At 58.2% G+C, this 54,077-nt stretch carries 61 protein-coding genes and 1 pseudogene (1 of these 62 only partly in view); 34 read left to right on the top strand and 28 right to left on the bottom strand.

Features of this window, described 5'->3' with window-relative positions; translation table 11 throughout:
- Positions 1-192 carry the 5' portion of a 4-hydroxy-tetrahydrodipicolinate reductase gene (gene dapB, locus ACR0FB_RS17115; protein ID WP_209835223.1) on the bottom strand. The gene continues 618 nt to the left of window position 1, outside the view, so the window shows 192 of its 810 coding nt (coding positions 1-192); the start codon lies at positions 190-192; its stop codon lies off the left edge, out of view.
- A 91-nt stretch (positions 193-283) separates the two neighbouring features.
- Between dapB and rbfA the strand changes: the two genes are divergently transcribed.
- From rbfA to rpsO, 6 genes are all read left to right on the top strand, one after another.
- Entirely contained in the window at positions 284-679 is a 396-nt protein-coding gene (gene rbfA, locus ACR0FB_RS17110; protein WP_152459376.1) for a 30S ribosome-binding factor RbfA, read from the top strand.
- Complete coding sequence (locus ACR0FB_RS17105; protein WP_480621493.1) at positions 676-1,413, top strand: phosphodiester glycosidase family protein; 738 nt, start codon at positions 676-678, stop codon at positions 1,411-1,413. The genes rbfA and ACR0FB_RS17105 overlap by 4 nt, the downstream gene beginning before the upstream one ends.
- Positions 1,414-1,473: 60 nt before the next feature.
- Complete coding sequence (gene truB, locus ACR0FB_RS17100) at positions 1,474-2,379, top strand: tRNA pseudouridine(55) synthase TruB (protein ID WP_480621492.1); 906 nt, start codon at positions 1,474-1,476, stop codon at positions 2,377-2,379.
- 21 nt (positions 2,380-2,400) lie between these two features.
- The gene (locus ACR0FB_RS17095) at positions 2,401-2,904 is read left to right on the top strand and encodes a DUF1643 domain-containing protein (RefSeq protein WP_170346689.1); all 504 of its coding nucleotides are present in this window, start codon (positions 2,401-2,403) and stop codon (positions 2,902-2,904) included.
- A 94-nt stretch (positions 2,905-2,998) separates the two neighbouring features.
- Complete coding sequence (locus tag ACR0FB_RS17090) at positions 2,999-4,012, top strand: calcium-binding protein (protein ID WP_480621491.1); 1,014 nt, start codon at positions 2,999-3,001, stop codon at positions 4,010-4,012.
- Positions 4,013-4,155: 143 nt separating this feature from the next.
- Complete coding sequence (gene rpsO / locus ACR0FB_RS17085; RefSeq protein WP_152459381.1) at positions 4,156-4,425, top strand: 30S ribosomal protein S15; 270 nt, start codon at positions 4,156-4,158, stop codon at positions 4,423-4,425.
- Positions 4,426-4,607: 182 nt separating this feature from the next.
- Here rpsO and ACR0FB_RS17080 read toward each other — a convergent pair whose 3' ends face one another.
- Positions 4,608-5,360: a class I SAM-dependent methyltransferase gene (locus ACR0FB_RS17080; protein WP_171637304.1), complete on the bottom strand. Its 753-nt coding sequence runs from the start codon at positions 5,358-5,360 to the stop codon at positions 4,608-4,610.
- Positions 5,361-6,042: 682 nt separating this feature from the next.
- Between ACR0FB_RS17080 and ACR0FB_RS17075 the strand changes: the two genes are divergently transcribed.
- Positions 6,043-6,876, top strand: a complete 834-nt coding sequence (locus ACR0FB_RS17075) for a Hint domain-containing protein (protein ID WP_480895364.1) — start codon at positions 6,043-6,045, stop codon at positions 6,874-6,876.
- 116 nt (positions 6,877-6,992) lie between these two features.
- On the opposite strand, the gene ACR0FB_RS17070 is transcribed toward ACR0FB_RS17075, so the two are convergent.
- Positions 6,993-8,594, bottom strand: coding sequence for a BCCT family transporter (locus ACR0FB_RS17070; protein ID WP_171637305.1), 1,602 nt, complete (start codon positions 8,592-8,594; stop codon positions 6,993-6,995).
- 482 nt (positions 8,595-9,076) lie between these two features.
- On the opposite strand from ACR0FB_RS17070, the gene pnp reads away from it, so the two are divergent.
- Positions 9,077-11,227: a polyribonucleotide nucleotidyltransferase gene (gene pnp / locus ACR0FB_RS17065; RefSeq protein WP_209835219.1), complete on the top strand. Its 2,151-nt coding sequence runs from the start codon at positions 9,077-9,079 to the stop codon at positions 11,225-11,227.
- 174 nt (positions 11,228-11,401) lie between these two features.
- Positions 11,402-12,202, top strand: a pseudogene (locus ACR0FB_RS17060) (Hint domain-containing protein); the annotation flags it as partial.
- Positions 12,203-12,416: 214 nt separating this feature from the next.
- On the opposite strand, the gene ACR0FB_RS17055 reads toward ACR0FB_RS17060, so the two are convergent.
- Complete coding sequence (locus ACR0FB_RS17055) at positions 12,417-13,052, bottom strand: DUF1326 domain-containing protein (protein WP_171637310.1); 636 nt, start codon at positions 13,050-13,052, stop codon at positions 12,417-12,419.
- A 235-nt stretch (positions 13,053-13,287) separates the two neighbouring features.
- On the opposite strand from ACR0FB_RS17055, the gene ACR0FB_RS17050 reads away from it, so the two are divergent.
- The 3 genes from ACR0FB_RS17050 (at position 13,288) to ACR0FB_RS17040 (ending at position 14,913) form a co-directional block, all read left to right on the top strand.
- A complete protein-coding gene (locus ACR0FB_RS17050) occupies positions 13,288-13,560 on the top strand; it encodes a PepSY domain-containing protein (RefSeq protein ID WP_171233448.1) in 273 nt (90 codons plus the stop codon).
- A 23-nt stretch (positions 13,561-13,583) separates the two neighbouring features.
- On the top strand, positions 13,584-14,084 hold the full coding sequence (locus tag ACR0FB_RS17045) for a helix-turn-helix transcriptional regulator (protein WP_171637312.1): 501 nt from the start codon (positions 13,584-13,586) through the stop codon (positions 14,082-14,084).
- Between the two features lie 139 nt (positions 14,085-14,223).
- Positions 14,224-14,913, top strand: a complete 690-nt coding sequence (locus ACR0FB_RS17040) for an outer membrane protein (RefSeq protein WP_480621489.1) — start codon at positions 14,224-14,226, stop codon at positions 14,911-14,913.
- Between the two features lie 227 nt (positions 14,914-15,140).
- Here ACR0FB_RS17040 and ACR0FB_RS17035 read toward each other — a convergent pair whose 3' ends face one another.
- Positions 15,141-15,791 carry a peroxiredoxin gene (locus ACR0FB_RS17035; RefSeq protein WP_171637316.1) on the bottom strand — a complete coding sequence of 217 codons (651 nt, stop codon included), beginning with the start codon at positions 15,789-15,791 and terminating at the stop codon, positions 15,141-15,143.
- A gap of 213 nt (positions 15,792-16,004) precedes the next feature.
- Between ACR0FB_RS17035 and ACR0FB_RS17030 the strand changes: the two genes are divergently transcribed.
- Positions 16,005-17,444 (top strand): aldehyde dehydrogenase family protein, encoded by a 1,440-nt coding sequence (locus tag ACR0FB_RS17030; RefSeq protein WP_480621488.1) that lies wholly within the window; start codon positions 16,005-16,007, stop codon positions 17,442-17,444.
- A gap of 59 nt (positions 17,445-17,503) precedes the next feature.
- Here ACR0FB_RS17030 and ACR0FB_RS17025 read toward each other — a convergent pair whose 3' ends face one another.
- Complete coding sequence (locus tag ACR0FB_RS17025) at positions 17,504-17,941, bottom strand: glyoxalase superfamily protein (protein ID WP_480621487.1); 438 nt, start codon at positions 17,939-17,941, stop codon at positions 17,504-17,506.
- A 174-nt stretch (positions 17,942-18,115) separates the two neighbouring features.
- Positions 18,116-18,967 (bottom strand): bifunctional helix-turn-helix domain-containing protein/methylated-DNA--[protein]-cysteine S-methyltransferase, encoded by an 852-nt coding sequence (locus ACR0FB_RS17020; protein ID WP_209835215.1) that lies wholly within the window; start codon positions 18,965-18,967, stop codon positions 18,116-18,118.
- Positions 18,968-19,083: 116 nt separating this feature from the next.
- Between ACR0FB_RS17020 and nth the strand changes: the two genes are divergently transcribed.
- The 5 genes from nth to ACR0FB_RS16995 all read left to right on the top strand — a co-directional run bounded on the left by nth (position 19,084) and on the right by ACR0FB_RS16995 (position 24,294).
- Positions 19,084-19,728: an endonuclease III gene (gene nth, locus ACR0FB_RS17015; protein ID WP_171637323.1), complete on the top strand. Its 645-nt coding sequence runs from the start codon at positions 19,084-19,086 to the stop codon at positions 19,726-19,728.
- The gene (locus ACR0FB_RS17010; RefSeq protein WP_171724688.1) at positions 19,725-20,714 is read left to right on the top strand and encodes an adenosine kinase; all 990 of its coding nucleotides are present in this window, start codon (positions 19,725-19,727) and stop codon (positions 20,712-20,714) included. Before nth ends, ACR0FB_RS17010 begins: the two co-directional genes overlap by 4 nt.
- A 339-nt stretch (positions 20,715-21,053) precedes the next feature.
- Entirely contained in the window at positions 21,054-22,169 is a 1,116-nt protein-coding gene (locus ACR0FB_RS17005; protein WP_480621486.1) for an AI-2E family transporter, read from the top strand.
- Positions 22,150-23,244: an HlyD family secretion protein gene (locus tag ACR0FB_RS17000; protein WP_480621485.1), complete on the top strand. Its 1,095-nt coding sequence runs from the start codon at positions 22,150-22,152 to the stop codon at positions 23,242-23,244. Before ACR0FB_RS17005 ends, ACR0FB_RS17000 begins: the two co-directional genes overlap by 20 nt.
- Before the next feature lie 15 nt (positions 23,245-23,259).
- Entirely contained in the window at positions 23,260-24,294 is a 1,035-nt protein-coding gene (locus ACR0FB_RS16995; RefSeq protein WP_480621484.1) for a hypothetical protein, read from the top strand.
- Positions 24,295-24,641: 347 nt separating this feature from the next.
- Here ACR0FB_RS16995 and ACR0FB_RS16990 read toward each other — a convergent pair whose 3' ends face one another.
- Positions 24,642-25,133 carry an RNA pyrophosphohydrolase gene (locus ACR0FB_RS16990; protein ID WP_480621483.1) on the bottom strand — a complete coding sequence of 164 codons (492 nt, stop codon included), beginning with the start codon at positions 25,131-25,133 and terminating at the stop codon, positions 24,642-24,644.
- Between the two features lie 137 nt (positions 25,134-25,270).
- Between ACR0FB_RS16990 and ACR0FB_RS16985 the strand changes: the two genes are divergently transcribed.
- A complete protein-coding gene (locus ACR0FB_RS16985; protein WP_171637327.1) occupies positions 25,271-27,298 on the top strand; it encodes an NADPH-dependent 2,4-dienoyl-CoA reductase in 2,028 nt (675 codons plus the stop codon).
- A gap of 21 nt (positions 27,299-27,319) precedes the next feature.
- On the opposite strand, the gene ACR0FB_RS16980 is transcribed toward ACR0FB_RS16985, so the two are convergent.
- A complete protein-coding gene (locus ACR0FB_RS16980; protein WP_210093663.1) occupies positions 27,320-27,928 on the bottom strand; it encodes a LysE family translocator in 609 nt (202 codons plus the stop codon).
- Positions 27,929-28,027: 99 nt separating this feature from the next.
- Positions 28,028-28,468 (bottom strand): DUF4399 domain-containing protein, encoded by a 441-nt coding sequence (locus ACR0FB_RS16975; protein WP_209835211.1) that lies wholly within the window; start codon positions 28,466-28,468, stop codon positions 28,028-28,030.
- 227 nt (positions 28,469-28,695) lie between these two features.
- Here ACR0FB_RS16975 and ACR0FB_RS16970 point away from each other — a divergent pair, with 227 nt between their 5' ends.
- A complete protein-coding gene (locus ACR0FB_RS16970; RefSeq protein WP_152459401.1) occupies positions 28,696-29,601 on the top strand; it encodes a LysR family transcriptional regulator in 906 nt (301 codons plus the stop codon).
- A gap of 52 nt (positions 29,602-29,653) precedes the next feature.
- On the opposite strand, the gene ACR0FB_RS16965 is transcribed toward ACR0FB_RS16970, so the two are convergent.
- A complete protein-coding gene (locus ACR0FB_RS16965) occupies positions 29,654-30,571 on the bottom strand; it encodes a hydrogen peroxide-inducible genes activator (protein ID WP_171172024.1) in 918 nt (305 codons plus the stop codon).
- A gap of 98 nt (positions 30,572-30,669) precedes the next feature.
- On the opposite strand from ACR0FB_RS16965, the gene ACR0FB_RS16960 reads away from it, so the two are divergent.
- Positions 30,670-31,632 (top strand): sodium-dependent bicarbonate transport family permease, encoded by a 963-nt coding sequence (locus tag ACR0FB_RS16960; RefSeq protein WP_171637331.1) that lies wholly within the window; start codon positions 30,670-30,672, stop codon positions 31,630-31,632.
- Here the strand turns inward: ACR0FB_RS16960 and ACR0FB_RS16955 are convergent.
- Genes ACR0FB_RS16955 through ACR0FB_RS16940 form a run of 4 tightly spaced genes read right to left on the bottom strand, consistent with a single transcriptional unit; the run spans position 31,625 to position 34,541 of the window.
- Positions 31,625-32,527, bottom strand: coding sequence for an OmpA family protein (locus tag ACR0FB_RS16955; protein ID WP_480621482.1), 903 nt, complete (start codon positions 32,525-32,527; stop codon positions 31,625-31,627). The genes ACR0FB_RS16960 and ACR0FB_RS16955 overlap by 8 nt on opposite strands.
- The gene (locus tag ACR0FB_RS16950) at positions 32,524-33,081 is read right to left on the bottom strand and encodes a peroxidase-related enzyme (RefSeq protein WP_152459932.1); all 558 of its coding nucleotides are present in this window, start codon (positions 33,079-33,081) and stop codon (positions 32,524-32,526) included. Before ACR0FB_RS16950 ends, ACR0FB_RS16955 begins: the two co-directional genes overlap by 4 nt.
- 30 nt (positions 33,082-33,111) lie before the next feature.
- Positions 33,112-33,822 carry a GNAT family N-acetyltransferase gene (locus ACR0FB_RS16945; RefSeq protein WP_209835209.1) on the bottom strand — a complete coding sequence of 237 codons (711 nt, stop codon included), beginning with the start codon at positions 33,820-33,822 and terminating at the stop codon, positions 33,112-33,114.
- Complete coding sequence (locus tag ACR0FB_RS16940; RefSeq protein ID WP_171117137.1) at positions 33,819-34,541, bottom strand: competence/damage-inducible protein A; 723 nt, start codon at positions 34,539-34,541, stop codon at positions 33,819-33,821. Before ACR0FB_RS16940 ends, ACR0FB_RS16945 begins: the two co-directional genes overlap by 4 nt.
- Before the next feature lie 50 nt (positions 34,542-34,591).
- On the opposite strand from ACR0FB_RS16940, the gene sfsA reads away from it, so the two are divergent.
- The gene (gene sfsA / locus ACR0FB_RS16935) at positions 34,592-35,299 is read left to right on the top strand and encodes a DNA/RNA nuclease SfsA (RefSeq protein ID WP_480491999.1); all 708 of its coding nucleotides are present in this window, start codon (positions 34,592-34,594) and stop codon (positions 35,297-35,299) included.
- Between the two features lies 1 nt (position 35,300).
- Here sfsA and ACR0FB_RS16930 read toward each other — a convergent pair whose 3' ends face one another.
- Positions 35,301-35,696, bottom strand: a complete 396-nt coding sequence (locus ACR0FB_RS16930) for a RidA family protein (protein ID WP_245218178.1) — start codon at positions 35,694-35,696, stop codon at positions 35,301-35,303.
- Between the two features lie 269 nt (positions 35,697-35,965).
- Here ACR0FB_RS16930 and map point away from each other — a divergent pair, with 269 nt between their 5' ends.
- Entirely contained in the window at positions 35,966-36,778 is an 813-nt protein-coding gene (gene map / locus ACR0FB_RS16925) for a type I methionyl aminopeptidase (protein WP_171637336.1), read from the top strand.
- On the opposite strand, the gene ACR0FB_RS16920 is transcribed toward map, so the two are convergent.
- The 4 genes from ACR0FB_RS16920 to ACR0FB_RS16905 form a co-directional block, all read right to left on the bottom strand.
- On the bottom strand, positions 36,766-36,945 hold the full coding sequence (locus tag ACR0FB_RS16920; RefSeq protein WP_171724698.1) for a hypothetical protein: 180 nt from the start codon (positions 36,943-36,945) through the stop codon (positions 36,766-36,768). The genes map and ACR0FB_RS16920 overlap by 13 nt on opposite strands.
- Positions 36,946-36,970: 25 nt before the next feature.
- Positions 36,971-37,606 carry an HAD family hydrolase gene (locus tag ACR0FB_RS16915; protein WP_480486360.1) on the bottom strand — a complete coding sequence of 212 codons (636 nt, stop codon included), beginning with the start codon at positions 37,604-37,606 and terminating at the stop codon, positions 36,971-36,973.
- Positions 37,607-37,695: 89 nt separating this feature from the next.
- The gene (rsmD, locus tag ACR0FB_RS16910) at positions 37,696-38,253 is read right to left on the bottom strand and encodes a 16S rRNA (guanine(966)-N(2))-methyltransferase RsmD (RefSeq protein ID WP_171724700.1); all 558 of its coding nucleotides are present in this window, start codon (positions 38,251-38,253) and stop codon (positions 37,696-37,698) included.
- Positions 38,250-39,461, bottom strand: a complete 1,212-nt coding sequence (locus ACR0FB_RS16905; RefSeq protein ID WP_171637344.1) for an NAD(P)/FAD-dependent oxidoreductase — start codon at positions 39,459-39,461, stop codon at positions 38,250-38,252. The genes rsmD and ACR0FB_RS16905 overlap by 4 nt, the downstream gene beginning before the upstream one ends.
- A 99-nt stretch (positions 39,462-39,560) precedes the next feature.
- Between ACR0FB_RS16905 and ACR0FB_RS16900 the strand changes: the two genes are divergently transcribed.
- The 4 genes from ACR0FB_RS16900 (at position 39,561) to ACR0FB_RS16885 (ending at position 41,083) form a co-directional block, all read left to right on the top strand.
- Positions 39,561-40,046, top strand: a complete 486-nt coding sequence (locus tag ACR0FB_RS16900) for a peroxiredoxin (protein ID WP_171637345.1) — start codon at positions 39,561-39,563, stop codon at positions 40,044-40,046.
- 102 nt (positions 40,047-40,148) lie between these two features.
- Positions 40,149-40,394: a glycine zipper 2TM domain-containing protein gene (locus ACR0FB_RS16895; RefSeq protein WP_171637346.1), complete on the top strand. Its 246-nt coding sequence runs from the start codon at positions 40,149-40,151 to the stop codon at positions 40,392-40,394.
- Between the two features lie 11 nt (positions 40,395-40,405).
- On the top strand, positions 40,406-40,753 hold the full coding sequence (locus ACR0FB_RS16890) for an EF-hand domain-containing protein (protein WP_480492001.1): 348 nt from the start codon (positions 40,406-40,408) through the stop codon (positions 40,751-40,753).
- 21 nt (positions 40,754-40,774) lie between these two features.
- The gene (locus tag ACR0FB_RS16885; RefSeq protein ID WP_171637348.1) at positions 40,775-41,083 is read left to right on the top strand and encodes a hypothetical protein; all 309 of its coding nucleotides are present in this window, start codon (positions 40,775-40,777) and stop codon (positions 41,081-41,083) included.
- Here ACR0FB_RS16885 and ACR0FB_RS16880 read toward each other — a convergent pair.
- The 4 genes from ACR0FB_RS16880 to ACR0FB_RS16865 are packed head-to-tail and all read right to left on the bottom strand — an operon-like array spanning position 41,080 to position 43,822.
- The gene (locus tag ACR0FB_RS16880) at positions 41,080-41,373 is read right to left on the bottom strand and encodes a 4a-hydroxytetrahydrobiopterin dehydratase (protein ID WP_152459417.1); all 294 of its coding nucleotides are present in this window, start codon (positions 41,371-41,373) and stop codon (positions 41,080-41,082) included. The two genes, ACR0FB_RS16885 and ACR0FB_RS16880, sit on opposite strands and share 4 nt — an antisense overlap.
- Positions 41,370-42,557 carry a GNAT family N-acetyltransferase gene (locus ACR0FB_RS16875; RefSeq protein WP_171637349.1) on the bottom strand — a complete coding sequence of 396 codons (1,188 nt, stop codon included), beginning with the start codon at positions 42,555-42,557 and terminating at the stop codon, positions 41,370-41,372. Before ACR0FB_RS16875 ends, ACR0FB_RS16880 begins: the two co-directional genes overlap by 4 nt.
- A 45-nt stretch (positions 42,558-42,602) precedes the next feature.
- Positions 42,603-43,370: a glycerophosphodiester phosphodiesterase family protein gene (locus ACR0FB_RS16870; RefSeq protein ID WP_480621481.1), complete on the bottom strand. Its 768-nt coding sequence runs from the start codon at positions 43,368-43,370 to the stop codon at positions 42,603-42,605.
- Positions 43,367-43,822 carry a RidA family protein gene (locus ACR0FB_RS16865; RefSeq protein ID WP_152459420.1) on the bottom strand — a complete coding sequence of 152 codons (456 nt, stop codon included), beginning with the start codon at positions 43,820-43,822 and terminating at the stop codon, positions 43,367-43,369. Before ACR0FB_RS16865 ends, ACR0FB_RS16870 begins: the two co-directional genes overlap by 4 nt.
- Before the next feature lie 345 nt (positions 43,823-44,167).
- On the opposite strand from ACR0FB_RS16865, the gene ACR0FB_RS16860 reads away from it, so the two are divergent.
- Positions 44,168-44,938, top strand: a complete 771-nt coding sequence (locus tag ACR0FB_RS16860) for an MlaA family lipoprotein (protein ID WP_171637476.1) — start codon at positions 44,168-44,170, stop codon at positions 44,936-44,938.
- Positions 44,928-45,527 (top strand): MlaC/ttg2D family ABC transporter substrate-binding protein, encoded by a 600-nt coding sequence (locus ACR0FB_RS16855; RefSeq protein WP_171637351.1) that lies wholly within the window; start codon positions 44,928-44,930, stop codon positions 45,525-45,527. The genes ACR0FB_RS16860 and ACR0FB_RS16855 overlap by 11 nt, the downstream gene beginning before the upstream one ends.
- A 103-nt stretch (positions 45,528-45,630) precedes the next feature.
- Here the strand turns inward: ACR0FB_RS16855 and fliP are convergent, their stop codons facing one another.
- From fliP to fliF, 4 genes are read right to left on the bottom strand one after another with little or no spacing between them, the layout of a single operon-like run.
- On the bottom strand, positions 45,631-46,359 hold the full coding sequence (fliP, locus tag ACR0FB_RS16850; RefSeq protein ID WP_480621480.1) for a flagellar type III secretion system pore protein FliP: 729 nt from the start codon (positions 46,357-46,359) through the stop codon (positions 45,631-45,633).
- Positions 46,359-46,646, bottom strand: coding sequence for a FliM/FliN family flagellar motor switch protein (locus tag ACR0FB_RS16845; protein WP_152459423.1), 288 nt, complete (start codon positions 46,644-46,646; stop codon positions 46,359-46,361). Before ACR0FB_RS16845 ends, fliP begins: the two co-directional genes overlap by 1 nt.
- Positions 46,639-47,235 (bottom strand): ABC transporter ATP-binding protein, encoded by a 597-nt coding sequence (locus ACR0FB_RS16840; RefSeq protein WP_171724781.1) that lies wholly within the window; start codon positions 47,233-47,235, stop codon positions 46,639-46,641. Before ACR0FB_RS16840 ends, ACR0FB_RS16845 begins: the two co-directional genes overlap by 8 nt.
- Positions 47,235-48,818 carry a flagellar basal-body MS-ring/collar protein FliF gene (gene fliF / locus ACR0FB_RS16835; RefSeq protein ID WP_480621479.1) on the bottom strand — a complete coding sequence of 528 codons (1,584 nt, stop codon included), beginning with the start codon at positions 48,816-48,818 and terminating at the stop codon, positions 47,235-47,237. The genes ACR0FB_RS16840 and fliF overlap by 1 nt, the downstream gene beginning before the upstream one ends.
- Before the next feature lie 119 nt (positions 48,819-48,937).
- Between fliF and ACR0FB_RS16830 the strand changes: the two genes are divergently transcribed.
- From ACR0FB_RS16830 to ACR0FB_RS16810, 5 genes are read left to right on the top strand one after another with little or no spacing between them, the layout of a single operon-like run.
- The gene (locus tag ACR0FB_RS16830) at positions 48,938-49,435 is read left to right on the top strand and encodes a flagellar basal body-associated FliL family protein (protein ID WP_480492006.1); all 498 of its coding nucleotides are present in this window, start codon (positions 48,938-48,940) and stop codon (positions 49,433-49,435) included.
- 9 nt (positions 49,436-49,444) lie between these two features.
- Positions 49,445-49,921, top strand: coding sequence for a hypothetical protein (locus ACR0FB_RS16825; RefSeq protein WP_480621478.1), 477 nt, complete (start codon positions 49,445-49,447; stop codon positions 49,919-49,921).
- The gene (locus ACR0FB_RS16820; protein WP_209835196.1) at positions 49,918-50,502 is read left to right on the top strand and encodes a MotE family protein; all 585 of its coding nucleotides are present in this window, start codon (positions 49,918-49,920) and stop codon (positions 50,500-50,502) included. Before ACR0FB_RS16825 ends, ACR0FB_RS16820 begins: the two co-directional genes overlap by 4 nt.
- A 47-nt stretch (positions 50,503-50,549) precedes the next feature.
- On the top strand, positions 50,550-51,419 hold the full coding sequence (motA, locus tag ACR0FB_RS16815; RefSeq protein WP_171637362.1) for a flagellar motor stator protein MotA: 870 nt from the start codon (positions 50,550-50,552) through the stop codon (positions 51,417-51,419).
- Entirely contained in the window at positions 51,416-53,551 is a 2,136-nt protein-coding gene (locus ACR0FB_RS16810; protein WP_480621477.1) for a hypothetical protein, read from the top strand. The genes motA and ACR0FB_RS16810 overlap by 4 nt, the downstream gene beginning before the upstream one ends.
- The last annotated feature ends 526 nt before the right edge of the window (positions 53,552-54,077 follow it).

Genomic DNA, 54,077 nt, shown 5'->3' with positions numbered 1-54,077 from the left:
GTCATCGGTAACTTTGACGCCCAGCGCCTGGCCACCCATGGCTTCGCCCACATCCTGACCGACCCAGTCATGCCCCATGCGCTCGACCACGCCGACCAGACGCGCCTGATCACTGTCGGTTACGGTCTTGATCAGCATCTGCCCCATACGGCCCGAAGCCCCTGTGATGACGATACCCGGAATATGGGTCATGGCGGTATTCCCTTGCTGCAAACTGCTCAAAGCCTCCTACCCCGTTCGCGCCCGCTTGGCAAAGCCCCGGTTTGCGCTTAGATCGGGGATTATGGCAAAGAACAAATTCCACGATGGCCCCGGCCCGTCCCAACGACAGCTGCGCGTCGGCGAACTGATCCGCCGCACCCTGTCCGAGGTTCTGGCGCGCGGAGATGTCCACGACCCCGACCTGAACCGCATGTCGATCACAGTGGGTGAGGTGCGCACCTCGCCCGATCTGAAAATCGCCACCGCCTATGTGCTGCCCTTGGGCGGCAAAGGGCAGGAGGACGTGATCGATCTGCTCGCCCGCAACAAAAGTGAACTGCGGCGCATGGTCGGCAAAAAGGTCGGCCTGAAATTCTCGCCCGATCTTCGGTTCCGCCTGGATGACACGTTTGACCGTCTGGACGACACCCGCCGCATGTTCGAACAGGACGCGGTGCGCCGCGATCTGGACGAGTGATCCGGGCATTCGTCACATTGGGCGCGGTTGTCTGGGCCGCACAAGCCTCTGCGGTCACTTGCGAAAAGCTGACCCATGATGACAAGCGCTATACCGTTTGCGAGGTCGACGCGGAAAACGAAGACCTGCGCCTGTTTCTCAACGACGAAAACGGAGATCTGCTGGGGCATTTCTCGTCGGTGAACGAGGCGCTGGCCCCCGGCGGCAAGCGTCTGGCCTTTGCCATGAACGCGGGCATGTACCACGATGACCGTTCGCCCGTCGGCCATTATGTCGAGAACGGCAAAGAGGTCATGCGGGTGATCTCCAACCCCGGCCCCGGCAACTTCGGCCTGCTGCCCAACGGCGTGTTCTGCATCCGCGAGGGCCGCGCTGACGTGTTCGAGACGCTGGATTTCATCGACCGGGCCCCCGACTGCCGGTTCGCCAGCCAATCCGGCCCGATGCTGGTGATCGATGGTGACCTGCACCCCCGGTTCCTGCCCGATTCGACTTCGCTCTATGTGCGCAACGGGGTGGGCACCAGCGCCGATGGTACCCGCGCGGTGTTCGCGATTTCCGAAGATTACGTCACATTCCACGAATTCGGCCGTCTGTTCCGCGACGTGCTGGAAACTCCGAATGCGCTGTTCTTCGATGGCAATATCTCTCGCATGTATGACCGCGCGAACAATCGGTCCGATCTCGGGTTTTCGCTGGGGCCGATCGTGGGTGTGGTCGAAGACGCACCTTGAAATTGACAGGACGATGGCGATCCGCTAGGTCGCGCGCCTCAGCAAGATTGAAGGTGCTATATGGGACGCAAACGCAAGGGTCGCGACATTTCCGGCTGGCTGGTGGTGGACAAGCCCGCGGGCATGACGTCGACCGCTGTGGTCAACAAGGTGCGCTGGGCGATGGATGCCAAAAAGGCGGGCCATGCGGGTACGCTTGACCCCGAAGCGACCGGCGTTCTGGCCGTGGCTCTGGGTGAGGCGACCAAAACCGTTCCCTACATCACGGATGCTCTGAAAGCCTACACCTTCACTGTCCGTCTGGGCCAGGCCACCAACACTGACGATGCCGAGGGCGAAGTGATTGCCGAAAGCGATGCCCGCCCGTCGGATGAAGACATCAAACAAGCATTGACCCCGTTTCTGGGCGACATCATGCAGGTTCCGCCCAAGTTTTCCGCCGTGAAAATCGACGGCCAGCGCGCCTATAAACTGGCCCGCGACGGCGAAGACGTGGAACTGACAGCCCGGCCCCTTTGGGTCGAGGAACTGATCCTTGTCGACCGCCCCGACGCAGATCACGTGGTGTTGGAGATGACCTGCGGCAAGGGCGGTTATGTCCGCTCGATCGCCCGCGATCTGGGTGAAGCGCTGGGATGCCACGGCCACGTCCGGGAACTGCGCCGGATCTGGTCCGGACCGTTCGAGGCCGAAGACGGGTTGAGCATCGAACAGATCGACGAAATGGCAAAGACCACGGCGCTGGACGACTATCTGCACCCGCTGGAAGCCGGCTTTTCCGACCTTCCAGAGCTTAAATGCACCCCCGAAGGCGCAACCCGCCTGCGTAATGGCAACCCGGGCATGGTGTTGGCCTCGGATGTTGAATACGGAGACGAGGCATGGGCCTCGCTGGATGGCAAGGCCGTGGCCGTGGGGGTTTACAAATCGGGCGAATTGCATCCCAGCCGGGTGTTCGCCGCCTGAACCGCGTGTTAGGCGAAAGGCATGATCACCCGAACGCACACCAAGGGCGATGCGCCCTCGACCGCCATCTACTCCGACTGCGAGAAATACCGCTATAGCCTGACCCGCGTGTGGGACCCGGCAGGGCGCAAGGCGCTGTTTGTCATGTTGAACCCGTCTACCGCGACCGAAGTGCAGAACGACCCGACGGTTGAACGCTGCGAACGTCGTGCCCGGGCGCTGGGGTTCGGCGCGTTTCAGGTGACCAACATCTTTGCCTGGCGCGACACCGATCCGCGCAAGATGCGCGCTGCTGCCGATCCGGTAGGCCCGGAAAATGACGCCGCCATTCTGGAAGGTGTTCGGTGGGCTGATCAGGTCATCGCCGCCTGGGGCACCCATGGTGCGCATCTGGACCGGGGCCCGGCGGTGGAAACCCTTCTGCGCCGGACCGGCCAGCCGCTGTTCCATCTGGGCTTGACCAAAGACGGTCACCCCAAGCACCCGCTTTATATCGCCTACAGCCAACAGCCCGAGCAATGGTGATAAAGTATTAACCATTTCAATACCTTGACTTTGACCCGATTGCCGATTGCATGGGATGTTCACCCTCGGAGCATTCTGCGATCGGAGAGGTGTCATGTTTCTGGCCGGATTGATCGGACTCGCCGCCATCGGCGGTGCCGCATACGCGATGAGCGACATGCTGATCGAAGACGAGGACGTTTCAGAGGACGGGCCCAACGAGGACCCGGAAGCGCAACCCTACACCGGAGAGTTTCTTGAGATTGGCGAAAACGTCGAAGACCCGGTGAATCCCGACATCGAAACCCTGTCCACTGGCACCGTAATCTCTGAATTCGAAGGAGACCTGGTGATTGCCGGCAGCGATGGCCCTGACCAGATCACCGGTCTGGACGGTGTTGACCAGATCAACGGGTTTGGCGGCGATGATACCATCGACGGCGGCAAGGGCGATGACGTTCTGCACGGGGGCGAAGGTACGGACACGATTTCGGGCGGTCAGGGTGATGATGTTCTGCACGGAGAGGCGGATGACGACATTCTGTTCGGCAATGAGGGGGACGATGCCCTGTTCGGCCATTTCGGGGACGACACCCTGGATGGCGGCGAAGGCGAAGACGAACTTTATGGCGGTCAGGGCGACGATACTCTGACGGGCGGGGCGGATGATGACGCGTTGCAGGGCGGGTTCGGAGACGATGCCCTGAACGGTGGCGCAGGTGAAGATACGGTCTTTGGCGGCGACGGCGATGACTTTGTCTTTGGCATCGAAGAGGGCGCAGCCGAAAAGGACTTCCTGAATGGCGGCGCCGGTGACGACACCATTGTGGCAGGCGGCGGGGATGTGGTTAACGGTGGTCAAGGCGCCGATGACATCGTGCTGAGCCCGGGTGACGAAGACGTGACCGTCATGGGATTCCAACCCGGTGAGGACAAGCTGCTTGTCACCTGGGAGGATGAGGCCGACCCGGAGATTGAGGTGGAACCTGACGCTGAAAACGCCAATCTGACCCGGGTGATGATCAACGGTCAGGAAGTGGCGCAGGTATACGGGGCTCAAGGCATGACGGTGGCCGACATTCAATTGATCACCGAAGCGCAACTGGCCCAGTACGGGCAGATGGTCTGAGCCCGCAAATTCCCTTTGCCATTTGGTGAAAATGCGCTTATACGCGCCCATCCGCATCGGAATCGGTGCGGTTTTCTCCATGGGCCTGTGCTGGACGACATCCCGGCCTGCGCCATCAACTCTAACCTTTGAAGGAGACCCCGATGTCGATCACTGCTGAAGAAAAAGCACGCGTCATGAAAGAATTCGCAACCAAAGAGGGCGACACCGGTTCGCCTGAAGTACAGGTTGCCATCCTGACCTCGCGCATCACCACTTTGACCGAGCACTTCAAGACCCACAAGAAAGACAACCACGGTCGTCGCGGTCTGCTGAAGATGGTTGCCCAGCGCCGCAAGCTGCTGGACTACCTGAAAGGCAAAGAAGAAGCACGTTACCAGGACCTGATCAAAAAGCTGGGCATCCGCCGCTAAGCGCTTTTTTGCAGATGACCTGAAACCGGGTTTTCCGGTTCAACGCCCGCCAACCGGCGGGCGTTTTCCGTTGGATCCGCCGCAAGCGATACATCCCCCTTAACTTGCCAGAACAGCAGAGCATTCCGTGGCGATCAGGGAATGCCGCGGCCGTCAGGGATTGTCCGTTGCGGCACTTGGTTCTAAGCTTTCTGCGTGTTTTCCCAGCGCGTGGCATAGTCGCTTTGCGACACACTTGCACTTGTCTTGGTGCCGGCAACAGGTTTTCGAACCACATAATCCAGAAGGACAGGCAATCCCGGACCAAAAGTTCCCAGCGGTCGCGGACGTTTCTTTGTCTTGTTGGGATTCGTCATCTTCACCACGTCACGGGCGGCATATGGCCTTAACGGCTGCCACACACATTTCAGAGCCTCATAGTTCATGGCGTTGACCCAAAAGCCGTACACGATCTCTGGGCAAATCTGATAGAAGCCGTGATTGATCCAGTTGTTCGATGGCGAATGTGCGATAAACACACCCCCGGGCTTCAGCATCTTGTCGATGTTCCGGTATGCGGTCGGCAAGTCGAACACGTGCTCGCATGTTCCACCGTCATAGATAACGTCAAACCGACCAACCAGGTTTTCAGGCAAATCCCCCGCGAGATCCTGAACGATGCTCGCACCTTCGAAATCCGAAAAATCCAGCGAATCCACTTCCGAGAACCCAAGTTTCCGAAAGAATGTTTCCGAATATCCATCATCCGGGTTGCAAAGGTCAGCTTCGGCCACTCCGGGCAGGTATTTCTGCAAGGTTTCCCTGAACAATGCGGCGGACGCAGACCGGCGCGCACCGATCCAATCCTGCCGCCCAAGCATTAGAAAGCTACCTGACAGGTCATTGGATTTGACATCTTCGATCAGGCGCGCAGCCAGGACATCAACAATTGACACTCATTCCTCCGGGGTGGTCGACAGCAGATCGTTTTGCAGTACAAATCCTGTTCCGAGAGTTCAATGTCAACGCAATAGCAGCGCCGAAGAACACTCGACAAGGCGGGCAAGTTCCCTGTTTGGGCAAGGATGGAATCGTCCCTGCCTCAACAGTATCTTGCAGCCGTGGTGATTGGCATCTGGAAACACTCGCTGCGCCAGCCACAAGCCTTGGCACATCATCAGAACCAGCGGCTTTACCGGTATCAATTCCACACCACAGCGCCCTGCAGGGAGGCTGGACTTTCTAGTATGAACCGGAACACAAAACCGACACCACCCAATGCCCAGCTTGATTGTTAAACGCAAATGAGCTTTGTGCTAACTCAGGCTTCTACAAAATTCAGAAAATTAGATGACCAGCTTCAGCATATCAGACGGTAACAGTACCACATATGCAGATACTTCTCCCGGTGGCGGTGTCGTTATCGATTTCGATACGCTCGACAACAGCTTCAGTGCTCAAATCAACGGTGTTGACCTGTTTGTTGGCGGACCCGGATCTTCGCCCAATGAACTTCAGTTCCAGATTTCTGGAACCTCGGGGCAAACAGTTCGGTTTGCCGACGGTCAGAGATATGAAGTCAACACGCCAGCTGTTTGGCAGTTGGGGAATACAAACGGTGATCCCGTGGTCCGCCTGATGATCAATCCGGATGGGACGGTCGAACTCTACGGTGTGAAGACAAACAATGGTCCGCTTGAACCTCTAGAGCTGTTCAACGGAATGACAGTCAATACCGATGCGATTGCAGCGGCCTGGAACGACAGCGGTACCAATACTATTGAAATTGACCAGATTTTAACCGGCCCGACCAACGCAAGCGGTGAGTTTGTGGACGTTCTGTGCTTTGCATCTGGGACAATGATTGAAACACGCCACGGATCAGTGGCGGTCGAAGACCTGGAGATTTCAGATCAGGTGTTGACCTTTGACAATGGCTACAAACCTATTCGATGGATCGGTACGCGACGCCTCAGCGCTGCCGAGCTTCATGCGCAGCAAAGGCTAAGACCCATTTTGATCCGCACCGGAGCTTTAGGCGACGGATTCCCCAAACAGGACCTTGTCGTCTCACCGCAGCATCGCGTTCTTGTGTCGTCGGCAGTTGCACTGCGGATGTTCGATTGCAAGGATGTGCTGATCCCCGCAAACAAGTTGTTGCCACTGGACGGCGTGGACATTGTGCAAGACACAACTGACGGTATTGAGTATTTCCACTTGCTGTTCGATACCCATGAAATCATCTGGTCCAATGGGACACCGACAGAAAGCCTGTTTACCGGCCCCGAAGCACTCAAATCAGTCTCGGCTGACGCGCGACAAGAAATCATGGACTTGTTTCCAGAGTGCTGCGCTCCGCAGTTTCAAGCAACTTCTGCGCGTTTTATTCCGCAACGGGGCAAGCTAATGCGAAAACTGGTTCAACGGCATCAGGCAAATCGCAAACCCCTCTTGGAAAATGTTCACAGGTAAACGCCCGTGCCCATCTTTACTTGGAGTTACGAGTAACGAAGGTCCAGGATTTCTTAAATCGACCCGAAAAAACGCCCACCATGCGGCAGGCGTTTTTTGGGAATTCGGTGTATAATCTACATCTTTGCCCGCTCAGATTTCAACGCCAGCCACAGGCAGTAGCACATTATCAGAACCACCAGCGTAAAGGGGATGCCGGTTGAAACCGCCGCGCCCTGCAATGCGGAAAGACCGCCTCCCAACAGCAATGCGATGGCAACCAGGCCTTCCAAAGTGCACCAGAACACGCGCTGAACCACGGGTGCGTCCATCTTGCCGCCTGCAGTGATCGTGTCGATCACCAAAGATCCGGAATCAGACGAGGTGACGAAGAAGATCACGATCAGGACTAAGGCGATCGGGGCTACGATGCTGTACAGCGGCAGCTCCTTCAGGAAACCGAACAAGGCTCCCTCGGGGGCGTAGCTGTCGATCACGGTCGCGCGAACGCCTTCCGCTCCGCCTGCGTTCAACATGTCGATGGCAGCGCCGCCGAAGGTCGACATCCACAGGGCACAGACGGCAGTTGGCGCGAGCAGCGCACAGATTACGAACTCGCGCACTGTACGGCCCTTTGAAATGCGGGCAATGAACATCCCAACAAACGGTGACCATGCGATCCACCACGCCCAGTAGAAGGTCGTCCAACCGTGGAAATAGCTGGTGTCTTCCCGTCCGAACGGGTTCGACAGCGCGGGCAGGTGCAGCACGTAATCAGTCATCACGTTGAAATACCGCGCGATGGCGGTGCCAATGCCCGTTACAGCGATGACGAAAAGGAACAGCCCCACGGCCATGATCATATTGATCTCACTCAGCCGTTTGACGCCCGCATCCATGCCCAGCAAAACCGAGCCCAGCGCGATCAACGTAATGCCGATGATCAGCAGAACCACGACGGTGGGGCTGGGTTCGATGCCGAAGACCTCGTAAAGGCCAGCGGCAACCTGCTGAGCACCCAGACCGAGCGATGTGGTCAATCCGAACAACGTGGCAAAAACCGCCAACGTGTCGATGATATGGCCCCACCAGCCCCAGACCCGTTCACCCAGAATTGGATAGAAGGCCGAACGCAAAGTCAGGGGCAGGTTCAGATTGTAGCTGAAGATTGCCAGGCTCAGGCCGACTGCGGCGTAAACCGCCCAGCCTTCCAGCCCCCAATGGTGAATGGTACCGACGATGCCGATATACTCATTGCCAGGGACAGCGATATCGATACCCAGTGGGCGCGCATTCCCGTCTTCGGCAAAGTTATAGTAGACCGGCTCCATCACCCCGAAAAACAACAGGCCGATACCAATACCGGCGGCGAACATCATCGCGATCCATCCGGCGTAGGAATAATCAGGCGTGGCGTCCTTGCCGCCGATCCGCACACTGCCGACGGGCAGGATGATCAGTACCAGACAAAACAGGGTGATTGCATCTACCGAAAGGACCAGAAACCAATCGAACGTGCTGGTTAGCCAAGGCCGGAGCCAGCCGAAAAACGTAGCTGCGGCCTCTTGGTTGGCCAATGCGATCAGAACGAACGCAAAGATCATGATACTCGAGATCAGAAAGACCGGGTTGTGAATGTCCAAGCCAAACGGCCGGACGTTATCCTGCCCCAGTTCATATTCCGTTTCGAAGTCGTAAATCCGGGGGTCCGGATCCAGCATCTTCTTTGTTTGTGCCATTCGATTGCCCTTCTGTTCGCTGTCTGCAAACGCCAAGGTATTCGGTCGGCGGACGGGAATGAGTTAGTTAACCCCCTTGGCGCGTTTCCGTCATTTCGACCGCAGGCTTAATGGTAAGAGCTTATACTGCCTTCATATTTTTACAAAATGCATTCGACTGCAGATATGTTAGCGCTACAGATTGTTCTGTGTTCCCGTAATCCCGCTCGTGAAAAACGAACCGCGACTTGATAAGTTGATCGTTGTTCGGGCTTGAATCTTTTGCACCCGGTGGCAGCACAAGCCAGTCCCGGCATGAAACGGCCATCCGATGCAGTTTCTCTTTCCTTCCAACGCATTCTCATGTATGCGCGCGGTATCTGAGACGTTGTGCCCTGACCTCGGCACTCGAATGGAAGATAAATTGGGGTCGGCGGCAATGGGGCCGCCACGCAAAACGGGAGACCCGCAGGGGCGGGAGTGCTCCCATCTAGGATACGCATATGTTTGATGTAACGAAGAAATCGATGCAGTGGGGCGAGGAAACGCTTACACTGGAAACCGGCAAGGTTGCCCGTCAGGCTGACGGCAGCGTGATTGCCACCCTGGGCGAAACCAGCGTCATGGCCAACGTGACCTTCGCCAAGGAACAGAAGCCCGGTCAGGACTTTTTCCCGCTGACCGTGCATTACCAAGAGAAATACTATGCCGCCGGCAAGGTTCCGGGTGGCTTCTTCAAGCGCGAAGCGCGCCCGACCGAAAAAGAGACGCTGACCGCGCGTCTGATCGACCGTCCGATCCGTCCGTTGTTCGTTGACGGCTTCAAAAACGAAGTCCTGGTGATGTGTACCGTGTTGAGCCACGATCTGGTCAACGATCCCGACATCGTTGCGATGATTGCTGCTTCGGCTGCTCTGACCATCTCGGGCGCACCGTTCATGGGCCCGATCGCGGGCTGCCGCGTGGGATACACCGACGGTGAATATGTCCTGAACCCGACCGTGGACGACATGCAGGATCTGCGCCTGAACCCCGAACAGCGTCTGGACCTGGTTGTGGCCGGCACCAAAGACGCCGTGATGATGGTGGAATCGGAAGCGTACGAACTGTCCGAAGCGGAAATGCTGGGTGCGGTGAACTTTGCGCATGAGCAGATCCAACCTGTCATCGACCTGATCATCTCGCTGGCGGAAGAAGCCGCGAAAGAGCCGTTTGACTTCCAGGCGCCGGATTACTCCGAGCTTTATGCCGCCGTTAAGGCCGCCGGTGAAGAGCAGATGCGCGCCGCCTTCGCGATCACCGACAAGCAAGAGCGCACCGCCGCTGTTGCCGCCGCCCGCGAAACGATCAAAGAGGCGCTGACCGAAGAGCAGCTGGAAGACGGCAACCTCGGTTCCGCGATGAAAAAGCTGGAAGCCGGCATTCTGCGCGGCGACGTCGTCAGGGGCGGCAAGCGGATCGACGGTCGTTCGACCACCGATGTCCGCTCGATCGTTGCAGAAACCTCGATTCTGCCCCGGACCCACGGTTCTGCCCTGTTCACCCGCGGTGAAACACAGGCGCTGGCCGTGACCACGCTGGGCACCGGCGACGATGAGCAATTCATCGACGCGCTGCACGGCAACTTCAAATCGAACTTCCTGCTGCACTACAACTTCCCTCCGTATTCGGTGGGTGAAGTGGGCCGCGTTGGTTCGCCCGGCCGTCGCGAGATCGGCCACGGCAAACTGGCATGGCGCGCGCTTCAGGCGGTTCTGCCTGCGCCGACCGATTTCCCCTACACCATTCGCGTGGTGTCCGAGATCACTGAATCCAACGGCTCAAGCTCGATGGCCTCTGTCTGCGGCGGTTCGCTGTCGATGATGGATGCGGGTGTTCCGCTGAAAGCGCCAGTTGCCGGTGTGGCCATGGGTCTGATCCTGGAAGATGACGGTGAATACGCTGTTCTGACCGACATCCTGGGTGACGAAGACCACCTGGGCGACATGGACTTCAAGGTTGCGGGCACCGAAAACGGCATCACCTCGCTTCAGATGGACATCAAGGTTGCCGGCATCACGCCTCAGATCATGGAAACCGCCCTGGCACAGGCCAAGGAAGGCCGGATGCACATTCTGGGCGAGATGGGCAAAGCCCTGTCCGAGACCAACGATTTCTCGGTCCACGCCCCGCGCATCGAGACCATGAACATCCCGACCGACAAGATCCGTGAAGTGATCGGTTCAGGCGGCAAGGTCATCCGCGAGATCGTCGAGGTTTCGGGCGCCAAGGTCGACATCAACGACGATGGCGTCATCAAGATCGCCTCGCCCGACGGGGAATCGATCAAGAAGGCCTATGACATGATCTATTCGATCGTGGCAGAGCCTGAAGAAGGTCAGGTTTACACCGGCAAGGTGGTCAAGATCGTCGATTTCGGCGCCTTCGTGAACTTCTTTGGCAAGCGTGACGGTCTGGTCCACGTGTCGCAGATCGAAAACCGCCGCCTGAACCATCCGTCGGATGTTCTGAAAGAAGGTCAGGAAGTCAAAGTCAAACTGCTGGGCTTTGACGATCGCGGCAAGGTGCGCCTGTCGATGAAAGTCGTCGATCAGGAAACCGGCGAAGAGATCGTTCCGGAAAAGAAAGAAAAGAAAGAGGAAAACGCAGAGTAATCTGTCCCTCTGACAGACAGCGGAAGGCCCCGGTTTCATCCGGGGCCTTTTTGTTTGCGCGGCACAGGACGGTTAACTGCGCCGCAACTTTGGTAAATCAATTATTAACACTTATTGCGTGTATTAACTCAACCTTAAGGGGTATATTGCCGTTTTCAAGGAAGCTGTTCGACCGTGGCATCGATTACTGTTTACGAAATCAGCGCAGACCCGTTCAGCAACCGCAGTGTTGATATTACTGCTGCGTATTCGGTCGAAGTCACGGATAATGACGCCCTGCTGCAAGATCCCGACCCGGATGGCAGCTCGCAACTTGACCTCGGGTCTCTTCCCGGCTTTTCCGGCTCGACCCAGAATTTCAGTACTTTCGAAAACTACACAGGCACGGTCGATGGCGCGCCGGTCACGTTCATCCTGATCCAGTTTTCAAACCCGCGTTACATCATAGTCACTTCGGGTCAGGCCGAACTGAATGACACGATTTCAGATACCAGTTTTGCCGGCACCGCGCCGTCATCCGCGTATGACACTTTGCCTTCTTTCGTGTGTTTCACCACAGGATCTCTGATCCAGACACCGACTGGGCTGCGCAGGGTCGAGGCGCTGGAGCCCGGCGACCCGGTCATCACCGCCGGCGGCCATGCACGCCCGGTCCGCTGGATCGGCAAGCGTCGGTTGTCCGCGGCTGAGTTGCGGCGAAACACGCACCTGTCCCCTGTACGGATCAAGGCGGGCTGTTTCGGGCCGAACAGCCCAAGCCGCGATCTCGTCATTTCCCCACAGCACCGGATTGCCGTGACCTCGACCATGATGGAGCTTATGCATTGCGAGCCGGCGATGCTGGCCCCCGCAAAGGGGCTGATCAATGGGCATACCATCGTTCAGGAAACGCCCGCACATGGGGTGGAGTACATTCATATCCTCTTTGATCAGCATGAGTTGGTGAATGTCGAAGGACTCTGGTCCGAGTCCTTTTACCCCGGTGACACAAGTCTTAGGGCAATGGCACCCGCCACACGAAGCGAGCTGTTCGAACTGTTCCCGGAACTGGCCAATGGTGAAGGCTGTTACGGTTCGACCGCATTGCCGGTCCTCAAACCCTTCGAAGTCCGGGTGCTGTCGGCGGATCTGGCGGTTCCGGGCTGGAAGATCCGCCCCGATGAATCCGCGAAAGCCGCCTGACCGCAGGTCAGTGCGCGACGCCACCGGGGCCATGTTTCAACAGGTGCCACTGGCCGTAGCTGTCTTTCAGATCCAGTTTGATCGCCGCATAAGCTCGGGTCGAGGCGCTGCCGATCTCGGCAATGGTGAATTCGATCCCGCCGGGAATATCGATGCGTACACGGTGTTCGCCGCCACCATGCGGGGCCTGAATCGGGCGCCCGGTCGACTTTAGAACGTCGCCAACGGCAACGCTGGCCGTTCGTCCTTCGATATCCATCTTAAGCTCGATCGGCAGGTACAGCGTGTCGTGCACCGTCTCACACATGGCTCGGAACACGTACCAATGGGTTGCCATCTCTTCGGTTTCTTCGCCGTGAAAGACTTTTTCCAGCGCATCGCGCTGCGCCGGTGAGGCCGCGGGGTCGACGATCACCTGCATTTCACCGCCACCCTCGAATATTGGCCCGGGCCATGCATAGATCAACGCAGCCTTGGTTCCACTCAGATCCGTTTCGCCAAAATATCCGGTGGATATTTCAAGCACCTCGAAGCCGCGGCAATCGCCATGCGTCGGCAATTCCTCGAACTGGCAAGGGCAGGCATAGCCGCAGTTGCAGTTTCCGAAGCTTTCTCCCTCGACGTACCAATCTGTAAAAGCCATGGTTTTCTCCTGTTCAGGACAGTCAGAAAGCCCGACATCGTTGGTCCCATGCCCGTATGTTTCCGCAAAACAAACTAGCACAACTTGATTGCAATCTGAACCTGACGCGCGCAAACGGCTGCGAATGGCCTAAACCTTGGTTCTATTCACCCTGTTTCAACCAAAAACCAATCGCAGGGCGCCTCTGCCATCCCCAGTTCCACTGCATCGCCACAACGCAAAAAGGAGATGCGATATGGAAACCTTGAAACTGCTGACACTGACGGGATTGATCGCAACCGCACCAGTTCTTGCTTTGGCCAATGTCGGACTGGGCGACAAATTGGGCACAAGCGAAGCCGATATCCGCGCGGCGCTTGAAGCCCAGGGGTACCAGATCGAAGAGATCGAATTCGAAGGTGGGAAGATCGAGGTTGAACTCACCAAGGATGGCGTGGAAACTGAACTGGTTCTGTCTGACACGGACGGGGTGGTGACAGCCATCGAGCTCGAAGAGGACGACGACTGAACCCGCAACGTCCATGGGGCCGCATGAAAGTTACTCAAACGTCTTTGCTCTGGCTTCTTCTGGTGGTGCAGGCCCTCTGCGCCGCCTTTTTCATGACGGATGCGCTGCTGGATTGGACAGGCGGCGACGGCGCGGGATTTCGTCACCTTCATTCGTTCGAGCTGTTTTTGTCGCTGGCGCTTGTCGGCGGCCTGAGCGCCACGATCGCCCTGATCCGTTCCCAGTCCAGACGGGTGCGCGACATGCAGCGGCAACTGCAAGTGGCGCAAGGGGCTTTTGCCCAGGTCATCGAAACCCAGTTCAGCGCTTGGCAGCTTAGTGAGGCTGAGCGTGACGTTGCCATGCTGACGATCAAGGGGCTTTCCATCGCGGAAATCGCCGGAATGCGACAGACGAAAGAAGGGACGATCAAGGCCCAAAGCGCTGCGGTCTATCGAAAGGCGGGCGTTTCCAGCAGGGTGCAGTTGCTCAGTTTCTTTGTCGACGAACTCCTGTCAGAACCGTTGGTCAGGGATGTGCCCTGAAACAGTGGCAGAGCCTCGTGCCTATTCACTCACACATTCCTAAAAACCTGTGAAACGAAGTGAAGGCCCGGCGCCTTTCTTTTTGGGCCAGCCTCGTCCACATCCATGGCATGCGGACTTTGGAACACTGGAGATGGTTATGTTCACGCGCCTCATTCTCGCCTCTTCGGCTCTGGCGATCAGCGCAACGGCGCTTGCCGCGCAGAGCCTGGGCGACGGCACCTATATTCACGGCTTCATCGGCTACAGCCAGCTACAGGACAGCGATTTCACCGGGACGATCGGTGGCGCGACGCAATCGGTCGATACCGAATTCGACGCAGGTTTCGGACTGGGCCTCGCGGTAGGCAAGGAAATCCCGCAATGGTCCAACGATATCATCGGAACGCGGATCGAGCTGGAACTGTCATATCGCGACAGTGACGTGGATGGTGTAAACTTTACCGGCAATGGTCCGGGGCCCGAGGGCAATATCTCGGGCGACGTCACGCAGACCTCGTTATTTGCCAATCTGCTGTTCGATTTCAAACAGGCCGGCGCGCTGACACCGTTTGCCGGGTTTGGGCTGGGTGCCACCTATTCGAATCTGGATTTTTCTTACGGGCCGGGTGTGGCGCTGGACGACACCGACACCACCTTGGCCGCCCAGCTGATCGCCGGTGTGGCATATGACATCAACCCGTCGACAGCGTTCACGATTGACGCCCGTTACGCCCGCGCCTTTGATGTTTCGTCGCAGCGCCTGGCCCCCAACGGAGCTTTGACCGGCAACGTAGAGAACGATCTGGATACTTTCAGCATCAATTTCGGACTTCGCCATAATTTCTGATTGCTTCGGGTGTCAGGTTTCTCTCCGGTTTCCTGCACCTCTTTGCCCTCGCGCCTCAGGCGCGGGGGCACCCGGAAAACCCCGAAAAATGCAGTACGCGCAGGACATTTCGGTGGTTGCTCGACCTGCAACAACCGCCTGCTTCATCTGGCTAAAAATATCCTCGGGGGGAATCGTGCCTGCGGGCACGATGGGGGGCAGACAGCCCCCCTGACCCGGCAACCGGCTTACGACGGCGCTTTGGTCTTGCGCAGATAGGGGAAGATCGTTTCGAACTCGCCAAACTTGGCCTTGGCGTCTTCGTTCGACACGGTTGGCGGGATGATCACGTCTTCGCCCGGCACCCAGTTGGCAGGTGTCGCAACGCCCTTGGCCGACATCTGCAAACCGTCAAGCGCGCGCAGAATTTCGGCAAAGTTCCTGCCCACGGTCATCGGGTAGGTCATCGACAGCTTCAGCTGCTTGTCCGGTCCGATGATAAAGACGGAACGCACCGTGGCACTGTCAGCCGGTGTACGGCCGTCGGGCAGATATGCTTCGGCGGGCAGCATGTCGAAAGCCTTGGACACAGCCAGACCGTCGTCGGCGATGATCGGAAAGCCGGGTTCGGCCTTGCCGTATTCCTCAATGTCCTTCTTCCACTTTTTGTGGTCTTCGACACCATCGACCGATACGCCGATCACCTTGGTGTTGCGCGCGGCCCATTCGTCATTCAACTGCGCAACGGCCGAAAACTCGGTGGTGCAAACAGGTGTAAAATCCTTTGGGTGCGAGAACAGAATGGCCCAGCTATCGCCAATCCAGTCGTGAAACTGAATGGTGCCCTGATCCGTTTCTGCCGTGAAATTCGGAACGGTGTCGTTGATACGCAAACCCATGGGGCATCTCCTTCTCTGTGAAAAACCTGAATCGGTTGTTTGGAACCTAATCACTTTGTGTGCAGGTTAAACCGTCCATCGCGCTTGAGGATACGGATTTCGTGGGCATTGCCAGAAAATAATTTGATCAAATTCACTATTGCTCAGCCTGTGCATGGGTGACAGAGTGGCCCCGAACAGCCGATTTCAGGCAGACCTTCAGGAAGGCTCAGGATGATCGAAAAGCGGGATTTCTATATTAATGGTCAGTGGGTGGCCCCATCGCAGCCCAATGACTTCGAGGTCATCAACCCGTCAACCGAAGACCCCTGCGCCGTGATCTCGCTTGGCGCCGAAGCCGACACGAATGCGGCCGTTGCCGCGGCCAAGGCCGCCCTGCCGGGCTGGATGGCCACGCCAGTGGAAACCCGCATCGCGCTGGTGGAAAAACTGGTCGAACTCTATGCAGCCCGGGCAGAGGATCTGGCGCAGGCGATGTCGCTGGAAATGGGCGCCCCGATCGATCTGGCGCGCTCGGCGCAGGCGGGTGCCGGCATCTATCACCTGAAGAACTTCATCCGCGCCGCCAGGTCGTTTGAATTTGAACGCCCGCTGGGGGATCATGCGCCGAATGATCGCATCATTTACGAGGCGGTAGGCGTTGCCGCTTTGATCACGCCGTGGAACTGGCCGATGAACCAGATCACGCTCAAGGTTGGGGCTGCTGCGATTGCGGGCTGCACCATGGTGCTGAAACCGTCGGAACAAAGCCCGCTGAACGCGATGATCTTTGCCGAGATGATGGGCGAGGCAGGCTTCCCGCCCGGTGTGTTCAATCTGGTCAACGGCGACGGCGCGGGGGTTGGTTCGCAACTTTCGGGCCATCCGGATGTAGACATGGTCAGCTTCACCGGCTCGACCCGCGCAGGCACCGCGATTTCCAAAAATGCGGCTGATACCCTCAAGAAAGTACATCTTGAGCTAGGAGGCAAAGGGGCCAACGTCATCTTTGAGGACGCGGACGAAAAAGCGGTCAAGCGTGGGGTGCTGCACATGATGCAAAACACCGGCCAAAGCTGCAACGCCCCCAGTCGGATGCTGGTGCAGCGCCCGATCTATGACAAGGCTGTGGAAACCGCGGCCGAGGTCGCAAACATGGTCAAGGTTGGCCCTGCCTCAGAGGAAGGCCGCCATATCGGACCGGTGGTGAATGAAGTTCAGTGGACCAAGATTCAGGACCTGATCCAGAAGGGCATCGATGAAGGGGCGCGGCTGGTCGCAGGCGGCACCGGACGGCCAGAGGGGCTGAACAAGGGCTACTATGTCCGCCCCACGGTCTTTGCCGATGCAAACAACCAGATGACCATCGCCCGCGAAGAAATCTTTGGCCCGGTTCTGACCATGATCCCCTTCGACACCGAAGAAGAGGCTGTCGAAATCGCCAATGATACACCCTATGGCCTGACCAACTATGTTCAGACGCAGGACGGCGCGCGTGCCAATCGCATGGCGCGGGCGCTGCGGTCGGGCATGGTCGAAATGAACGGACAATCGCGCAGCGCGGGCTCACCGTTCGGCGGCATGAAGCAATCCGGCAACGGGCGTGAAGGCGGCGTCTTTGGGCTTGAGGACTTCCTCGAGATCAAAGCTGTCGGTGGTTGGGCGGCAGAGTAACTTACCTGCAAAGCAGACAGATCGGGCGGGGCAACGCGGTTGGCCCCGCCCGCAACCCCCTATAGGGGCCGCACCACAAGCCGGGGTACGCCATCGGACGTGCGGCGCTGGGATTGACCGTCCCACCCAATCTCGCCGGTGACGCGCTGTCGAAATGCAGAAAAGCTGTCAAAGCGCACCACATCGACCGGCGTATCGAAATGCAGGGTCACTCGGCGACGCGCGCCATCGCCAAGCATGGTCAGACCGCGAATTTCGGCCGTGAACGCCTGACCCAGATAGCGCCCTTCGACCCGATCACCCACGCGCAGATGCATCCGGTTTCCGGCCATTGCGTGCAAGGTGTTCCAGTCTCGAACGCCATGCTGATGGGCCAACAGTTCCAATGCCGCACTGTGCGACAGCGAAACGCCCTTCGTTTTCAAGTCTTCCCGCAGGCGTTTCGCCTGCGCTTTCAGCTCTTCAACCGGAGCAACGGTTTGGGATCGTATCATCATGTGCCTCGTGTCCTTGAACCGGCGCGAAGTCAGGACGGGGCTCGCATTTCCATCCGCGCGCCGGGAAAGGGCAACAGATGCTTTTCAAACCGGGTTTCACCAAAGCCAATGGCCGCGAACGGCAGGGGACCCGAACCTGAGGTGCCTTTTGGCAGCGGCCGGGCCGTCTGTCAATCAGGCGTCTGCCTGCGCCGCCTCATAGGCCAGCATGGCACGCTTGACAGGCAAGCCCCAGTGATAGCCCCCCAGACCACCTGATTTGCGCAATGCCCGATGGCAGGGGATCAACCAACTGACCGGGTTGCGGCCAACTGCCGTTCCCACGGCGCGAACGGCTTGCGGCGAGCCGACTCGCTGGGCGATCTCGGAATAGGTCGTGACCTGCCCGGACGGGATATGCATCAGCGCTTCCCACACCTTGATTTGCAAAGGTGATCCGATCAGGAAAACCGGTGTCGGCTCCAACCGGTCGCTGGCAGCGCCAAAAGCACTCAGCGCCCAAGGACGCAGACGCATCGGATCTTCGACAAACGTCGCCTTGGGCCAGCGCGAGATCATGTCTTCCATCGCGGCCTCTTCGCCGGTCTCGGCGCCGAAGGCAATGCCGCAGATGCCCTTGTCGGTCCCCATGACCAGCGCAGGGCCAAAGGGGCATTCGAACCACCCCCAATAGATCGTTAGACCTTCGCCTTTGCGGGCATATTCGCCGGGGCTCATGGATTCCCACGTCAGGAACAGGTCATGCAGACGTCCGCTGCCGGACAGGCCCACATTGTGGGCCGTTTCCAATGTCGTAAACCGTTCACGCAACAATGCCTTCGCATGGCCCAGCGTCAGGTATTGTTGATACCGTTTCGGTGACACTCCGGTCCAACGCGAGAACAAACGCTGGAAATGGGCCGGGCTCATATCCATCTGGCGTGCCAGTTCATCAAGGCTCAGGCCTTCACCACCCTGATCGATCAACTCGATTGCCCGGCGCATGACGTTGTAATGATAACCGCTTTCTGGGGTCTGGACGTTCATGGTTCCACCTCATCATCTGACAAAACCATAGCGCGCTGGCCACGCTGTCGCGACCCGGAACTTGCGCATTGGCTTTGTGCTTGTGTCAGGGCGCGGTGGACGGCATTAAGGCCCGGATGGCAAAGCAACTCGACTATCATACGATCCGCGAGATTTTCACGCGCTTTCAAAAGGCCGACCCGGAACCCAAGGGCGAGCTGGAGCATGTGAACGTCTATACTCTGGTCGTCGCCGTGGCCCTTTCGGCGCAGGCCACGGATGCGGGTGTCAACAAAGCGACGCGCGACCTGTTCAAGATCGCCGACACGCCGCAAAAGATGCTGGATCTGGGCGAGGACGGCCTGATCGAGCACATCAAGACCATTGGCTTGTTCCGCCAGAAGGCCAAGAACGTCATCAAGCTCAGCCGTATCCTGGTTGACGAATATGGCGGCGAGGTTCCCAATTCCCGGGCTGCCCTGCAATCCCTTCCGGGTGTGGGCCGCAAGACGGCCAACGTGGTTTTGAACATGTGGTGGCGGCAACCGGCGCAGGCGGTGGACACCCATATCTTTCGCGTCGGCAACCGCACCGGTATTTGCCCCGGCAAGGATGTGGACACGGTCGAACGCGCCATCGAAGACAATATTCCCGCTGACTTTCAACTTCATGCGCATCACTGGCTGATCCTGCATGGCCGGTACCACTGCAAGGCGCGCAAGCCGCAATGCCCGACCTGCATCATCCGTGATCTCTGCCAATTCGAGGACAAAACCCTATGAAGACTTATCAACTGACCGGCATCGGAAATGCCGTTGTGGACGTGATTTCCCAGGCCGATGACAGCTTTCTGGAGCTGATGGGCATCGAAAAAGGCATCATGCAGTTGATCGAACAGGAACGCGGCGAGGTGCTGTACGCCTCGATGGAAAGCCGAGTTCAAACGCCGGGCGGCTCGGTGGCCAATACCATTGCGGGCGCAGGCGCGCTTGGGTTGGATGCAGCATTCATCGGCCGGGTACACGATGACGCTCTGGGCCGGTTCTATGCAGATGCGATGAATGAAGATGGCGTCGACTTCGTGAACCCGCCTGTTCCGGGTGGCGAATTGCCGACGTCACGCTCGATGATCTTTGTCTCGCCAGATGGTGAGCGGTCAATGAACACCTATCTGGGCATTTCCTCGGAACTGTCGTCTCAGGACGTTTCGGATGAGGTCGCTGGAAACAGCCAGATCATGTTCCTTGAGGGATACCTGTTCGACAAAGAGAAGGGCAAGGCGGCATTCCTTGAGGCCGCACGTGCCTGTCACAAGGGTGGCGGCAAGGCCGGGATCGCCATTTCCGACCCATTCTGTGTGGAACGGCATCGGGTGGATTTCCTGCTGCTGATTGAAAACGAGCTGGATTTCGTGATCGGCAACGAGGCCGAGATCAAATCCCTGTTCGAAACCGACGACCTGGAAGAGGCGCTGCGGCGCACGTCGGCGATCTGCCCGCTGGTGGTCTGCACCCGGTCGGGCGACGGGGTGACGGTTATGAACGGCGACGCTCGCATTGACGTACCGGTCGAGAAAGTCGTCCCCGTTGATGCAACAGGTGCGGGCGACCAGTTTGCCGCCGGGTTCCTGTTTGGCATGGCAACCGGCCGCGATTTCGAGACCTGCGCCCGTATTGGCAATGTCTGCGCCCGCGAGGTCATCAGCCATATCGGCCCGAGACCCGAGGCGGATATGCTGGAATTGCTGCGGGAGGAAGGGCTGCTTTGAGCCCATTCGAGACCTTCGTAGATATCGCAGCATCAGTCAGAAACGGCGGAAAGAGGACCTTCTCTGTGGGGCACAGCAATGTCCCTATCTCAAAAAAGAAGTTTAACATGAACGCGAAACCTAGTTGTTTCGTCCTAGAGTTTGGACTTTGAACGTTCCATTTACTCAACCCGATCAAGTGGCTCCTAAACACCAGAGAAAAAACCTTGAAATTTCTGAAGGTTTTCTTGAGTTTGGGTCTACAGCAATTTGAAGTGACGTGACGGCCAAGCCTCGGAATAGGTAAGCCGAAACTAAAACGCCACCGACAAATTGCTTTTTTTGTAAGGAGACGCGCGCATGAATGGATCTACTGAAGACCTCAGCAAGGCCCTAACAGACGCCTTCACAGCTTCCCTCATACGGTTCGCCTTAATTGCCTTTGTGCTCTTGGTGTGCACGTGGGTCTTTGCTCCATTTTTGCCAATCATGCTTTGGGGGATTGTGCTTGCGGTCGCGCTCTACCCAGCTCACAAAGCCCTCAAAAAAAGGTTTGGGTGGTCGCCTGGGCGCACGGCCACGGTGATCGTTTTGATAGGCATCGCCCTCATCGGCGTTCCGACTTGGGCCATTGGCAACGCATTTGCGGTGAGAACTCTTGAGGCCTATTCGGCATACGAGGCGGGGACCCTGTCCGTTCCTGCCGCAAATCCCGCCGTGGCTGAGTGGCCGTTGATTGGGAAAGATCTGCACGCGGCGTGGGTCGCCGCCGCCGCCGACCTTCCCGATTTTTTGGAAAAAAAACAGCCACAACTGAGCAAATTCGCTTCCTGGGTGCTTTCTATGGCCTCCAGCACGGCGGGCAGCGTGTTTCAACTCATAGGTGCTCTGATCATTGCCGGTATCATGTTGGCGTGGGCAGAAGCCGGCACCAAATCGATCCGGCGCATTTTGATAGGGTTGTCCGATGCCAAACTCGGCCCAGAGTTACATGAACTCGCAACTAAAACCATACGCCAAGTTGCTATTGGGATCATTGGCATTGCCTTTGTCACGGCCATAGCGTTTGGAATCGTCATGTTCATTGCAGGTGTGCCTGCCGCGCCGTTGTTGACCATTGTCGCTCTTATGCTGGCTATAATGCAGGTTCCGGTCACACTCGTCGCACTCGTTGCCGCTGGGCTACTTTGGGCGGGGGATAATTCTGTTCCTTGGAATGTGACCTTCACGATCCTTCTTTTGGCGGCGAGCCTGACTGACAACTTCCTCAAACCGTTGGTGTTGGGGCGTGGGTTGGATGTGCCGATGCCAGTTGTTCTTATCGGCGCCATTGGCGGCATGATGGCCGGCGGCATTCTCGGCATGTTTATCGGCGCGGCGTTCCTGTCGGCCGGATATCAAGTGTTTATGAAATGGGTCGATTCCGAAAACCAACCCGCTGACACAGGGGTGGCCAATGACGCAGGAGCAGGCTGACAAATCCACAAATCGCACCACGGCCTTCGTTTTGGCCGTTCTTGCTCTGCTGTTTGTCTGGTATTTGGTCGCGGACCGGGTGACCCCATATACGTCTTCTGGCCGCGTCAAGATGTTCACCGTTCCAGTGGTGTCTGACGTATCGGGATTTGTGGTTGAGGTGCCAGTATCTCAGAATGCTCTTGTTGAGGCTGGCCAAACATTGCTGCAACTCGAAACCACGCGGTTTGAAACAGCTGTAGAAGTGGCGGAAGCGGCTCTGGATGCAGCGGGTCAGAGTCTGGGCGCAAATACGGCCAATGTAGCCACTGCGACAGCTGGGTTGACTAAGGCGCGATCGCAACTGGAAGAGGTGCGCACCCAGGCGGCACGTATTTTTGAACTGGAGCAGAAAGGTGTCTACGCCAAGGCCCGGGGGGATCAAGCCCGCGCTGAGATCGAAAAAGCAGAGGCCGATGTTTTAGCAGCCGAAGCTGAACTGACTCGCAGCCGGGAGCAGCTTGGACCAAAGGACGCGGACAATCCGCAGATCCGTCAAGCGGTTGCTGCCTTGGCAGAAGCGCAACTCAACCTGGAACGCACCCAAATTCGAGCGCCTATGAAATCCGTTGTCGGAAATCTGCAAATTGACGCCGGATTTTACGTGAGTGGCGGAAAGCCCGTGATGACGCTGATCTCTGGTGATGAAGTCTGGATCGAGGCCAATCTCTCAGAAAACAATCTGTCCAACGTCAAACAGGGGGATCATGTTTCGATTGCCTTTGACGCTTTCCCCGGGCAGCTATTCGAAGGTCAAATCCGCAGCGTTGCTGTTGGTGTTTCAACTGGAGAGCAAGCCAGCCTCGGCGCCCTGCCTGTGCCGGAGGAAACAACTGGTTGGCTGCGGTCTGCTCAGATGTATCCCGTGATCATCGAAACCACAAACTACGAGCTTGCTGAAGGAATTAGACAAGGTGCCGCTTTGCGCCTCAATGCACGTGCAAACGTTATGGTATTCACACGGGAGAGTGGTTTTTGGAATGCCTTGGGGGCGCTGTGGATCCGGCTAGTGAGCTGGTCGCTCTATCTCTATTGATTGGGAACGTCCTGGATGACGCATGACAGAGAGAGGCAGGTTAGCGTTTACAGGCTGGCGTGGCGCCTTACGTTTGGGGTGGGCGCCGCTTTTGTGATTTCGCAGGTTTGGCCTTGGCCACTCAGCTATGTGATGCCCGTCTTTGTCGCGTTGTTACTGCAAGAACCACATCCAATGTCCTATCGGGCTGGGCTCGGCGCGGTCGGGCTAGCCTGCTTTTTTATGGCGCTTGGCTATGGCATTGCAGTGCTGCTTACACCATTTCCTGTGCTTTTTCTGGCCGCTGCACTCTTCCTTTTGAGAAGCCTTTATATGTTTATGCTGACATCGGGTGCGCCAATGTTGGCCGTTGTCGGCGGTATTATCGGCGCTCTGGTAATACCGGTACTGGTCCCCAATCTGCCAGACGTCGCGCGAAGCGTCACAATTGGACTGATGTTTAATACGTTGGTCGCGTTCCTGATTACGCAAATTGCCTTTCTTTTGGTGCCACCACTTCCAAACACGCCTGAAGAGGCAAATCCGTTGCCCAGTCGTGATGTAGCGGGATCAATGGCATGGAAGCTCGTCGTTGCTGTCGGGCCAATAATGACGTTCTTTTTGCTCTATGGGTTGACCGACATTCTACTGCTCAGCGTCGCGGCGATGATTGCTTTGTCCATGGGTGCAAAAGGTGGCTGGGCCATGGGAATGGGGCTAGTGATTGCCAACTTGGCTTATGGCGGGGTCGCGATGCTGGTGTTTTATGAAGTGACGGTGATCGCCCCAGTCTTACCCATTTTTCTGATCACAAGTTTCCTTGCGATCTGGTTTTTTTCTTCCCGAATTGCCGAAGGAACGGCTAATTCTGCGACGTGGTCAAGCGCGCTCACTGGCTTTCTGATTCTTTCTGGCAGCATCATATTGGCAACCGAAGCCGATGCGGGGGAGAAGTTCGTCACCCGCGTCTCACAGCTCCTCGCAGCAGCGCTCTATGTTACTCTGGCCTTCCAGACGGTCGATCTGTTTTCGAGCGTTTTTGGAAGAAAATTCGGCAAAAGTATCAGCTGAAAACACAGGAGCTGGCAATTTGAAAGGGCAGATTTAGTCCGTGATTTGTACAGCTTTTCACTGTTTGACCATCTGTAGTGCTTTCAAGTTACCGCTCAGATCAATCTTCTCGAGCTGTTCTGATTTGGCTTGCACAGAACAGTCCTTAGTTTGCCTAACTCCGAGGGAAGCTCTGGACCATCGAAAAAGGCATATGCTCACCCCAACCGACACTCTTTCGATAAAGCTGGCATTCGCAGCCGTCAGACCGAACGGCGGCTAAGGGCCGGAAGTACTTGTCGCACCAATCTGATCGAAGGTCGGGAAAGTCCCGCCTAGCGGATCAATCTGAAACGCAACCCAAGCGATCAGAATTCGCTTAGATAGTCGGAAAAAGCCTCGACCACGCGCTCATACACCTCGCGCTTGAAGGGCACGATCTCGGCGATCAGCCGGTCTGGCTCCTGCCATTTCCAGCAGGTGAACTCGGGGTGGTCGGTTTCGATGTCGATCTGATCGTCGGTTCCCAGATACCGCATCAGGAACCATTTCTGCTCCTGCCCGCGGAAGCGGCCCTTCCATATCTTGGGCACGATGTCATGCGGCAGGTCATAAGGCAGCCAGCCCTCGGTTTCCGCGATGATTTCAACCAGATTAGCCGTGACTCCGGTTTCCTCCAACAGCTCTCGCAAGGCCGCATCACGAGGGTCTTCGCCCTTGTCCACACCGCCCTGCGGCATTTGCCAGGCGTTCGCGTGGCGGTCGTTGCGCTGTCCGACAAAGATCTGGCCATGATCGTTCATCAGCATCAGCCCGACGCAGGGGCGGTAGGGCAGTTTTGCAATATCTTCGGGGGTCATGCGCGGCCTCATCGGGTTGTTCCGCCCACCTCTAGCAACCACCGGCGCAACAGCAAAGAGGGTGACGTGGGGTTTCGCGTGACAAAGTTTACGCGAACGTCAATCTATCACGCAAATTCAGGAGGGAGAGTTTTGCCATGACTGTGTACCCAAACATGCTGGCACCACTGGATCTGGGCTTTACCACGTTGAAGAACCGGGTCCTGATGGGCTCGATGCATACCGGGTTGGAAGAAACCGGCGACTGGAACCGGGTGGCCGAGTTCTATGCCGCCCGCGCGCGCGGTGGCGTGGCGCTGATGGTCACGGGGGGAATCGGGCCGAACCTTGAAGGCTCGGTCCTGCCGGGGGCGGCGATGATGACCAGCGACAAGGACGTGGCCAATCATTCCGTCGTCACCGACCGTGTGCATCAGGCAGGTGGCAAGATCGCGATGCAGATCCTGCATGCGGGCCGCTATGCCTATGGGCCGAAATGCGTGGCGCCCAGCCCGGTGAAGTCTCCGATCTCGCCCTTCCCCCCCAACGAGTTGGACGAGGACGGCATCGAGAAACAGATCAGCGACATCGTCAACGCCGCCGTGCTGGCCCAAAAGGCGGGCTATGACGGGGTCGAGATCATGGGGTCCGAGGGTTATTTCATCAACCAGTTTCTGGTGACCCACACCAACAAGCGCACAGACCGTTGGGGCGGGTCCTATGAGAACCGCATGCGCTTGGCTATCGAGGTGGTTCGCCGCACCCGCGCGGCGGTGGGAACCGATTTCATCATCATCTACCGGCTGTCGATGATAGATCTGGTACCCAACGGCTCGACCCATGACGAGGTGGTGCAACTGGCGCAGGAGATCGAAAAGGCCGGGGCCACGATCATCAACACCGGCATTGGCTGGCACGAGGCGCGGATTCCGACCATCGCCACCAGCGTGCCGCGCGCGGCCTTTTCCTGGGTGACCAAGAAGCTGATGGGCAAGGTGGGGATTCCGGTCATCACCTCGAACCGGATCAACACGCCCGATGTGGCCGAGCAGGTGCTGGCCGAGGGCTGTGCCGATATGGTCTCTTTGGCGCGGCCGATGCTGGCGGATGCGGATTTCGTGGCCAAGGCGATGGCCGGCGAGTCGGCCAGGATCGCGCCCTGCATCGCCTGCAACCAGGCCTGCCTGGATCACACCTTCAGCGGCAAGCTGACATCCTGCCTTGTCAACCCGCGCGCCTGCCACGAGACCGAGCTGGTGATCGAAAAGGCCGCCACGCCCAAGCGCGTGGCCATCGTGGGCGCGGGTCCGGCGGGCCTGTCCACGGCGATGACGGCGGCGGAGCGCGGCCATAACGTGACCGTGTTCGATAAGGCCGACGAGATCGGCGGCCAACTGAACATGGCCAAGCAGGTGCCGGGCAAGGAAGAGTTCTGGGGCTTGGTGGACTGGTACCGCACCATGCTGAACGATCTGGGCGTCAAGGTCGAATTGGGCCGCAAAGTCGGCGCCGACGATCTGGGCGGGTTCGATGAGGTGGTGATCGCCACGGGCGTCAACCCGCGCGACCCGCAGATCCCGGGCGAAGACAGCGACAATGTCGTGAACTATATCGACGTGCTGCGCGACAAGGCCCCGGTGGGCAAATCGGTGGCCGTGATCGGCGCCGGCGGCATCGGCTTCGACGTGTCGGAATACCTGTTGGAGGAAGGCCATTCGCCCACCACCGACCTGCCCTTGTGGATGAAGGAATGGGGCGTCGCCGACCCTGAACAGCACCGCGCAGGCCTGGCGCCCGAAGGCCCGCAACCCGAGGCGCCCAAGCGGCAGGTCACGCTGCTGCAGCGCAAGAAGCAGGCGCATGGCAAGGGGCTGGGCAAGACCACCGGCTGGATCCACCGCGCCACGCTGAAGATGAAGGATGTCAACTTCGTGGGCGGCGTGAACTATGAACGCATAGACGACGAGGGGCTGCATGTCTCGTTCGGAGAAGAGCGCGCCGATCCGACCGTCATCAAGGCGGATACGATCGTTCTGTGTGCAGGACAGGTGCCCGAGCGGTCGCTGGCCGACGCGCTGATCGAACGCGGGATCACCCCGCATGTGATCGGTGGGGCGGACGTGGCGGCCGAACTGGACGCCAAACGCGCGATCAATCAGGGCACACGCCTTGCCGCAGAGTTCTGAAGCCACTCGTTCAGAGTGTCTTCAGTCCGACAGCGCGAGCTTTGCACCCAATGCACCAAAAGCGGTTGCGAAACACCGCTTTATCCACGCCATCACAGCAGGGCGCCGGATCACATAGTCCCGCGCCAGTGCGGCGCATGCCCCATACCCGACAAAAACAACAAATGTCATGGCCATGAAGGCCAGCGCCAGTTTGGCCAGTTCCATTCCTGCATTTGCTGCGTTCGCCGGCAGGAATTGAGGCAGAAAGGCCAGGAAGAATAGCGACAACTTTGGGTTCAAAACGTTGATCAGCGTTCCTGTCACGGCAATTCCAAAGTCGCTTTTTGCGGATTTCTCCGCCGCGACATCCATGGCACCGCCGTCCTTCAGGATACCCCATGCCATGTAGAACAAGTACAAGACGCCAAGATATTTGATGAATTGAAACGCGACGGCACTGGTGTGCAGCAAGGCTGCAAGTCCGATGATGCCGGCCAAGGCCGCCGGAACGATCCCAAGTGTGCATCCGAAGGCTGCGGCAAGACTTGCGCGAAACCCGCGCCCAAGACCGACAGCCAAAGTATAGATGACGCCGGTACCCGGCAGCAAAACAACAATCAATGATGTGACGAAGAATTCCAGCGACATTATTACCCCCTGCAAATGCAGGCAGATTCACTAAGTGCGCCGAAAATGTAAATGCCTTTCCATCACATGAACCGAACGGACGGTTTCAACGACCTGCGGCTATTCCACGGTGATCGTGATCACTTCGGATACAATAGGCGGGGAATGCGGCACATGCCCGGCATCGCCCAGAACCAATTGCAGGGTGTGTTGGCCCGGCGACAGATCCAATGTTACTTCGGTCTGACCGCCTCCGAAGTGCATGTGATTATCGTCGGCGGGCAGGCCATTGGCCAACTCATCCTCGCCATCCTCGCCTTCACCCAGCGGGGGACGGTCAAGCAGCAGGTGGTGGTGCCCGGTGTTTTCTTTGTCGGTTCCGGCGGGCGCGACGCCCATGCCGCTTAGGCCAAAGACAACCGTGACCGGTGATTGCACGGTATCGCCATCCGACAGGTTGACGAAATAGACTTTTGCATCAGGATTCGACGGGGTCTCTCCTCCGGCATGCGCAAAGCCCACAGAAAGGCAAAGCGCAGCAATGGCGAAAAAGGTTCTCATGATCTCCTCCCTGGTCACAAAAATGCCATTCTCAATGAGAGATCTTAGCGCGATTGCCTGAAAAACACAGCATCACAATGCCTGAGGTGAGTTTGGAAACCACTGTTTCTGCGTTTCTCATACGCAAACGATCCGATTCAAATCCCTGATATTATCCCATGTCTGCCCCGTTTCCGCCCAGATTCAGCGCCATAGTCAGGACGGAAATCAAGATCTGGGGAACGAGTATGGACCGACTGACCGAAATGGAAGCCTTCGCCAATGTGGTGGACCAGGGTGGCTTCACCGATGCGGCCAAAAAGATGGGCATCTCCAAATCAGCTGTGTCCAAACACGTATCGAGCCTTGAGGCGCGTCTGGGAGCGCGGCTGTTGAACCGCACCACGCGCCGGGTTTCACCAACGGAAATCGGGCTGGCCTATTATGACCGCGCGCGGCGCGTGTTGAATGATGCCGGAGAAGCGGATTCACTGGTCACGTCAATGCAATCGGCCCCGTCTGGTCTTTTGCGCATCAGCGTCGCCACGGATTTCGGCGTCAATCACCTGTCACCTGTTCTGTCCGAGTTCCTTGCAGCCTACCCCGACATCACCGTGAACATGGTTTTGAACAACCGCTATGTCGAGCTGATTTCCGAAGGATTTGACGTGGCCGTGCGCATTGGTGAGCTGGAAGACAGCACGTTGCGCGCCCGCAAACTGACCGAGACGGTCAAACGCATGGTCGCCGCGCCCAGTTATGTCGAAAGATTCGGCCGGCCGCAGAAGATCGATGATCTGAACGAACACAAGCTGCTGCATTATTCCAGCCAATCCTCGGGCAATGTCTGGAAACTGACCGCGCCGTCCGGCGAAAAACGTCAGGTTCGTACCGCCGGGTGGTTGAGTGTCAATGATGGCCAATCCCTGTTGAACGCAGCGGTTTCCGGCCTGGGTATCGCCTATCTGCCCAGCTATCTTTACGCCGAAGCCCTGAAGGCCGGGCTGGTTGTCGATGCAATGCCGTCCCTGCCTGACGAAGTTCAAGGCGTTTACGCCGTCTACCCGCCGGGCCGCTTTACGCAACCCAAAGTGCGGGCCTTCATCGATTTCCTCGTTGATTCCTTCCACGGGAAGGGTCCGATGGACTGGTAATTTCTCCCTGAAGACCAACCTTTGGCCCGCGTATGAAAGTGCGGGCCTTTTTTTACGGGTCGATCACTGACAGTCCCATGGACCGGGCGGAAGTGCGCAAGCTGTCCGTCAGCACATTCTGACCCGGCGGTGGGGTCTCGGAACTGCGTGCCAAAAGAGCAATATCGCGATTTGCATTGGCGATGGACAGCGGTCGCAAGCGCACCTCGTCGCGGTAGATCCCCTGTCTGCGAGCATAAAGATCAGGCAGTACGGCAACACCAACACCCGAAGCCGCCATCAGAACAATGGAATCAAGCGTCGTGCCTTCATACTCATCCGAAACAACCCCACCGCATTCCGCCGCCAATGCATAGACGATGCGCGACAGGCGGTGGCTTTGATCCAGGGTGAGGAAGATCCGGTTCTGAAGATCGGTGGCACTGACACCCTGCAAGTCCCGCGCCAGAACGTCATCAACGGCAACCGCGACCCAAAGAGGTTCGTTGAACAACCGGTGTTGCACGGTATTCGGATGGTCTTCGGGCGTGGACAATATCAGATCAAAGCGACCGGATTTCAGACCCTGTTCCAGATCCAGTGTGTTTTCCTCGCGAACCGCAATACGCAATCCGGGGCGAATCCGGTGCACCTGTTTGATGGCTTGCGGCAACAGATAAGGCCCGATCGAAGGCAAAACCCCCAGTCGCAATCGTCCTCCGACGGGCATATCGTTCGACATGGCGTGGCGAAGGTCCTTGACCTCTGCCAGGATCTTCTGTGCGCGCAAGATGAATTCTTCTCCTTTCGCCGTCACCTGGATACCACCCCGGTTACGCTCAAAGATCCGAACGCCAAGCTCTTGTTCTACAGTCGCAATTTGCGTCGACAGGCTGGGCTGGCTGACATTCAGCACCTCGGCAGCCAAACTGAATCGCCCAAGGCGACTGACCGTAACGATGTATTCCAACTGTCGCAATGTGGGACGCATTTCATAGCCTGAAACTATATATAACTTAGAAAGATAGTATTTGGCGAAATCAGTTTTGCAAGGCACCTAACCCGAAAACGAGGGATCAGGAGTCAATTATGCCCGGAGTGATCGAGACGCTTTCCAGCAACCTGCTTGTGCCGACCATACTGTTTTTTGCCCTTGGGCTTCTGGCTGCCTTTGTACGCAGTGACCTGTCCATTCCGGCGGGCGCGGCCAAGTTCATGTCGCTTTACCTGCTGCTGGCCATCGGGTTCAAAGGCGGTGCCAGTCTGGCCGCGCATGGCATTCACCTGCAACTGTTCCTGACGCTGCTGGGCGGTGTCGCCTTGTCCTTTACCATCCCCTTCGTGGCCTTTGGCCTGCTCAGGGTGATGACACGGCTGGATGCGCTGAACGCGGCGGCGGTGGCAGGGCACTATGGTTCGATCTCGATCGTCACCTTTGTTACGGCCACCAGCCTGCTGGATCTGGTGGGGCTGACCCATGACGGATTCATGGTGGCCGTTGCGGCTGCGATGGAGGTGCCCGCAATCCTGTCGGCGCTTTGGTTGGCGCACAAGACCGGAAGCAATGGCGTCAAGGATGACAAGCTGTGGCGCGATCTGCTGGCCAACGGCTCGATCGTGCTGCTTACCGGTGCCTTCCTGATCGGAGCCATCACCGGTGGTGAAGGCATGCAGATGATCGCGCCCTTCATCGTGACGCCTTTCACAGGAATCCTGTGCCTGTTTCTGCTGGATATGGGCCTGTCGGCAGGGCGCAGCCTGATCAGCAACCGAGACAAGCTGTCGGTTGGCCTGTTCGCCTTTGGTGTTTTGATGCCCCTGATCGGCGCATTTATGGCCTGGGCGGTAGGTGCCGTGATCGGCTTGCCACAGGGCAGCTTGTTCCTGTTCATGGTGCTGTCAGCCTCGGCTTCGTATATCGCGGTTCCCGCCGCGATGAAGATCGCCCTTCCAAAGGCCGAGGCCGGGATCTATCTGACCTTGTCGCTGGGGGTGTCGTTTCCGTTCAACATCACCGTCGGATTGCCGCTGTACCTGTGGTGGGTCAGTTGACCAGCAATACGGCTTCGACCCGACGGTTGAGATCGCGCCCTTCCGGAGTTGCATTCGATGTGAGCGGAGACAGATAGCCAACACCCTGCGCTTCGATCCGGTCGGGTGCCACGCCATGCGCATCGATCAGGCGGGTCCGCACCGCCTCGGCCCGGCTTTTGCTAACCGCAATATTTGCCTGTAAGGCACCGGTATCGTCAGTGTGCCCTACCAACGCCAGGCGTGTGTTCGGGTTGTCGGTCAAGTATCCGGCCAGCAAGGCCAGCGAGTCAAACGGCCCTTCGCCCAAGGCAACCTCGCCCGTCGGAAAATGCAGGTCATCCAGGATCACGTGGCCCGTTGTCGCCAAGGCCTCCAGCAATCCGACCGGGCCTTCCACGGCTTGCTCGATCACCACAGGGTCCGGGTCCGGCGCGTCCTGGGGTGTGACCCGGATCATCTGAACATAGCCATCCGGGGGATTGCGGCTGACCAGCAGGCTAAGGGCAACCGGCCCCTTGGTGGCCGACAAGAACCGGTAATCCTGAATGGCGACATACATGTCCGGGGTTGGCACGACCTCGGTGCCAAAACGGAAATCGAAACCGCCACAAACCCGCGCGTCGCATTCGAACAGGATCTTGTAGCCCTGCGCCTCGATCTGGTCCCGCAACGGTGCCAGCAGCTGCAATGTCGTGCTCGACCCCGCCTGAAGCCGCCACGTATAGCGTTCCACGCGCCCTTCGAGCGTTTCTGCGGGAACCGAGCCATTTGCATAAGGCCCCGTCGGCAGGTCATAGCTGTCCAGTGGCGATGTTCGGTCGCTGATCTGTCGGGCACTGGCCGGCAAGGTCAGGTCCTGCGCGGCAACAGGTCCTGTCATCAGCAGGGCAACAAGGGCGGTGGCGCGGATCATCGAAACTGTGCGTGATATTCTTCGTTGGGCACCATCGCCGTTGCGCTGGCGACCCGGTTTGACATGTTGAAAAACCCGGCGACATTGGCGATGTCCCAAATGTCGCGGTCGGAAAAGCCTGCATCGCGCAGGCGCTGGCGGTCGGGCTCTTCGATCTCGGCGCTGGCGGTGGTCATCTTTGCGGCAAAGTCCAGCATCGCCCGTTGACGCGGCTCCAGCGGGGCGACGCGATAGTTCATCACCAGCATTTCGCCCAGTTGCGGATTGCCCGAAAGCTGACGCACCGCCGCCCCATGGGCGACCAGACAGTAGAAACACTTGTTGATTGACGAGACGACGACCGCGATCATCTCGCGTTCCAGTTTGGTCAGCCCGCTGTCAGCCAGCATCAGGTCGTTATACATCGCGGTGAAGGCGTTCAGCTTGTCGATGTCGAATGCGTTGGCTTTCAGCACATTCGGCACCATGCCCAGTTTTTCGACACAGATATCAAAGTATTTCTGCGTTTCCGGCGGCAGCGGATCGACCATGGGCAGGTTCAGCGCGGTAGGCATGTCTTTTTGTGTCACGGCGGCCTCTTCGGTTCAGACAAGATGACGGTAATGGTATTCGCCCGCGATCTCCATCCCGAGGGCACGATAAAGACCGTTGGCGCCCGCATTGGCCTTGGTGCAGATCACGCTGAGGTTCTGCGCACCGTGATCACGCGCCCAGAATGCGGCCGCGCGCATGGTCCAGTGGCCCAGCCCCTGACGACGGTGTTCGGGCAACACTTCCAGCGCGTGGACCATCGCAGTGTCTGCATGCATCGCCACAAAAGCCACGCCGCTGGGTTTGTCGTTGTGACGCAGCAAAAATCCTGTCTTGGGTCCCTTGGCACGTTCCATCACCGCGATCCGCTCGGGTCCGATCCCGCCCGAGGCCCAGATTTCGCGCATGATCTCAAGCGGTTCCCAGATCGAAAACACCATTACCGGTGGGATCGGCTGATCGATCAGCCGAGAGATGGGGCAGACATAAATGTTGACCGGGTCAAGAATGTCGTATCCCCGCTGGGCCAGCATTGCATCCAGAGCTTCATCCCCGGGCCGCAGGCAAAAGATGCGTTTTTGCCCCATGGACAGCATCGCGGCCTCGGCGGCGTCGATATCGTCTTCGTTGGCCGGGCCCAATGCACTGGCCGCTGATACGCGCGACCCTCCGCCCCGCCCCTCACGCAGCAGAAACGGGCCAAGCCGCTGATAGCGTGCGGCGGGCCATGTTCCGTCGACTATTTCCGCCCAGTTATTGCTCAAAGCTCAAGCTCTTTCGCCAAGCGGGTGGTGGCCGCGTCGATCCGGCCTCCGTCGGTGCCGCGTACAACCACGTTGGCCCCGAAGGCACCGTTGATCTGAAACGGATAGCACCCGATGGACAAGTCACTGAAATCTTCGGCCAAGGCCGCCAGGGTTGCGGCGATATCACCTTCTCCGCGGTCCACACGCAGAGTTTGCGACAGCAAAGGGCGGCCTCCGGTTAATGTTGGCAACACGCTCGCCACCATCGCCTGAAAAACCGACGGCACACCTGCCATGACATGCACATTCGCAAGCGTGAACCCGGGCGCTGTCGAAACCGGATTTTCGATCAGCGTCGCCCCGTCCGGAATACGCGCCATGCGCAGGCGGGCGGCATTCAGTTCCAGCCCGGATTTGTCGTAATGGGCCTGCAACAGCGCGCGCGCGTCATCGCGCACATCAATGGGTGTATCGAAAGCGCGGGCAATGCAATCGGCCGTGATATCGTCATGGGTCGGGCCGATGCCGCCACTGGTGAAGACATTGTCATAGGCATCGGACAACGCTTTGACGGCCGCTTCAATGGCAGGGGCATCATCGCTGACAATGCGGACCTCTTTCAGGTCGATGCCGTGTTTGGTCAGCTCCTGCGCCAGAAAATGCATATTCGCATCGCGGGTGCGACCCGACAGGATTTCATCCCCGATCACCAGCATCGCTGCGGTTGGATTGGCCATGGCGCTGTCCCCTCTTGATCGTTTTCAGGGGCAGGTATAGGCCGTGAGACATGCGTTTTGAAACCCCTCTTGTCCCCGCCCGGCTGATCCGCCGCTACAAACGCTTTCTGGCCGATTGCAGGCTTGAGGACGGGAGTGAGGTAACGGCCCATTGCGCCAATCCGGGATCGATGATGGGGCTGGCCGAACCGGGTGAGAAAATCTGGCTGGAACCCAACGACGATCCGAAGAAAAAGCTGAAATTCGGATGGCGGCTGGTGGACCACGAGAACGGGCATTTTACCGGGGTCGATACCTCGGTCCCGAACCGGGCGCTGCGGGCTGCTTTGGAAGCCGGTGATATCCCCGAACTGGCCGCCTATGACACCGTCCGGCCCGAGGTGAAATACGGCGACAACAGCCGCATCGATTTCCTGCTGACGGGGCCGGGCCTGCCGGATGCCTATGTCGAGGTGAAAAGCGTGACACTTTCACGCCAGCCCGGACTGGCCGAGTTTCCCGACAGCGTCACAGCCCGTGGCACCAAGCATCTGGGCGAGTTGGCCGCGATGGCGTCACAAGGGCACCGGGCGATCATGCTGTATTTGGTTCAGCGAACCGATTGCGACCGGTTTGCTTTGGCGGCCGATATTGATCCAGCCTACGCGGCGGCATTTGAGGCGGCGCAGGCGCAAGGGGTGGAACGGATCGTTTGCGGGACGCGGATAACGCCGTCGGGGGTTTGGGTGCAGACTGAAATGAGGATTTTGGCCGGCTGAGTCAGTCCGCAACGACAGCATCAACCTCAATCTCGACCAGCCACTCGGGATTCACAAATCGTTCGATGGCCATTATAGTATCTACAGGGCGAGCATCCAGACAATACAGCTTTCGGGCTTCGATCGCCTGTTTCCAGTTTTCGATTTCGGTCAGGATGACACGCGTTCTGACAATATCGTGCAGCCCTGACCCGGCACGCTCAAGCGCATCTTTGATGATTTCGAAACATTGTCTGGTTTGCAGATAGACATCGCCGACACCCACAGTGTTGCCGTCAGCATCGACTGGTGCGGTTCCCCCGACCGCGATGAAGTTCCCGACCCGAACCGCTCGGCTGAACCCAACGATGCTTTCCATGGGGTTTCCGTTAGAGATCAATTCTCGTTTCTGTGACATGCATCCGGTTCCCTGATTTTCTCAAGAAAAAGTGCAATCATTAGATACTGATCCGCCTGCCGTGAAAAGTGTCCAAGCCAGTAGCCGTACGGATTGCAGTCGAGGCGGTGGGGTCCGAGATGCTGCAATGCAGCCCCTACTCTTGAATCCTGAGCCAACGGAACCAAGTTTCCCGCATGGTTTACGCAGTCTGAACACGCGCCCTCTGGTACTTTCTGCACAAGCAGCGTAAAAGGAATGCTGCGCGCAACATTTGGAGCTTAGCGTCGATGAAAGAGCATCGTGGCCGCCTGACCAAGGACGGCATTCGCATCTATGAACAAGGTGACTTTGCCGGGATGCACGCGGCAGGGGCTTTGGCGGCGCGGATTCTGGATGATATTGCCGAACATGTGTTTCCCGGACAAACCACGGGCGCCATTGACGGGCTGATCACGCAGATGGTCGAAGACGCCGGTGCGACCTCAGCCACCATAGGTTATAAAGGCTATCAGCACGCCAGCTGCATCAGCGTGAACCACGTGGTCTGCCACGGTATTCCAGGTGAGAAAAAGCTGAAGGACGGCGATATCCTGAATATCGACGTCACCGTCATCGTCGATGGCTGGTTCGGCGACACTTCGCGCATGTATGTGGCAGGCAAGCTGCCGCGCAAGGCGGAACGGCTGATCCAGGTGACCCATGACGCGCTGTTCAAGGGCATCGAGATGGTCAAGCCGGGCAATACCTTTGGTGACATCGGCCATGCCATCCAGTCCTATGTCGAAGCACATCGGATGAGCGTCGTGCGTGATTTCTGCGGTCATGGTCTGGGTCGTGTTTTTCACGCGCCACCGAACGTATTGCACTATGGTCGCCCGGGCACCGGTGCCGTGCTGGAAGAGGGTATGTTCTTTACCATCGAACCCATGGTCAATCTGGGTCGCCCGGAAACCAAGACTCTGGCCGACGACTGGACAGCCGTGACCCGCGACAAATCGCTGTCGGCACAGTTCGAACATTCGGTGGGCGTCACCTCGGATGGGGTCGATATCTTTACCCTGTCACCCGCTGGCAAATTTCACCCGACCTATTCCTCCTGATCCGCGGCCTGTTCGCGAAGGAGTTTCAGCAGCATCGTTTCGTCCGCCCACGGCGTGACCGCGTCGTGGATGAAGACCGGCGCGCGCATGGGTTTACGCTCGGGGCCGGTTGAGGCTTCGGTGTCACTGGAAAAGGTCCAGGCAAAAGGTGTCAGGGTGCGGTCCATGCGTGCACACTAGCACAACCGCGGGTCAAAGTCCCAACAACCCATGCGCCTGTGACATGTCCGTGATCACCTCGGCCCCCAGATCCGCCAGCTTTTCACCGCCTCCATGAGGCGCATAAGCAAGGCAACGCATGCCCGCGCGGATCGCCGCCGTGACACCACTGTGGCTGTCTTCGATCACCACCGGAGCCGTCGCGCCAAAGTGCTCGGCGGCCAGGCGGAACATCTTTGGGTCCGGCTTTCCGGTGCCCAGCACATGGGCCGAGAACAACACGTCTTTGAAACGGTCCCAAAGCCCGTTCTGACCCAGAGTGATCTTCATCTTGTCCGGGCTGCCATTCGACGCGACGCAACAGGGGATACCCTTTTGATCCAGCCCCGCAAGCAGGTCTGCGATGCCGGGGACCAATGGCACACCTGCGCGTAGGCGGTCGTAGGTTTCGGCATAGACCTGATCTATCCAGTCTTCGGGCAGAACGGCGCCCATCGCGCGGGCCTTGTCCCGCACCCCCACCATGGTTCCGCCCACGAACAGGGACATGCATTCACGCAGTGCCAGTTGCAGGCCATGATGCGCCAGATTGTCCACCAGCACCTGGTTCGAGATCACCTCGCTGTCCACCAGAACGCCGTCGCAATCGAAAATGACAAGATCGTGCATATGGGATTCCTGCTGTGCCTCGCGCTCGGCCTATCCAAGCTGTCCCGTCAATTCAAACACAGGCCCCGGGCCAAACCGCACGGAACATCTCAGCCTGGCACATCTTTCCACATCAAGGAAATATGCGTGTCGCCATATTTGCGACTGTCTTGCAATGTGAACCCGGCCGGCGCCTGCATCGGGGCATTTTCTTCCCAGACCAACAAGGCATCATCCGCGATCCAGCCATTGGCCAAGGCGGCGACGGCCTTCTGCCCCATGGATTTCCCGTAAGGCGGGTCCAGAAAAACCAGATCGTATGGCGCGCCGGGATTGTCGCCCAACCGGGTCGCATCGCGACGGACCAAGTCGGTACGGTCGGCGCTGCGGGTCAGGTCGATATTCTTGCGTATCAACCCCTGAGCCACCCGCCCGTCATCGACGAAGGTGACATGCGACGCCCCCCGCGACAGCGCCTCGAGCCCCAGCGCCCCGGTTCCCGCGAACAGATCCAGCACGCGCAAACCGTCAAAATCGATCTGGTGGTTGAGCACATTGAACAGGCTTTCACGCACGCGGTCGGTGGTGGGGCGCAGATGCGCGCCCGCATCACCCTTGCCAACCGAGGCGAGGGCGCGGCCCCGGAATTCTCCGGCTATGATCCTCACGCCTTGAGCAGCGGTTTCAGGTCCGCGTTGGGGTCTGCCACGACTTCGGGATCAGCGGTCTTGCCCATTTCGATCAATCGCTTGCCGACCATGTATGCCCGCGGGTCATTCATCGCGTCCACAGCAATCAGCCTGTCGCCTTTGTAATACCAGAAAGACACGGTCTGACCCTCGCCCTTGCGGGTCACCACGCGATCATATCCGGTGTTCAGGCCCGCGATCTGAAGCTTGACGTCGTACTGGTCCGACCAGAACCATGGGGTCGCCACATAATCCTTGGCGGCACCTAGCATGTTCTGCGCCACAATTTCGGCCTGGTCGATGGCGTTTGGGACGCTTTCCAGACGGATACGCCCTTCGCCATGCGGAAAAGAGGCGCAATCGCCCGCCGCCCAGATCGACGGATCAGACGTGCGACCATGGGCATCGGTTTTGATGCCGTTGTCCAGTTCGAGCCCTGCCATCTCGGCCAGTTGGGTTGAGGGGGTGATGCCCACACCAACCACGACGAAATCAACGTCCAGCGTCGTGCCGTCCGTCAACACGGCCCCCACAACCCTGCCATTTTCGCCAATCAGACGATCCAGCCCGACGCCTTCGCGGATGTCGGCACCGTATTCGCTGTGTAACGCGCGGAAATACGCGCTGGTTTCTGGCGCAGCGACCCGTTGCAGGATGCGGTCGGCCATCTCGACCAAGGTGACCTTGACGCCGCGTTTCGCGCAGACGGCGGCGGCCTCGAGCCCGATGTAACCGCCGCCCACAATCAACGCGCGGGCGCCTTCGGTCACTTTGGGTTCCATCTCGTCAATATGGGCCAGGTCGCGCACCACGTGCACGCCGTCCAGATCACCTCCGATGGCGGCAGGCAGGCGGCGCGGATCTGACCCGGTGGTCAGCGCCAGTTCGTCATACGGGATGACTTCATCCCCAACAGTGACCGTCTTGGCCTTGGGGTCGATGCCGGTCACGCGCAGGCCAAGCCGCAGAGTGATGTTGTTTTCGGCATAGAAGCTTTCGGGTCGCAGGAACAGGCGCTCCAGTTCCATCTCTCCAAGAAGATAGGCCTTGGACAAAGGCGGGCGCTGATACGGCAGATGCGGCTCGGCCCCGATCAGAGTAATCTCTCCGTCGAACCCGTCCTTGCGCAACCGCGCCACCAAGGACGCTCCTGCCTGACCCGCGCCAATCACGACAATATGGCTCATGCTTTGCCCACCCTGCAGATTTCCCGTGGTCTCTCTGATTTGACCACCTATATTGCGGCTTAGCCCAATTCTGCAAATCCAAACGACAGGAGCTGAAAAATGATTTCAACAGGAGACACTCTGCCCGAGGCCACACTGATCCAGATGGGGGCCGACGGGCCAGAGGAAGTTCGGATTTCAGACAAGACCAAAGGGCGCAAGGTTGTCATTTTCGCTGTGCCCGGCGCCTATACCGGCACATGCACCACCGCACATGTGCCAAGCTTCATTCGCACCAAAAAGCAGTTCGACGACAAGGGCGTGGACGAGATCATGTGCCTGTCGGTCAACGACCCGTTCGTCATGCAGGCCTGGGGTGAATCCACCGGCGCGGCCGCAGCCGGACTGACCATGGTTTCAGACGCGGCCTCAGAATTCACCAAAGCCATCGGCATGGATTTCGACGCCCCGCCCGTTGGCCTGTTCGCACGCTCGAAACGGTATGCGATGCTGGTCGAGAACGGCAAGGTCACGGCCCTGAACCTGGAAGATAACCCCGGTGCTTGCGGGATCTCGGCGGGTGAAGGTCTGCTGGAGGTGATCTGAATTTGGCCGGCCCCGGTCTGTCCGGGGCCGCGTGAACCCAATTTAACTTGAAGCACTGCCTCAATGCGCGAATACTCGTCGCACAAAATTGGGGAGACTTTTATGAAACTTAAGGTATTTCCATCCATCCTGACCAGCGCAGCCCTTTTGGCAGCCTGCGGTCCGGCCCCAACCCCGCAACAGCAAGCCGCCCGGCAGCACGAAATTGCCTGCCTCAGCGGCACATTGGGCGGCGCCTTGATCGGCGGCGCGATCGGCAACCAGTTCGGCGGCGGATCGGGCAAGACGATCCTGACCGCAGCCGGCGCTGCTGCCGGTGGCATTGAAGGCCAAAGGTTTGCATGCTGAGGAGATTGGACATGAAACGGACGATTTTTGTATTCACGGCTGCATTCCTGGCCTCGGCGACCAATGCCGAAACCGTGGCCAAGCTGCATGAAAAAGAATTGAATGCCATCGACGCAAACAATGACGGGTTCCTGTCCAAAGACGAATTCGACGCTTTTTCGGATTATGCGTTTCAGGCCATGGACGAAGACAAGAACGGCACACTGGGTCAGGCCGAGGCCAAGCCGTTTCTGGACATAAAGCAGTTCCAGGATGTTGACCGCAACAAGGACAGCTTTATCTCAAGATCGGAATATGATGCACAGATGAATGAAGATTTTGGCGTGGCAGATCAGAATGGCAATGGTCAACTGGACTAAGCCCGCTTGAGGGAGCTTGCTATGAAAAAATGGATCGGAATGGGTGCTTTGGCACTGGCCGCGGCCTGTGACGTTCAGCAATCTCCTGTGGTGACGGGGCCTGACGGACAGGCCCGCATCCAGATCAATCCGTCTGGCCTGACCTGCTATGAAAACCGGTGTCTGGATATCAACCCAGCGGCGCGCAGCGTGCGCCAGATCGGGAACAAGACCACTGGCATCCCAAGGTCCATCGATGTCAGCGATGGCACCGTCACACCTGCGGAATTCAAGCAGATGGGCACGGCTGCGTCGCTTGCCGGTGGCCAAGGGTCAGGCAACGACCGCTAGCACAGACTGTCCATCTTTCGGGCCAGTTTGGCGTCCAGTGACGACAGGCCGCCTACGTCATGGGTGGACAGAACCACCTCGACCGTGCGGTAGACGTTGGACCATTCTGGATGATGGTTCCATTTCTCGGCCCAGATCGCCACTTGCGTCATCCAGCCAAATGCGTGCACGAAGTTGTCGAAAATGAAGGTCTTGGTGATCGCGTCGCGGCCTTCGACCATGGTCCAGCCGTTTTTGAACAGCGGATCCAGCAGCGGGCCACGGGTCTCGGCGGACAAAAGTTCAGTCATTGCTGTTCCTCCGGGTTCGATTTCCTGAACGGGCCGTAATCCGTCAGAATCTCGATCTCTTCTCCCACTGCGCGGCCTTCGGCGTCCAGATATTTTTTGACGGCATCGGCAAACCCCGGATCGCCGACCCAGTGCAAGCTATGCGTGCGCGTCGGCAAATAGCCCCGCGCCAGCTTGTGTTCACCCTGAGCGCCCGCTTCTACCCGGGCCAGACCGTGGGCAATGGCAAAGTCTATCGCCCTATAGTAGCACAGTTCGAAATGCAGGCAGGCATGATGTTCAATGCAGCCCCAATACCGCCCAAAAAGCGTTTCGCGGCCTATGAAGTTCAGCGCACCCGCAATGGCATGACCATCCCGTTCAGCCAAAACCAGGGCCATGTCCTTCGCCATCGTCTCTTGTGCGATGTCAAAAAACTGACGCGTCAGATAGGGCGACCCCCATTTTCGCGCCCCGGTATCCTGATAGAACCGCCAAAATGCATCCCAGTGTTCCGGGCGCAGGTCATCGCCCGTCAATGTGTGGATTTCACCGCCAAAACCATTGGCCTGCGCGCGTTCCTTGCGGATGTTCTTGCGCTTGCGTGAGGACAAGGCCGCTAGGAAGTCATCGAATTCGGCGTAGCCATCATTTAGCCAGTGAAACTGCTGCGAGCTGCGAAGCATTAGCCCCATCTGCTCTCCGGCCAATGCCTCGGCTTCTGTACAGAAGGTTACGTGAACCGAAGAGACCTGATTGTCGGCCGCCAGTTGAACGGCACCCTGCACCAAAGCCGACATTCCGATCCTGTCATAACCCGGGCGCACCAGAAACCGCCGCCCGGTGGCGGGTGTGAACGGCACCGCAATTTGCAGCTTGGGATAATACCGTCCGCCTGCGCTTTCATAGGCATGGGCCCAGCTGTGGTCAAAGATGTATTCGCCCTGGCTGTGCGATTTGGCATACATCGGGGCCGCTGCGATCAGGATCCCGTCAAGAAAGGCGGTCAGGTATTGCGGTTGCCAACCCGTACCGCGCCCGACCGAGCCGCTTTCCTCGAGCGCCAGCAAAAAGCGATGCGTGGTGAAGGGATCAAGGGGCCGCCCACCATCAGCGGCCTCGGGGCAGGCGCAGGCATCCCACTCGGCCGCTGAAATCCGCGACAGAGACCCAATGACCTGAACTTCGATTTGGGCCTGATCCATGTTTCCTCCGCACCAGCCCTTTATCTGTGACCGAGGCGGCAAGGTTCAAGCTGAATGCGCGGCCAGATACCCTTCGAAGGTCACATTGTCGGCAACCATGCGGGCCTCTGCCTCTTGTTCAGGCGTTCGGACGGTCCAGCACAGGATCGGCACGCCCTGCGCCTTCAGTTCGGCCACACGCGGGCGGGAAAGATCTTCCGCCTCGTGGCTGATGAAACCGGCCCCGACACGGTCAAAATCAGGAATGTCGCGCAGGGTGTCGCAGACGTCTTGCGGCAGAAGCTCGACACTGGGCTCATAGGCGCAAGTCGTGATGCCGCGCGGCAGATGCGGGGCCAGCCGCGCCAGTTCCGCAACCGAGTTTGGATTGAAGGACATCAGGGCCACCGGGCCGTCATAGCCCTGCAATGCGCGCACGGTGTCGTGCTCGAGGGCGCCGATATTCATACCCATAACGCCGTCCTGATCCTTCAGCTCGATCAGCAGCGGCACCTGGCCTGCCACCATATCCAGCACTTCATCCAGCGTTGGAATGCCGTCATCCCCATACAGAAGCGTCAATTCAGACGCCGCCGCCGCCGACACCTGCTGGATCGGCCCGGGCTGGCCGGTCAGACGCCCCATGTCGTAATCATGGAACACGACGGCACGATCATCAGATGTCAGCTGAAGGTCGATCTCGATCCCGTATCCGGCATCAATGGCGGCACGAATGGCCGCCCGGCTGTTTTCCGGGCGGTTGTTCGAGACGTCATGCAGCGCCCGATGAGCAATCGGGGCCTGCAAAAACGCAGTTGGCAGGGGCGGTATCATTCGATCTCGAATATCCCTTCGATCTCGACCGCCACGCCCAAAGGCAGCGACGCAGCACTTACGGCAGAGCGCGAGTGGCGACCGGCGTCGCCCAGCGCTTCGACCAGAAAGTCGGATGCGCCGTTGATCACTTGCGGCTGCGCAGTGAAATCTGCGGTCGAGTTCACGAAACCGGTCAGCTTGATGACACGCACCAGTTTGTCGATATCTCCGCCACAGGCCGCCTTGACCTGTGCCAGCAGATTGATCGCGCAGACCCGCGCCGCTGCGGCTCCGGCCTCGACATCCATATCATCGCCCAGCTTGCCGGTGATCAGCTCGTCTGATTTCGATATCTGGCCGGACACGTACACGATATTGCCCACACGCACATACGGCACATAATTTGCCGCTGGCGCGGGTGCGTCGCCCAGCGTGACACCGAGGCTTTCCAATTTTGCAGCGATGCTCATTGAGAGGGTCCTTCCCTGATTGACTCTGCCGGACGCTAACCGGGAAGCACAGCCGTGGAAAGACGGAATGCGGCAAATTCCGGCTTGCATGCGATCTGAGCATATCTTTACTTATTATGACTTGTAGATACTCAATTACTTTACCCGGACCTGACGGACAGGTTACACGCTAGGTGTTTCATTTGAGACCTGAAACGACTATGTGACAAGAACTTGTGCCTTACCGGCGTGTAAGTATTGGTGAATTGTGATTGTTGGCCCGACAGAGCGGATGTCGGGCATTTGGGAGAAGCAAAGATCGTGTCGAGCAGATTTCGCCTGAAACACCTGGTTGTCCTGTCACTCATGGCCATTCTGTCCGCCTGTGCAACGACCCCGCCCGAGGGTGCCTCTCGCAGCGACGTGTTCGACCCTTACGAAAACGCGAACCGGGGAATTCACAAGTTCAATCTGGGCGTTGACCGGTTTCTGTTTCGACCTGCGTCGAAAGGGTACGTGAAGATCGTTCCTGATCCCATGGTCACCAGTTTCAGCACATTCGCCGAAAACATCTCGTTGCCCGGACAAGCGGTCGACTACCTGCTTCAGGGCAACCCGAAACAGATGGGCAATGCGCTGCTGCGATTTGTGATCAACATGACCGTGGGCGGCTTTGGCCTGTCCGCGCCCGCAGATGAGCTGAACCTGCCGCCCGTCGATACTGATTTCGGCGAGACCCTGCACGTCTGGGGGGTCGGTGAAGGGGCTTATGTTGAACTGCCTTTCTATGGCCCGTCGACCCAAAGGGATGCCATCGGGGTCGTGATCAACCTGTTCTCGAATCCGATCAATTTTACCCCGGTCCGGCCCGCCGACAATCTGGGCGTTTATGCCGAAGTCGTTCGCCGCATGGGCGATCGTGGACGGTTCTCGGATACCGTGGACTCGATTCTGTATGAAAGCGCAGACAGTTATGCGCAGGCCCGCCTGATCTATCTGCAAAACCGTCGCTTCGAACTGGCAAGAGATGACGAAGACGCCTATCTGGATTTGTATTCTGACCCCTATGCCGAAACCGGGACAGACCCGGTCAGGGACCCCTATCTAGACCCCTACGAGGACCCCTATGCTGAATAACGAGTTGAACCGCCGTAACTTTGTCGCAGCTGGTCTGGCTTTGGCCGTCTTGCCCAAATCCGCGTTTGCCCAAACCGAGGCATCAGCCAAGGCACTGGTCAACAGTGTGGTCAACGACATCAACAGGGTTATCGCATCGGGCAAGTCAGAAAATGCGATGCTGCGTGATTTCGAGAAGATCTTTGTGCAATATGCCGACGTCCCGATCATGGCGCGTTATGCCCTCGGTGCCGATGCCCGTACGGCCACCCCATCCCAGCTAAAGCAATTCACCAAGGCTTTTCAGGGCTATATCTCGCGTAAATATGGTCGCCGCTTCCGCGAGTTCATCGGCGGTGAGGTCAACGTGCGCAATGCCCGCAAGATCAAGGCCGGATATGAAGTGCGCACAATTGTCAAGCTGCGCGGCTCGGCTCCGTTTGATGTGACGTTCCTTGTTTCGGACAAGTCAGGGCGTGAAAAATTCTACAACATGTTCATCGAAGGCGTGAATTTGTTGCTGACCGAGCGTACCGAAATCGGCGCGATGCTGGATGCCCGCAAAGGCAACCTGGACCAGTTGATCAAAGACCTGAACAAGACGGGCTGATCCATTTCACTTGCGGCGGGACATTGAATTACGCCTTTGACAACAGTGGGGCAGAGGCGTCTGACCACCTGTTTTTTCAGCGCGCCGCGGCTACATGTCGAGGTCACGGCATGTAACTGCGCACCAAAGCGCCTGCAATCAAAGCCCACCCATCGGCGATCACGAAAAATGCTAGCTTGAATGGCAAGGATACGATGGCCGGAGGCACCATCATCATACCCATCGACATCAATACAGCGGCCACTACAAGATCGATGATCAGAAACGGCAGGAAAATCAGAAACCCGATCTGAAACGCCCGCGCGATTTCCGACAGCATGAAGGACGGCATCAAGACAGACAACGGCGCTTGTGCGGACAACTCCATAGCCTCACCGCCGGGGCGCAAAGCCGCCATGGCATAGAACGTGTCCGCATCCAGTCGGGCCGCCATGAAGGCACGGAACGGCTCTAACGCGCGCTCCAACGCTGGTTCCACTTCCATCGTCTCTTCCATCATCGGTCGTATCCCTGTCGCCCATGCTTCTGAAAACACCGGGTCCATGATGAAATAGGTCAGGAACAACGCCAGGCTGACCAACAGCATATTGGGCGGAGATTGTTGCAGGCCGATCCCTTGCCGCAGGATCGACAGAACGGTGATCAGGAAGGGAAAGCAGGTGATCATGATCGCCAACCCCGGAGCGATGCTTAGGACTGTGATCAGCAGAATCAGCTGGATCGTCCGGGCGGAAATCGAGCCGCCCTCGCCCAGGGACAAGGTCAAATCCTGGGCAGCGGCCGGTGAGGGCGTCAACACAGCCACCAAAGCCAGGCAGAATACATAGCGCATCAACCGATTCCGTTGTGCAAATCCGCAATCTCGGTCAAGCGCACTGCAAGTTGCCCTGCCTGATCGCCTTCCATTTCTTCCAACAGCCCGCGCGCCACCAACTGATCCCCAACATAGAGGTCAACCGGGTCTTCGATCCGTTTGTCCAGGGTCAGCACGGCATTCTCTCCCATGTTCAACAGGTCCTTGATCAATGGGCGCGCACGACCAACGGAAACGGTCACCTCAATCGGGACCGAGTCGAATGGGTTGGGTTTTTCAGATTTCGGGATCTGGGTGTCATTCATTGGACAAAGCCTCTCTTGTCTCAAAGACATAAGCGTCAAAGGTCTGTTCGATGGCGGCGAGCAAAGCGGTGCAATCAACCTCACGCCGGCTCGTGCCGACCTGAAGGCGGGCCTGACCCGGCTCCAGTTCAGAGTGTTCGATCACCTGAGGAGTAGAATGCAGATCTTGCGGCAACAGCGCTGCGACACTCTCAGCACATCCCAGCGGCACCAAAATCTGCATCGGCTGCTCTATCCGCGAACGCGCCATTTCACAGAGTTGCTCCACAATGCGGGCTGCCAGGCCCCGATCGGCCATCTCAGGCAGTACGGTCTGAACCAGGCTGGTGAACATGGGCTCCAGCGACAGGGTCATGCGGGCGATGGCTTCGTGATAGGTGAAAGACATATCCTCAAGCGACCTTGCCAATTCAGCCGAAATCTGGCTGCGGCTTTGCTCCTGCGCCCGCGAGGCATCTTCCCAACCGGCCCCATACCCGTCTTCGAAGGCAGAGAGCCGTTGTTCTTCCAGCGTGTCCTCATTCAAGATCAGAACGGGCCCCGTACCGGTCTGGGTGGTGAAATCCTCAAGAAGATGGGCAATCGACATCATACCCGCTCCTCGCCTTCTTCAAGCCAACTGCGCAGGATCTCGACAGTTTCTTCCTGCTTGTCACCGATCATGGCGCGCAGCCGGTCGACAGGATTCTCAGTGGCGTTCGAGCCGAGAGCCGGAACACCACGCTCTGCCGGCAGGGTCGAGTGCTCTGCCGGTTCCTCCGGTGCGATTTCACCTGTCAGTGCCAGGGTATCCGAATCCGCCCCTCCTGCCGCCGCCAGCAGCGCCGGTGTCGGTGTTGCATTTGTCAGGATCGGGCGGATCACGAACAAGGCCAGCACGAGCGAAACCAAAGCCAGCACAGCCATCTGTATCAAGGACATGACATCCAGATGGATGTTCTGCCAGAGCGACGACGAAACCAGAGTGCCCTGTGGTTCGACCGACGGCAAATCCATGGATTTCAGTGTAATAACGTCCCCGCGCGCCGCATCGTACCCGACTGCCGACGCCACGAGCTCTTCCAGAGCGGTAAGCTCTTCCTGAGGCAAGGGCGTGAAGACTTCGGCACCGGAGGCGTCCACCGATCTTTTCCCATTGACCAGAACTGCAACCGTCAGACGCTTGATCGCGCCGGGGGCTTCATGGACTTCCAGCTCTGTCTCGGAGACTTCGTAGTTCACCCGCTCACGAGTCTGGGTAGCCGTCGAGTTCGATTCGTCCCCGCCCGCCGCATCGCCATCCGGCAGGTTCGACGCCACGGTGACATCCGATGACTGATTTCGGGCGCTGTCCGAACGTTCTTCGACATCCGTGCTGATCGCCACGCGGCCTTTGGGGTCAAAGCGCCGCTCGCGAATGGATTCCGTCCTGGTTTCGGTATCGACACTGACTTCGACCACGGCGTTGCCGGTACCGACACGCGCCTCGACCAGACGCAGAACACGTTCCCGCAACTGGCGCGACTTGTCGTCCGAAGTGTCCGCAGGCGCTGCGGTATCCTGCCCGCTAATCACGGCCCCGTGCGAATCAACCACCGTGACGTTCTCGGGCGTCAGGCCGCTGACGGCCGAGGCAACGAGGAACCGGATGGCCTTGGCCTGATCCCCGGTAATTTCGGTCCCGGATGGCACGAGGTAGACCGAAGCCGTTGGTGACACGCTGCGCTGAAACGGGTTTGCCGTCCCGTTGGCAATATGGACGCGCGCCTGACTTATATGCGGGCTACCGACAATCGTCCGCGCCAGTTCACCCTCTTTCGCGCGCCAATAGGCAGCATCGAACATCTGAGAGGTAGTGCCAAACCCGCTTAGCGAATCAAGCAGTTCGTACCCTTTATTGCCGTTTGCGGGCAGGCCTTCGCTGGCAAGGGTCATTCGCAGCTCGTCGCGCTGCGCGCCGGATACGTAGATCGATCCGCCCCGAATTTCATATGTGACGCCGCGCTGGTCCAGCGCGCGTACTATTTCCCCGGCGGCACCGCTTTCCAGACCCGCATAAAGCAGCGTCATGGACGGAGCCGTTACAAGGCGCGACATGCCAAGGATTCCCAGAAACACCAGCGCAACCGCACCGGCGACGATGATTTGTTTACGCCTGTCCAAATTAGCCCAGACAGTTCCGATCTGCTGCACGCTCACCTCCGACTCGCCGGCATTCTGCCCGACGCACCCTCTGTTTGGACGATTGCTCTTAACAATCGGTTAGTCCCTGCGCGGTTATGACGGGGTCGGAACGGATGAATGAGGACGTCATGACCGACGCAACCGACGAACTGGCGGAACCCACCGGGAAAAAAGGGAAAAAGGGAATGCTGATCGGTATGCTTCTTGCCATCGCCGGCGCTGCGGGCGGGTATTTCCTGACGTCATCCGGATTGATTCCGCTGGGTGGCAAGGCCGCGGTTGAGGCCGGCAAGGACAAGGCGAAAGAGGAACCTGCCAAAGCGCTGGCAGATGTCGGGTTCATTGATCTGCCGCCGGTTGTTGTATCGGTGAATTCCGGCAAGTCACGACATTTGAAGTTCCACGCTCAGCTCGAAGTTAACGCGCCGTACATAGCTGATGTGAAAAAAATGCAGCCACGAATCATAGATGTCCTGAACGGATACCTGCGAGCCGTCGAATTGAAGGACCTGGAGGATTCGCTGGCATTGACGCGCATCCGAGGTCACCTGCTGCGACGCATTGGAATTGTCGTTGGCGAAGGGCGCGTTCGCGATGTGCTGGTGATGGAATTTGTACTGAATTAGGAGGCGGAATTGGAGCTGATTGCGGATATTTTGCTGGTCGCCGGTGCGTTGGGCGCGGGTCTTTATTGTTTTGTGCTGTCGCGCCGCCTCAGGCGGTTCACCGATCTTGAACAAGGCGTCGGTGGCGCGGTGGCCGTGTTGTCGACCCAGGCAGAAGAGCTGAAGAAATCCCTGGACAGCGCGCGAAATGCCTCTGATCAATCGGGGGATCAGCTGAAGGCGCTGACGCAAAGGGCTGAGACCGTGGCGCAGCGCCTGGAGCTGATGATGGCATCTCTGCATGATGTCATCCCCGAAGAAGAAACTGCTGCCCCCGAAACGGCAAAGCCTGTCCAAGACGAGCCCCAGCCTGAAGAGGAACAGGGCACCAAGCACGAGAAAGCAGCGGAACCGGTCGAAACTCGTGCGCGTGAAGAGCAAGCCAAGGCGCCAGAGGGCCTGATGTTCTTCCGCCATGACCGCAAGCAGAACGGGGCGCAGGTATGAGCCTTGCGCGCAACGCCAAACACGATACACGCCCGCGCGGTGGTGTGCTTGCTGTCATCTCATTGCTGATGATCGGCTCGGCAGCCATTCGCGTTGGCTTGGAGGCAGGACCCGCGCTCGCCAAACCGGCGACACCCGAAGCCGTGGAAAACGAGCCTGCCGCGTCCGAAACACGCGATGTTCAGGTTGTGCTGGCGGAGCTTTTGCGCCGGGAGGATCGCGTCAAACAGCGAGAGGCTGAATTACGCGATCAGGAAAAAGCACTGGAGATCGCAACCCAGGCCGTTGAAACGCGTCTGACGGCCCTGAAGGAAGCAGAAGATGCCCTGCGTGCCACGTTGGCGGTTGCGGACAAAGCGGCAGAGAACGATCTGGCGCGCCTGACGGATGTTTACCAGAACATGAAACCCAAGGACGCAGCCGCGTTGTTTGAAACCATGGACCCGACCTTTGCCGCAGGGTTCCTGTCCCGCATGCCGGCGGACGCAGCGGCTGGCGTACTGGCGGGCCTGAGCCCCGAAGCGGCCTATACAATCAGCGTTGTCATGGCCGGACGCAACGCCTCGGCCCCACAGGAGTAGTCGCTCGTGTTGCCCGGTAACGCACAGAACTCATCTGGAGATCTCAAATGATTGGAATTGTTGGAATTGTTGTCATCTTCGTAATGGTCTTCGGCGGCTATCTCGCGGCAGGTGGCAAGATGACCATCATCATGAAATCTCTTCCCTTCGAAATGATGATGATCGGTGGTGCTGCCGTAGGAGCCTTTCTGATCAGCAATGACATGGGCGGCGTGAAACATACGATCAAAGACATGGGCAAGGTGTTCAAGGGCCCGAAATGGAAGCCCGAAGACTATCGTGACCTTCTGTGCCTTCTGTTTTCGTTGATCCGCATTGCCCGCGCCAACCCTGTTGAGGTCGAGCAGCATATTGAAGACCCCGAAAACTCCAGCTTGTTTTCCGCATACCCCAAGATCCAATCAGACAAGGAGGCCGTCGACCTGATTTGTGACACCATGCGGTCGGCGGCGATGAATTATGACGATCCGCATCAGGTTGAAGAGGTTCTGGAGAAGCGCATGGAGGCGAATTTTCATCACGCCATGCACTCAAGCCATGCACTTCAAACAGTGGCAGACGGCCTGCCCGCGCTGGGGATCGTTGCTGCGGTTCTGGGCGTGATCAAGACGATGGGATCAATCGATCAGCCGCCCGAAGTGCTGGGGAAGCTGATTGGGGGTGCCCTTGTGGGCACGTTCCTGGGCGTTTTTCTGGCCTATGGTCTGGTCGGCCCCTTCGCAGGCAAACTGAAAGCCGTGGTTGAAGAAGACAACCACTTTTATCAGCTGATCAAAGAAGTATTGGTGGCCAACCTGCACAACCACAATGCTGCCATGTGCATTGAGGTCGGACGCCAGAACACCCCAACCCATAACCGCCCTGGCTTTTCCGAGCTGGAAGACGCATTGAAAGAGCTCAAGCAGGCTGCAGCATGAAGCGCATCGGGTTTCTGATTGCGGTTTTGGTCACGGCTGCATCTGCCGTGACCGCACAGGACGTGGTGGTGCGATCCGGTGAGCATGACGGATTCACACGTCTGGTTTTCGACGTGCCACCGGATACCCGCTGGGTGCTGGCGCAACGGAAGAACGGCGCCAGCCTTACAATTGCCCTGGACGACGTGACATTCAAGACCAGCTCGGTTTTTGGGCGTTTGACCACGAACCGACTGGCCTCATTGTCGCAGGAAAACCCCGGCAGCGCGTTGGAGCTGGAGTTCGGGTGCGACTGCGTGGCGTCGGCGTTTCTGTACAGAAACTCGATGATCGTATTGGACATCGCACCAGGGGAATTGTTGCCGCCGCTTCTTGAGAATGTACCGCCACCCTTGATCGGAAAAACGGCCAAAGGCAAACCGCCCTCGGTGGAGACAGGGTTGCACCTGCCGCTTCTCACCATGACTGAGCAGGGGATAAAAGACCAGCTGTCCACTCGTCTTCTGCAAGGGACCGATCGCAAGCTGCTGGACTTGGAGCTTGCTCCTGTCGGGCCACGCAACACCGCCCCGTCCGGTACACGCGTTGTGCCGCCCCAATTGAGTTCGAACCTACGTCTGACCACGGTTCTGGACGATTTGCAGAATGTTCTGAACGCAGAACTGCAACCAATTGACCAAAGACCGGCCTGCATCTCGACTGCTGAGCTGAATTTTGCGTCCTGGTCAGGGAACACGCCTTTTCCGGATCAGGTGTCAGCTCTCCGCTCTGGGCTGTACAAAGAGTTTGACAAACTTGACGGCGAAAAGGTCATGACCCTGGCCAGACTCTACGCCTCTTTCGGTTTCGGAGCCGAAGCGTTGAGTGTCTTGAGGCTGTTGGAGACGCCGCCAGCGGGCTTCGAACCCGTTGCGGCAATTGCGCGGGTTGTAGATAACCGGCCGCCGCTGCCCAGGAATCCATTCAACGACCTGCAACGATGTGACAGCGATGCCGCGCTTTGGGCTGTGTTGTCCGAAGGGGAACTGGCACCTGACGCAAACGTGGAAGCAATCGAACACGCGTATTCAAGACTGCCGGATCATCTTCGCCGCCAGCTGGGGCCGCGGTTATCAGGAATACTGGTGAGAGCACAACACCTGGAGGCTGCCCGCAGAATCCTTCGCTCGGTTGACCGGATTGAACCGGAAACGACATCCAGTGTCGCTCAGGCCAAAGCCAGCGTTGCCAAGGCGGAAGGAAACAGTGACCGTGAAGAAGAGTTGTTGACCGAGGTTATAACCTCTACCGACGCCGCCGCTGAATCTCCGCTGGCTTTGGCGCGCCTGGTGGAAAAACGTTGGTCTGAACGCAAAGCTGTTTCTTCTCAGGAGCTTGATCTGGCGGCATCTTATGCGGTCGAGCTCAGGCGATCGGAGCTGGGCCCGATGATGAACCGCACCTATGCGATCGCTCTGAGCCTGAGCCAGGAATTCGACCGTGCATTTGACGTGATCAAAGCGCAACCACCCGGACCCGGTAGTGACGGCGCGATCAATCGGCATCTGCAATTGCTTGCTGAAAGATCGGATGACGCAACCTTTCTACGCCAGACGATGGAGGTAATGCAGCCGGACATGACGGTGGTGCTGACAACCGATACTGCAATTGCATTGGCAAGCCGCCTTGCTGATCTGGGCTTTGCTGAGCATACATTTGCGCTGGCGAACAGACCGGAAGATCAGTCGCGGCGCTCGGATCGGGCTCGGTTGCGGGCTCGGGCCGCTTTGCTGTCGGGGCACCCTCATCAAGCCTTGTTAGAGCTGGCTGAAGACAATTCCGAAGAGGCGATCGCCTTGCGCGCGCAGGCGATGGTTTCAACAGAAGAATTTGCAGCCGCCGCCGATATGCTCCGAGATCTCGAACAAATCGAAGCGGCAAACCGGTATTTCTGGCTGGCCGGGATGTCGGATGAAAGGTTGGAACCTGCGGACGGGAAATACGCGGCATTGAACCAAACGACCCAAGCCTTGTCTGACCTGCCGGAACGGTTGGCGGAAAAACCGCTGGCGGATGCGGAAAACCTGTTGAAGGACAGCCAGTCGGCCCGCCAGCGGATCGATGAGATGTTGAACGCAGTTGGGGTAAAATGACGTATATCGCGACTGTTCCGGCCGCACCCGGCAAAGTGAACGCGGGTCCCTAAACCGGTATACCCTGCGATGCGTTTCAACCGGTGGCAGCGTTGGGAGCCCGGCGCCGTTGCTTCAAAGCGGGTCCAATCAGAACGCCCGATCAGGCGGGGATGCAAACATGGCTCCAACTTATTTCAAGGATGTTGTGTTCCAGACATGACACAGAAGAACAGGCCGCCGAATTTCAGGCCACGTTCCTCAACCAAAAAGGTCACGACGGCTGACCGCCCGTAAAGCAACCGGTGCCGTGGCATTTGCGGCATAAGCGTGAAAACGAGACGCCACATCCGAAATACGGCGGTGAAAGTTCCTCGCCTTCAATGAGTTCCGTGGTCAGAGAAATCGCGGACGTGTCTCCTCATCAAACCTGGCCAACCGGCTTGGGATGGCAACGTCTTTGGACACAAATTCTGCAAGCCCGCCTTTTCCGACACGCTGACAGGCATCGGTATTGCCAGTACAGTATTGCCCGCCACTGGCTGGC

It is taken from the genome of Ruegeria sp. P10 (genome assembly GCF_056534925.1).
The sequence above is the reverse complement of the archived record's forward strand: the minus strand, read 5'-3'. Positions and strand labels throughout refer to the sequence as shown.

Excerpts from the sequence above, each read along its gene's own strand:
- ACR0FB_RS17070 (WP_171637305.1), bottom strand. The coding sequence starts at position 8,594 with ATGGCACAAACAAAGAAGATGCTGGATCCGGACCCCCGGATTTACGAC.
- truB (WP_480621492.1), top strand. The coding sequence starts at position 1,474 with ATGGGACGCAAACGCAAGGGTCGCGACATTTCCGGCTGGCTGGTGGTG.
- ACR0FB_RS17000 (WP_480621485.1), top strand. The coding sequence starts at position 22,150 with ATGACGCAGGAGCAGGCTGACAAATCCACAAATCGCACCACGGCCTTC.
- ACR0FB_RS16900 (WP_171637345.1), top strand. The coding sequence starts at position 39,561 with ATGATTTCAACAGGAGACACTCTGCCCGAGGCCACACTGATCCAGATG.
- rpsO (WP_152459381.1), top strand. The coding sequence starts at position 4,156 with ATGTCGATCACTGCTGAAGAAAAAGCACGCGTCATGAAAGAATTCGCA.
- ACR0FB_RS16890 (WP_480492001.1), top strand. The coding sequence starts at position 40,406 with ATGAAACGGACGATTTTTGTATTCACGGCTGCATTCCTGGCCTCGGCG.
- ACR0FB_RS16955 (WP_480621482.1), bottom strand. The coding sequence starts at position 32,527 with ATGATCCGCGCCACCGCCCTTGTTGCCCTGCTGATGACAGGACCTGTT.
- ACR0FB_RS16905 (WP_171637344.1), bottom strand. The coding sequence starts at position 39,461 with ATGAGCCATATTGTCGTGATTGGCGCGGGTCAGGCAGGAGCGTCCTTG.
- ACR0FB_RS17005 (WP_480621486.1), top strand. The coding sequence starts at position 21,054 with ATGAATGGATCTACTGAAGACCTCAGCAAGGCCCTAACAGACGCCTTC.
- ACR0FB_RS16845 (WP_152459423.1), bottom strand. The coding sequence starts at position 46,646 with ATGAATGACACCCAGATCCCGAAATCTGAAAAACCCAACCCATTCGAC.
- ACR0FB_RS17075 (WP_480895364.1), top strand. The coding sequence starts at position 6,043 with ATGATCAATCCGGATGGGACGGTCGAACTCTACGGTGTGAAGACAAAC.
- ACR0FB_RS16960 (WP_171637331.1), top strand. The coding sequence starts at position 30,670 with ATGCCCGGAGTGATCGAGACGCTTTCCAGCAACCTGCTTGTGCCGACC.
- ACR0FB_RS16865 (WP_152459420.1), bottom strand. The coding sequence starts at position 43,822 with ATGAGCATCGCTGCAAAATTGGAAAGCCTCGGTGTCACGCTGGGCGAC.
- ACR0FB_RS17095 (WP_170346689.1), top strand. The coding sequence starts at position 2,401 with ATGATCACCCGAACGCACACCAAGGGCGATGCGCCCTCGACCGCCATC.
- ACR0FB_RS17020 (WP_209835215.1), bottom strand. The coding sequence starts at position 18,967 with ATGAACGTCCAGACCCCAGAAAGCGGTTATCATTACAACGTCATGCGC.
- ACR0FB_RS17050 (WP_171233448.1), top strand. The coding sequence starts at position 13,288 with ATGGAAACCTTGAAACTGCTGACACTGACGGGATTGATCGCAACCGCA.
- ACR0FB_RS16855 (WP_171637351.1), top strand. The coding sequence starts at position 44,928 with ATGCTGAATAACGAGTTGAACCGCCGTAACTTTGTCGCAGCTGGTCTG.
- ACR0FB_RS16860 (WP_171637476.1), top strand. The coding sequence starts at position 44,168 with ATGGCCATTCTGTCCGCCTGTGCAACGACCCCGCCCGAGGGTGCCTCT.
- ACR0FB_RS16840 (WP_171724781.1), bottom strand. The coding sequence starts at position 47,235 with ATGTCGATTGCCCATCTTCTTGAGGATTTCACCACCCAGACCGGTACG.
- ACR0FB_RS16980 (WP_210093663.1), bottom strand. The coding sequence starts at position 27,928 with ATGTCGCTGGAATTCTTCGTCACATCATTGATTGTTGTTTTGCTGCCG.
- ACR0FB_RS17040 (WP_480621489.1), top strand. The coding sequence starts at position 14,224 with ATGTTCACGCGCCTCATTCTCGCCTCTTCGGCTCTGGCGATCAGCGCA.
- ACR0FB_RS16975 (WP_209835211.1), bottom strand. The coding sequence starts at position 28,468 with ATGAGAACCTTTTTCGCCATTGCTGCGCTTTGCCTTTCTGTGGGCTTT.
- ACR0FB_RS16875 (WP_171637349.1), bottom strand. The coding sequence starts at position 42,557 with ATGGATCAGGCCCAAATCGAAGTTCAGGTCATTGGGTCTCTGTCGCGG.
- ACR0FB_RS16950 (WP_152459932.1), bottom strand. The coding sequence starts at position 33,081 with ATGCCTACCGCGCTGAACCTGCCCATGGTCGATCCGCTGCCGCCGGAA.
- ACR0FB_RS16990 (WP_480621483.1), bottom strand. The coding sequence starts at position 25,133 with ATGACCCCCGAAGATATTGCAAAACTGCCCTACCGCCCCTGCGTCGGG.
- ACR0FB_RS16885 (WP_171637348.1), top strand. The coding sequence starts at position 40,775 with ATGAAAAAATGGATCGGAATGGGTGCTTTGGCACTGGCCGCGGCCTGT.
- ACR0FB_RS16940 (WP_171117137.1), bottom strand. The coding sequence starts at position 34,541 with ATGGCCAATCCAACCGCAGCGATGCTGGTGATCGGGGATGAAATCCTG.
- ACR0FB_RS17045 (WP_171637312.1), top strand. The coding sequence starts at position 13,584 with ATGAAAGTTACTCAAACGTCTTTGCTCTGGCTTCTTCTGGTGGTGCAG.
- ACR0FB_RS17090 (WP_480621491.1), top strand. The coding sequence starts at position 2,999 with ATGTTTCTGGCCGGATTGATCGGACTCGCCGCCATCGGCGGTGCCGCA.
- pnp (WP_209835219.1), top strand. The coding sequence starts at position 9,077 with ATGTTTGATGTAACGAAGAAATCGATGCAGTGGGGCGAGGAAACGCTT.
- ACR0FB_RS16915 (WP_480486360.1), bottom strand. The coding sequence starts at position 37,606 with ATGCACGATCTTGTCATTTTCGATTGCGACGGCGTTCTGGTGGACAGC.
- ACR0FB_RS16820 (WP_209835196.1), top strand. The coding sequence starts at position 49,918 with ATGAGCCTTGCGCGCAACGCCAAACACGATACACGCCCGCGCGGTGGT.
- rbfA (WP_152459376.1), top strand. The coding sequence starts at position 284 with ATGGCAAAGAACAAATTCCACGATGGCCCCGGCCCGTCCCAACGACAG.
- ACR0FB_RS16870 (WP_480621481.1), bottom strand. The coding sequence starts at position 43,370 with ATGATACCGCCCCTGCCAACTGCGTTTTTGCAGGCCCCGATTGCTCAT.
- ACR0FB_RS16880 (WP_152459417.1), bottom strand. The coding sequence starts at position 41,373 with ATGACTGAACTTTTGTCCGCCGAGACCCGTGGCCCGCTGCTGGATCCG.
- sfsA (WP_480491999.1), top strand. The coding sequence starts at position 34,592 with ATGCGTTTTGAAACCCCTCTTGTCCCCGCCCGGCTGATCCGCCGCTAC.
- ACR0FB_RS17035 (WP_171637316.1), bottom strand. The coding sequence starts at position 15,791 with ATGGGTTTGCGTATCAACGACACCGTTCCGAATTTCACGGCAGAAACG.
- map (WP_171637336.1), top strand. The coding sequence starts at position 35,966 with ATGAAAGAGCATCGTGGCCGCCTGACCAAGGACGGCATTCGCATCTAT.
- fliP (WP_480621480.1), bottom strand. The coding sequence starts at position 46,359 with ATGCGCTATGTATTCTGCCTGGCTTTGGTGGCTGTGTTGACGCCCTCA.
- ACR0FB_RS16985 (WP_171637327.1), top strand. The coding sequence starts at position 25,271 with ATGACTGTGTACCCAAACATGCTGGCACCACTGGATCTGGGCTTTACC.
- ACR0FB_RS16970 (WP_152459401.1), top strand. The coding sequence starts at position 28,696 with ATGGACCGACTGACCGAAATGGAAGCCTTCGCCAATGTGGTGGACCAG.
- ACR0FB_RS16810 (WP_480621477.1), top strand. The coding sequence starts at position 51,416 with ATGAAGCGCATCGGGTTTCTGATTGCGGTTTTGGTCACGGCTGCATCT.
- ACR0FB_RS16830 (WP_480492006.1), top strand. The coding sequence starts at position 48,938 with ATGACCGACGCAACCGACGAACTGGCGGAACCCACCGGGAAAAAAGGG.
- motA (WP_171637362.1), top strand. The coding sequence starts at position 50,550 with ATGATTGGAATTGTTGGAATTGTTGTCATCTTCGTAATGGTCTTCGGC.
- ACR0FB_RS16920 (WP_171724698.1), bottom strand. The coding sequence starts at position 36,945 with ATGGACCGCACCCTGACACCTTTTGCCTGGACCTTTTCCAGTGACACC.
- ACR0FB_RS17055 (WP_171637310.1), bottom strand. The coding sequence starts at position 13,052 with ATGGCTTTTACAGATTGGTACGTCGAGGGAGAAAGCTTCGGAAACTGC.
- ACR0FB_RS16895 (WP_171637346.1), top strand. The coding sequence starts at position 40,149 with ATGAAACTTAAGGTATTTCCATCCATCCTGACCAGCGCAGCCCTTTTG.
- nth (WP_171637323.1), top strand. The coding sequence starts at position 19,084 with ATGGCAAAGCAACTCGACTATCATACGATCCGCGAGATTTTCACGCGC.
- ACR0FB_RS17030 (WP_480621488.1), top strand. The coding sequence starts at position 16,005 with ATGATCGAAAAGCGGGATTTCTATATTAATGGTCAGTGGGTGGCCCCA.
- ACR0FB_RS16995 (WP_480621484.1), top strand. The coding sequence starts at position 23,260 with ATGACGCATGACAGAGAGAGGCAGGTTAGCGTTTACAGGCTGGCGTGG.
- ACR0FB_RS17025 (WP_480621487.1), bottom strand. The coding sequence starts at position 17,941 with ATGATGATACGATCCCAAACCGTTGCTCCGGTTGAAGAGCTGAAAGCG.
- ACR0FB_RS16965 (WP_171172024.1), bottom strand. The coding sequence starts at position 30,571 with ATGCGTCCCACATTGCGACAGTTGGAATACATCGTTACGGTCAGTCGC.
- ACR0FB_RS16930 (WP_245218178.1), bottom strand. The coding sequence starts at position 35,696 with ATGTCACAGAAACGAGAATTGATCTCTAACGGAAACCCCATGGAAAGC.
- ACR0FB_RS17010 (WP_171724688.1), top strand. The coding sequence starts at position 19,725 with ATGAAGACTTATCAACTGACCGGCATCGGAAATGCCGTTGTGGACGTG.